This is a genomic window from Bacillus sp. F9_6S_D1_P_5 (genome assembly GCF_054823925.1).
In genome coordinates, this window is sequence record NZ_JBTREW010000010.1 from 1 (window position 1) to 57,671 (window position 57,671).

Here is a 57,671-nt window from a genome sequence, read left to right on the forward strand (position 1 = left end):
ATTCGCTCGACTTGCATGTATTAGGCACGCCGCCAGCGTTCATCCTGAGCCAGGATCAAACTCTCCAATAAAGTTAGTTTGTCTAGCATCTAAAAATAAAAATTGACGTTTCACGTTGTTTGTTTCGTTTAGTTTTCAAAGTTCAACATCGCGTTTCAGCGACTTTTATAATATATCATAGTATATTATTTTCGTCAACAAGTTTTTTTCGATAACTTGTATCTCTCATTTGCTGACTCTGCCTATTATATAGACTTTCTCTTCCCTATGCAAGTATTATTATAAAAAAATAAAGAGGGGAGATATCCCCCCTCTTATTCTTCTGAAGAAACCTCTTCGTTCGTTTCTTCCTCATCATCTTTTTGTGCTTTTGCTACTGTCGCTACCTCTTGCTCATCCTCTAATCGAATTAGACGAACACCTTGTGTATTACGTCCCATTTGAGAGATTTGATCAACTGGCATACGAATAATAACACCTGCTGCTGTAATTAACATGATATCTTCTTCACCTGTTACAGATTTAACAGCTACTAATTTACCGTTTTTATCTGTAATATTACAAGTCTTCAGACCTTTACCACCACGGCTTTGCAAGCGATATTCATCAATCGGTGTACGTTTTCCGTAACCATTCTTCGTTACAATTAAAACATTTACATCCTCTTCGACAATTTCCATACCTACAACTTGATCTTCGTCACCTAATGTAATTGCTTTTACACCAGCCGCATTACGTCCCATAGAACGCACATCTTGCTCGTTAAAGCGAATTAACATACCATTGCTTGTTCCTACAATAATATCTTTATCACCAGATGTTAAACGTACAGATATTACTTCATCCTCTTCACGAAGAGAGATTGCAATTAAACCGTTTGTACGTATATTTGCAAATGATGAGAGTGGCGTTCTCTTAGAGATACCTTGTTTTGTTGTGAAGAATAAGAATTCATCGTCACCAAATTCACGAATTGGAATAATGGCGTTAATCCATTCACCCTTATCTACACCTAATAGGTTAATAATAGGTATACCTTTTGCTGTACGGCTATACTCTGGGATTTCATATCCTTTCGTACGGTATACTTTACCCTTATTAGTGAAGAATAGGATATGATCATGTGTAGAAGTAGTTAATAAATGCTCTACGAAATCATCATCATTTGTTCCCATTCCTTGTACACCACGTCCACCACGGTTCTGTGTTTTGTACGTAGAAGCTGGTAACCTCTTAATATAACCATTATGAGTTAACGTAATAGCGATGTTTTGTTCTGGAATCAAGTCTTCATCTTCAATAGACTCCATACCACCAATTGTAATTTCTGTGCGTCTCTTATCATTAAAGCGCTCTTTTACTTCTGTTAATTCTTCACGAATAATCTCAAGAACCTTTTCTTCATCCGCTAAGATTGCTTTTAATTCAGCAATTAACTTCATTAAGTCTTGATATTCTTGTTCGATTTTTTCGCGTTCTAATCCTGTTAAGCGTTGCAGACGCATATCTAAAATAGCTTGCGCTTGTTTTTCACTTAAGCCGAAACGTTCCATTAAACCTTGCTTTGCAATTTCCGCTGTTTTCGAACTACGAATTAACGTAATAACTTCATCAAGATGGTCTAAGGCAATTCGTAACCCTTCTAAAATATGAGCACGCGCTTCTGCTTTTTCTAGTTCATACGCAGTACGTCTACGAATTACTACCTTTTGATGTTCCAAGTAATGATATAAATTTTGTTTTAAGTTCAGTACTTGCGGCTCTCCGTTTACAAGAGACAGCATATTAATACCGAAACTTGTTTGAAGTGCTGTATGTTTATATAAATTATTTAATAGTACATTGGCATTGGCATCACGACGTACTTCCATAACAATACGCATACCATTTCGATCTGATTCATCACGTAAATCTGTAATGCCTTCAATTTTCTTATCGCGAACTAATTCTGCGATCTTTTCAATTAATCGCGCCTTATTCACTTGATAAGGTAGTTCCGTTACGATAATAGATTGTTTGCCATTTGATTTCTCTTCAATTTCAACTTTAGCGCGAAGTATAATAGAACCGCGTCCTGTTTCATACGCTCTACGAATACCACTTCTTCCTAAAATTAAGCCTGCTGTTGGGAAATCTGGTCCCGGAATGCACTCCATTAATTCTGCAATAGTAATATCAGGATTATGACTTAATGCCAATACACCATCAATTACTTCGCCAAGTTGATGCGGCGGAATATTCGTTGCCATACCAACCGCAATTCCTGTCGTACCGTTTACTAGTAAGTTAGGGAAACGCGCTGGCAATACAATCGGCTCTCTTTCAGAACCATCATAGTTATCTTGATAATCAATTGTATTTTTTGAAATATCACGTATTAATTCCATAGAAATCTTAGACATTCTTGCTTCTGTATAACGCATTGCTGCCGCTGAATCTCCATCAACAGATCCAAAGTTACCATGCCCATCAACAAGCATATAACGCTGACTGAAATCTTGGGCCATACGTACCATCGTTTCATAAACAGCTGAATCACCATGCGGGTGATACTTACCAATTACTTCACCAACAATACGTGCTGATTTTTTATACGCTTTATCAGCCGTAATTCCTAAATCATTCATCGCATATAGAACCCTACGATGCACAGGTTTTAATCCATCACGAACATCTGGTAATGCACGAGATACGATAACACTCATTGCGTAATCTAAAAATGAGGTACGCATTTCATGGCTAATATTAATTTCTCGAATTCGTGCTTGTTGTTGATTGTCTGACATCAACGAGCACCTCCTCTTACATTTCCGTTACACATACATTGATTTATATGTAGAAGACAGGAATACTCAGATTCCTGTCATTACTCATTTAAATATCAAGGTTTTTAACGTATTTTGCATTTTCTTGGATAAAGTTACGACGTGGCTCTACTTTATCCCCCATTAAAATTTCGAATGTTTCATCTGCTTCAATTGCATCTTGAAGAGAAACTTGAAGTAATGAACGTACTTCTGGGTCCATTGTCGTCTCCCATAACTGAGTTGGATTCATTTCCCCTAGACCTTTATAACGCTGAATTCCTGGCTTAGGTTGTGCTGGTAATTCCGCTAAGATTTTTTCAAGTTCTTTATCATTATAAGCATATTGAATTTTCTTACCTTGTTGTACTTTAAACAACGGTGGTTGTGCGATATATATATAACCACACTCAATTATTTGACGCATATAACGATAGAAGAACGTTAATAATAGGGTACGAATATGTGCACCATCAACATCGGCATCGGTCATAATAATAACTTTATGATAGCGTGCTTTTTCGATGTCGAAGTCTCCACCGATATTTGTACCGATCGCCGTAATAATTGTACGAACTTCATCATTTGATAAAATCTTATCTAAGCGTGCCTTTTCAACATTAATAATTTTACCCTTCAGCGGTAAAATCGCTTGGAAATGACGATCGCGCCCTTGTTTTGCAGATCCGCCCGCAGAGTCACCCTCTACGATATAAATTTCACTAATTGCTGGATCTTTAGAAGAACAATCTGCCAATTTACCTGGTAAACTTGAAACTTCTAAAGCACTCTTTCGGCGAGTTAACTCACGAGCCTTTTTAGCTGCTACACGCGCACGTGCTGCCATCGTACCCTTATCTATAATTTTGCGTGCAACATTGGGATTTTCTAGCAAGAACTTTTCAAATGCCTCTGAGAATACTGACTCTGTAATTGTTCTTGCTTCGCTATTCCCAAGTTTCGTCTTCGTTTGTCCTTCGAATTGTGGATTCGGATGTTTAATTGACACAATTGCTGTTAAACCTTCACGAACATCTTCACCAGTTAAATTGCTATCCGCATCTTTTAAAATATTATTTTTACGACCATAATCGTTGATCACACGTGTTAGGGCAGTTTTAAATCCTACCTCATGTGTACCACCTTCGTACGTATGAATATTATTTGTAAATGAGTAAATATGATTTGTATATCCTTCGTTATATTGAAGCGCAACTTCAACCTGAATACCATCTTTTGAACCTTCTACGTATACAGGTTCTTCATGAATTGGTTGTTTTGAACGATTTAAATGTTCAACATATGACTTAATTCCACCTTCATAGTGAAACTCTTTCTTTTGTTTATGTTCACGCTTATCTTCAATTGTTAATTTAATATTACGATTTAAAAATGCCAGCTCACGCATACGAGTCGCTAGCGTATCAAATTCATATTCTGTCGTCTCTTTAAAAATCTCTGGATCCGGCTTAAAGCGAGTGATTGTTCCCGTTTTATCTGTATCACCGATGACTTTTAAATCTGCAACTGGAATACCTCTTTCATACTTTTGGTAATGGATTTTCCCATCACGATGTACAAATACTTCTAATTCTGTTGATAAGGCATTTACAACAGATGCACCAACACCATGCAAACCACCAGAAACTTTATAACCACCACCGCCAAATTTACCTCCAGCGTGAAGGACAGTCATAATTACTTCTACTGCAGGACGTCCCATTTTTTCTTGTATACCAACTGGAATACCACGTCCATTATCCGTTACAAGAATACTATTATCTTCTTCGATACTAACGTTAATTTCATCACAATACCCTGCAAGTGCTTCATCAATACTATTATCGACAATTTCCCACACAAGATGGTGGAGTCCTTTTCCACTTGTCGATCCAATATACATTCCAGGGCGTTTTCGAACTGCTTCTAGTCCTTCAAGTACCTGTATCTGACTTTCATCATACGAATTTTCTTCCATTTGTTTTTGTTCCATTGACACAAAGATCACCTACTTTTCCATTTAAACAGGGATTACGCCCTATCTATTTCACAATCTACCGTGCCGTTCGTTACATGAATTGTTTTCGCTTCTTTTAATGTTTCGTGTTCAATTCCGTCGACACTCGTCGTTGTCACAAATGTTTGCACTTTTCCTTGAATTGTATTTAACAGATGCGATTGACGATAATCATCTAATTCTGATAATACATCATCCAATAAAAGAATCGGATATTCCTTAACTTCTGAGTAAATCAATTCAATTTCAGCTAATTTTAGGGACAGTGCGGTCGTTCGTTGTTGTCCTTGCGAACCAAAGACTTGAACATTTTTACTATTAACGAAGAATTGTAAATCATCACGATGAGGACCAATTAAAGTCGTACCACGGAAAATTTCACGCTGTTTCACAGATTGAAAACTTTCATAGTATACTTCTTTTATTTTCGACAAATCCATTGATTCTGATACATCTACACTTGGTTTATAGACAATTTCTAATTCTTCTAATCCACGGCTTATACCGCGATGAATCGGAGCGGCCCATTCTTGTAGTAAATGCAAAAATTCAAACCGTTTTTGCAATATTTTTGCACCATGCTCAATAAGTTGAAGTGTAAATACATCCAACATCGTTTCCTCATTCTTACTATTCCCTTGCATCTTTTTCAGCAAGTGATTTCGTTGCGTGAGCACCTTTTGATATTGACTCAATTCATACAAATAGACTGGAGCTATTTGTCCTAATTCCATATCTAAAAAGCGTCTTCTTACTTGAGGGCTTCCTTTTACAAGATTTAAATCTTCTGGGGCAAACATGACAACATTCATCATGCCAATATATTGACTCAATTTTTGTTGTTCAAGTTGGTTTAATTTTGCCTTTTTACCTTTTTTCGAAATATTTAATTCCAAAGACAAAGAACTACTTCTCTTTTGTAATTTCCCTTTAATTTGACCGAAATCTTCATCCCAACGGATAAGATCACGATCATTAGAGGTTCTATGAGATTTCGCCATCGCTAAAACATAAATAGCTTCCATCAAATTCGTTTTCCCTTGTGCGTTTTCACCGATAATCACATTCACTTTATCTTCAAAGGAAAGCTCTAACTTTTCATAATTGCGATAGTTTTTTAATTGTATTTCTGAAATAAACAAAGGGCTCCCCCTTTATGCATGAACTTGGAAACTTCCGCTTCCCGGTATTTCAATAATATCGTTCGCATATAATTTGCGACCTCTTCTATTTTCAAGTTCTTGATTCACGTAAACTTCATATTCTTGTAAAAACCATTTTACAGCGCCACCTGTATCAATTACATCGGCTAACTTTAAAAATTGTCCTAGTGTAATATACTCTGTTGAAATTTTAATACGTTTCATAAAATCGCTCACTTTCTGAAAGTGTTCATTCTTTCATTGTACTAAATAAACTAACATTAGGAAAGTAATACCCAAAAATCAAATAAGGGCTACTAGCATCTGAAAACTAGCAACCCTTACTTCTTACTTAGTAAGTACGAACTGGTAAAATTAATTGAATAATGGACTCATCATTTACTGTACGAATTAAGAATGGTCTCATTGCGCCAGTAAAGCTAATTTTAATTTCAGTACTATCTAAGGCTTTTAGTGCATCCATCATATATTTTGCACTAAAAGATATTTTTAACTCTTCCCCATCTACTTTTTCACATTGAACCTCTTCTACTACTTTTCCGATTTCTGGTGAATTCGAAGAAATTTCTAGCATTTCCTGTTCTAAAGTTGATAATTTCACAACATTATTACGGCCATCTCTTGCTAATAGAGATGCACGATCAATTGCTTGTAAAAATTCTTTTGTATTTACAAAAATATCTGTTTTACTTTCGGCTGGAATTAAACGAGTTGTATCAGGATAATTTCCTTCTAGCAATCTTGAGAAGAATAATAAATGCTTTGTACGGAATAATACTTGATACTCCGTAATAACGATATCTACCATTTCTTCAGACTCATCTAGAATTTTGCTTAATTCATTTAAGCTTTTTCCTGGAATAACAACATTTGCTTGGAATTCATCTACAATACCTTCAATTTTTGCTTTTCGAAGAGCTAACCTGTGACTATCTGTAGCAATGCAAGTTAGTTCGCTGTTATATACTTTCCAGTTTACACCTGTCAAGATTGGTCTTGTTTCAGAAGTGGAAACTGCAAATACAGTTTGTCTGATCATATGTTTCAGTAAATCTGTTGGAACTTTAAAAACATGATGTTCTTCAATTTGTGGTAACAACGGATATTCAGCAGAATCTAAACCGTTTAAATTAAACTCCGATTTTCCAGAAGTTATTTTTGTCATAAAATGATTTTCCACAGAAATTTCGACAGTCTCTTTAGGTAATTTTTTTACAATCTCACTAAAATATTTTGCTTGTAAAACAATACTTCCTGATTGTGCTACTTCTACGATTTCTTTTCCATCCTCTTCGACTGGGATAAATGATTCGATAGAAATATCAGCATCGCTTCCTGTTAACGTAACGCCTTCTTCTGTAGCGACAACTTTAATCCCTGTAAGGATCGGGATTGTTGTACGAGAAGAAACAGCCTTCATTACATCTTGCACACTTCTTACAAGATAGTCTTTTTGTATTGAAAAACGCATAAAGAAAAACCTCCGGTAAGTATAAGATTTTATTTAATTAATAAAGATAAAAAATAGTAGTAATAGTAATAGGGCTTGTGGATATGTGGATAACTCTGATGAGACATGTAAAAACAGTCTATCTACATGTGGATAGACTGTGCGTAAAACAAGGAAAGTTATTCACACTATTCAGCTACTACTTTAAAATATCGTTAATTTCTTCAACTTGCTTTTGTAATTGCGTATCCGTTTTAAGCAGCTTAGAAATTTTTTCATGGGCATGGATAACTGTTGTATGATCACGTCCACCAAATTCTTCACCTATTTTAGGTAAGGAGGAGTCTGTCAGTTCGCGTGATAAATACATTGCAATTTGGCGAGGGAAGGCAACTGATTTTGTTCGCTTTTTCGCCTTGAAATCTTCCAATTTTACTTGGTAAACATCTCCGACAGCTTTTTGGATATCATAAATAGAGATAATTTTTGGTTTAGAATTTGGAATAATATCTTTAAGTGCTTCAGCTGCTAAATCAGCATTAATATCTTTGTTAATTAAAGATGAATAAGCTACCACTCGGATGAGTGCACCTTCTAGTTCACGAATGTTTGAATCAATTTGATTTGCGATATACAGCATGACTTCATTTGGTATATCAAGTCCTTCAGCCTTTGCTTTTTTACGTAAAATTGCAATTCGTGTTTCTAAATCTGGTGGCGTAATATCCGTAATAAGTCCCCATTCAAAGCGAGAACGAAGACGATCTTCTAAAGTTGGAATTTCTTTTGGTGGCCGATCACTGGAAATTACAATTTGTTTACTTTCTTCGTGTAATGCATTGAATGTATGGAAAAACTCTTCTTGAGTTTGTTCTTTTCCTGCTAAAAATTGAATATCATCTATCAATAAAACATCTACATTACGGTATTTATTACGAAAATCGACCGCTTTATTATCACGAATAGAATTAATGAATTCATTCGTAAATTTTTCTGATGATAAATATACAACTTTCGCGTTTGGATTATGTTCAATTACATAATGACCAATTGCATGCATTAAATGGGTCTTTCCAAGTCCAACGCCCCCGTAAATAAAGAGGGGATTATATGCTTTAGCTGGTGCTTCGGCTACGGCCAATGAAGCAGCGTGAGCAAAACGGTTACCAGAGCCAATAACAAATGTATCAAATGTATACTTTGGGTTTAGCATACTCTGTGGTAAATGATTAGAATCGTCTTGTCCTGAATTTGGTTTAGCAGGAGGAAGATCAATCTCCTCTTCAGCTTGACTTTGGGGAATAATAAAGCGAATAGCTAATTTTGCCCCTGTTAAATCATAAAGTGTTTCCGAAATTAGCTCTGAATAGTGAGATTCTAACCAATCACGAGCAAATTCATTTGGAGCCGTAATTGTTAATACGTCTTTCTTTAAGTTATGTGCGGTTGTTGACTTTAACCATGTTTCATAACTTGGTTTACTGACCTTTTTTTCTAGTTCTTTTAAGGCACTGTTCCATAAATCAGAGATGTTTTCCAAAGGTGTCCCTCCTTTACTAAGATGGTAAAAGAATAAGGTTGCGCAACAAATGTACAACCTAAATAAATATAAAATGTATATTTATACGAAACGTATTTTAAAACCTAAAAACGTCGTTTGTATATGAGATAGGGTTTTCGACAAAAAAAGCAAATGTGGATAATCATTTACCCACATGTGATTAAAACTGTCCACATGTTATACACAAATTGTGGATAAGATAAAGATGTGGAAAACTTATTCAAAGTGAAAACACAACTATAATATCAAAAAAAAGTAGCTATAGCAATGAAATTAAGAAAGTTATCCACAAAATCAATACCTTGTGGAATAAACTTGTCCACAACACGATATACTGTGTAAAAGTGTGAAAAGAGTTTGTGGATATAAAAAACAAGAAAAAACATTTATCCACAAGGAAATATAGGGTCTGTGAAAAAGTATGTGAATAGGTTCAAAATGAATATTTAATGAAAATTTCTAGAACCATTGACATTTTCCTAGTTGATTAACTATAATTTATAAGACTGTCTTTAACAGATATTCCTCAGGGAGGTGTCATATAATGAAAAGAACTTACCAACCAAATAAACGTAAGCGCAGCAAAGTACATGGTTTCCGCAGCCGTATGAGCACAGCGAACGGACGTAAAGTGCTAGCAGCTCGTCGTCGTAAAGGAAGAAAAGTATTATCTGCGTAGACCACTGATCGTTCAGTGGTCTTTTTTTCTAATAATAGTGAATTTCCGCTGATGAACTACAGGAGTGTCAATTGATATGAAGAAAAAACATCGTATAAAAAAGAATGATGAATTCCAGACGGTTTTTCAAAAAGGAAAATCGAATGCGAATCGTCAGTTTGTTGTCTATCAACTAGATAAAGAAGAACAGCCAAACTTTCGTATTGGCCTTTCTGTCAGCAAGAAAATAGGAAATGCAGTAATGCGTAACCGAATTAAACGTATGATTCGCCAGTCGATCACAGAATTAAAAGATGAGATAGATTCTGGAAAAGATTTTGTTATAATAGCAAGGAAGCCTTGTGCAGAGATGACATATGAAGAAGTAAAGAAAAGCTTAATTCATGTCTTTAAACGCTCTGGTATGAAAAGAATAAAAAAGTAGCGTAAGGAAATGAATTACACTATATACATACCGAAACAAGGAGGAGCAGGCTTTGAAAAAGAAAATAGGTTTACTAGCCATGGTTATTGCATTAATGGCAATTGCTACGGGCTGTAGTGAAGTTAATCAGCCGATTACACCGAAAAGTACTGGAATTTGGAATGAATATTTCGTATACCCGCTTTCTCAGTTAATTACGTATTTTGCCAACTTATTTGGTAGTAATTACGGTTTAGCAATCGTTGTTACAACTCTTATCATTCGTTTTGCATTATTACCATTAATGATTAAACAAACGAAGAGTACGAAAGCAATGCAGGCGTTACAACCAGAAATGGTGAAGTTAAAAGAGAAATATAGTTCTAAAGATCAAGCAACACAGCAAAAACTACAACAAGAAATGATGCAGTTATATCAAAAAAATGGTGTAAATCCATTAGCAGGATGTTTACCAATCTTTGTTCAGATGCCTATTTTATTCGCGTTTTACCATGCGATTATGAGAACATCAGAAATTAGTAAGCATACATTCTTATGGTTCGACTTAGGACAGGCAGATCCGTTCTATATCCTACCGGTTGTTGCAGCAATTACGACATTTATTCAACAAAAGCTTGCAATGGCAGGAACAGCTGGTCAAAATCCGCAAATGGCAATGATGCTTTGGTTAATGCCAATCATGATTCTAATCTTTGCAATTAACTTCCCAGCTGCATTATCACTTTACTGGGTTGTTGGTAATATCTTTGGTATCGCTCAAATGTACTTGATCAAGGGGCCAGAAATTAAGGCTAGTAAGGCAGGAGGATCAAGCAAGTGAGTGTAATTACTGCTAAAGGACAAACAGTCGAGCTGGCAGTACAAGATGCTTTAAGACAACTAAATGTTTCAAAAGACCGAGTAGATATAAATATTATCGATGAGGGTAAAAGAGGATTCTTAGGTTTATTTGGGAATCGTCCTGCAGTAGTAGAAGTTGTATTGAAGAAGGATCCGATTCAAGAATGTGAAGAATATTTAAAAAATGTTATTCACGATATGGGTGTGGAAGCTGAGATTAGTAAAATTGTAAAAGGACGCGAAATAGAATTTACAATTTCTGGCGAAAATATAGGTGTTTTAATTGGAAAAAGAGGGAACACCTTGAATTCTTTACAGTATTTAACAAAACTTGTGGCGAATCGTAATACGAAACAGTATATTGGTATCACACTAGATGCTGAAAATTATCGTAGTAAAAGAAAAGGTACGTTAGAAGCACTTTCTTATCGATTAGCAAAACAAGTAGTAAGTACGAAAAAAAGAGTTGTATTGGAGCCTATGCCATCTTTTGAACGAAAGATTATCCATCAAGCATTATCTAATCATCAAAATATCATTACAACTTCTGAAGGAAAAGAACCACATCGACATGTTGTAATATCTTCCAAGTGACCGGTTACTCAATTGAGTGCCGGTTTTTTTGAGGGGAAAATGGATGTGGATAACTAAAAAACACTAAACTTATCCACTGTGAATAAGTTTAGTGTTTTTTACATGAGGACATAATAAAATGAGTTATTATTCTTTTGTAGATAGGTTCGTTATGGTATTCTAATAATTTAGTGAAGAAAATAATCATGTTGAAATAGAGATAAATAAGCAAGTGAGGTGAAAGGACATGGAATTTGATACAATTGCCGCGATTTCCACAGCGCTTGGAGAGGGTGCAATTGCCATTGTTCGAGTAAGTGGGGATGATGCGGTTGAAAAAGTTAATCGTATTTTTAAAGGGAAGGATTTAACAGAGGTTCCTTCTCACACAATTCATTATGGTCATATCGTTGATTTAGATACAAATCAGGTTATTGAAGAAGTGATGGTGTCTATTATGCGTGCACCAAGGACTTTTACACGTGAAAATATAGTAGAAATTAACTGTCACGGCGGCCTTGTTTCGGTAAATAAAGTATTGCAGCTTATTTTAGCGCAGGGGGTACGATTAGCGGAGCCTGGTGAATTTACAAAACGTGCTTTTTTAAATGGACGTATTGATTTATCACAAGCAGAAGCAGTTATGGATTTAATCCGCGCCAAAACAGATCGTGCAATGAACGTAGCGATTAATCAAATGGAAGGGCGATTATCTAAATTAATTGGTCGTCTGCGTCAGGACATATTAGAAACATTAGCTCATGTTGAGGTAAATATAGATTACCCGGAATATGATGATGTGGAAGAAATGACACATAATATTTTAATTGAAAAAGCTACACATGTTCGTGCTGAAATTGCAAAAATATTAGAAACATCGAAGCAAGGAAAGATTTTACGTGAAGGTATTGCTACTGCAATCATTGGTAGACCTAACGTTGGGAAATCATCGCTATTAAATAGTCTCGTTCAGGAGAAAAAAGCAATTGTAACTGATATTGCAGGAACAACTCGTGATGTTATTGAAGAGTACGTTAATGTGCGTGGTGTACCACTTAAACTTATAGATACAGCCGGAATTCGTGAAACAGAGGATGTTGTGGAACGAATTGGCGTAGAGCGTTCAAAAGAAATGATGAGTCAAGCTGATTTAGTGTTAGTTGTCGTTAATTATAGCGAAGCTTTAACGAATGAAGATGAAGATCTATTCCGTGCCGTACAAGGAAAAGATTTTATTGTTATTGTAAATAAGACTGATTTATCGCAAGTAATTGATATGGAACGTGTTACAGAATTGGCAGCGGGAAATCGTGTTATTACAACGTCTTTAATTGAGGAACAAGGAATAGATGAGCTTGAAAAAGCAATTGCTGATTTATTCTTTGAAGGAACAATTGATTCTGCAGATGTAACATATGTTTCTAACGCAAGACATATTGGATTATTAACACAAGCAGGAAAAACAATTGGAGATGCAATTGAAGCGATAGAAAATGGTGTTCCAATTGATATGGTGCAAATTGATTTAACAAGAACGTGGGAAATACTTGGTGAAATTACTGGTGATACAGTTCATGAAAGCCTAATTGACCAGTTGTTCTCTCAATTTTGTTTAGGAAAATAATATAGTGATGTTTCAGAAAGATAGAGATTATTAGGAGGAATAAACAATGGGATACAATGCCGGTTCTTACGATGTCATAGTAATCGGTGCAGGTCATGCAGGATGTGAAGCTGGTCTTGCGGCAGCACGAATGGGCTCCAAAACATTAATGTTAACAATTAATTTAGATATGGTAGCGTTTATGCCATGTAACCCTTCTGTTGGTGGACCAGCAAAAGGGATTGTTGTTCGTGAAATTGATGCCTTAGGCGGAGAAATGGGACGCAACATCGATAAAACACATATTCAAATGCGTATGTTAAATACGGGTAAAGGGCCAGCTGTACGTGCACTTCGAGCACAAGCAGATAAGTTCTCTTACCAGCATGAATTAAAGAAAACAATTGAAGAAACACCAAACTTAACGTTGTTCCAAGGAATGGTAGAGCGTTTAATCGTTGAAGATGGCGAATGTAAAGGAGTAGTTACGCAAGCTGGAGCTGAATATACAGCAAAAACAGTTGTAATTACGACTGGTACGTTTTTACGCGGCGAGATTATTATGGGAGAGTTAAAATATTCGAGCGGTCCGAATAATCAACAACCATCTATTACTTTATCGGAACATTTAGAGGAGCTTGGATTTGATCTTGTTAGATTTAAAACAGGTACACCTCCGCGTGTAAATAGTAATACGATTGATTATAGTAAAACAGAAATTCAGCCAGGTGATGATAAGCCAAGATCTTTCTCTTTTGAAACGACAAAATTTATTACGGATCAAATTCCATGTTGGTTAACGTATACAAGTATGGAAACACATCGTTTAATAGATGAAAACTTACATCGCTCAGCTATGTATTCTGGTATGATTAAGGGAACGGGGCCTAGATATTGTCCGTCAATTGAAGACAAAGTAGTAAGGTTTAATGATAAACCACGTCATCAAATTTTCTTAGAGCCAGAAGGACGTAATACACAAGAAGTGTACGTACAAGGTTTATCTACAAGCTTACCAGAAGACGTACAGCGTGATATGCTTAGAACAATCCCTGGTCTAGAAAATGTTGAAATGATGCGTACAGGTTATGCAATTGAATATGATGCAATTGTGCCAACGCAACTATGGCCAACACTTGAAACGAAAAAAATTAAAAATTTATATACAGCAGGACAAATTAACGGAACTTCTGGTTACGAAGAGGCAGCGGGACAAGGGCTTATGGCCGGAATTAATGCAGCATGTCGTTCTTTAGGTAAAAAAGAAGTTATTTTAGGTCGTGAGGATGCTTATATCGGTGTTCTAATTGATGATCTTGTAACGAAAGGGACGAATGAACCGTATCGTTTATTAACGTCTCGTGCAGAATATCGTCTATTATTACGCCACGATAATGCAGATCTTCGTTTAACTGAAGTTGGTCGTGAAATTGGATTAATTAAAGAAGATCGCTATGAGCGATTTACAAATAAAAAATTACAAATTGAACAGGAAAAGGAACGTTTAAGCAGCATTATTATTAAACCACGTCCTGAAGTTCAAGAATTAATTCGCAGTATTGGTGGAAGTGAATTAAAAGATGGAATACGTGCAAGTGACTTATTACGTCGTCCGGAGATGACATATGAGCATATTCATCTTTTAGTACCAAGTGAAGTAGAATTAAGTGATGAAGTTACAGAACAAGTTGAAATTCAGATTAAGTACGAAGGCTATATAGAAAAATCTTTACAGCAAGTAGAGCGTATGAAGAAAATGGAAAACAAAAAAATCCCTGAGGATATTGATTATGATGCAATTTCTAGTCTTGCCTCTGAAGCTAGACAGAAATTGAAAGATGTTCGTCCGCTATCAATGGGGCAGGCTTCACGTATTTCTGGTGTAAATCCAGCGGATATTTCCATTTTACTTGTGTATATCGAACAAGGAAAAATTGCGCGAGTATCGAACCAATAAATAGTAAGGAGATATTGTTAGATGAACATAGAACAATTTCAATCTATGCTAGAAGAGAAGGGTATCACCCTCTCTTCTAGACAGTTAGAGCAGTTCGAAATCTACTTCGAAACATTAGTAGAGTGGAATGAAAAAATGAACTTAACGGCTATTACGGAGAAAGAGGAAGTATATTTAAAACACTTTTTTGATTCCATTACAGCTGCTTTTTACTATGATTTTTCAAAGCCATTCTCAATTTGTGATGTTGGCGCAGGAGCTGGATTCCCAAGTATTCCTTTAAAAATCTGTTTCCCGCACTTAAAGGTGACAATTGTAGACTCATTACAAAAACGTATCAATTTCTTAAATCATTTAGCACAAAAGTTAGAATTAAGTGACGTTGCATTTTGTCACGATCGTGCTGAAACATTTGGCAAAAAAGAAGGTGTACGTGAATCGTACGATATTGTAATGGCACGTGCAGTTGCACGCCTTTCGGTATTAAGCGAGCTATGTTTACCACTTGTAAAAGTTGGGGGAACATTTATTGCAATGAAAGGTGCCGCAGCAAACGAAGAAATTGAAAATGGCAAGTATGCTTTAGAGGTGCTAGGCGGGGATCTAAAAGAAATGTCTACGTTTCAATTACCGTTTGAAGAAAGTGAACGTAATATTTTATTAATCGAGAAAAAACGCAAGACACCAAAGAAATATCCACGCAAACCAGGAACACCCAATAAATTACCTATTGAAAAATAAATCTTATTAGACGTAAGATTAAATTATATAAATGAAAACGTAAATGTTTCATAGGAAACATTTTATGGAGAATAGTCAATAGGCCTAAAAGGTGGTGGAATATGTATGAAAAATACGTTTTCTCGTTTATTTGGCTTTGGAGATAAAGAGAGCGAATTCGAATTACAAGACGAAAGCCATGAAGAAATAGATAAAAAGGTATATGAAGAAATACAAGAAATTCCGATAGTAAATATTACTCCTAACCGTTATCAACCACGAACAGTTTTTGATGATGCGCGTATTGAGGAACTAGCATTAACGATTCGTACACACGGACTTATTCAGCCAATTGTTGTGAGGCAATATGAGGATGATAAGTACGAGATTATTGCTGGAGAAAGGCGTTTCCGTGCGGCAACAAAGTTAGGATGGGAAAAGGTTCCTGCAATTATAAAGAACTTAAATGATACAGAAACAGCTTCTGTAGCTTTAATTGAAAACTTGCAACGTGAGGAACTAACAGCAATCGAGGAAGCTGTGGCATATCAAAAGCTAATTGAGTTACATAATTTAACACAAGAAGCATTGGCACAACGACTTGGAAAAGGACAATCCACAATCGCAAATAAGTTGCGATTGTTAAAGTTGCCTGAAGAAATAAAAAGTGCGCTATTAGAAAAAAGTATTACAGAACGTCATGCCCGCGCGCTTATTCCTTTAAAGAATGAGGAATTACAACTGAAGGTTTTACAGGAAATTGTGGAGAAACAACTGAATGTAAAGCAAACAGAGGAACGAATTTCGAAATTACTAGAGGAAGCAAAACCGAAGCGTAAGGCAAAGCAAAAAGCAGTAAGTCGAGATACAAGAATTGCCATGAATACAATTAGGCAGTCATTACAAATGGTTGCTGACAGTGGTTTAAATGTTAATTCTGAGGAAGAGGAATTTGATGAATACTATCAAATTACAATCCAAATTCCTAAGAAAAAATAATAATGGCGTGTTAGAGACCTGTTCCTATTGGATAGGTCTCTTTTACTATATTTTCTTATTAGAGGAAGAAGGAGTTTACAAATAAATTTTGAAGTTTAATAAGGACGTAAAAGAAAAACTTTTATTTCATGTTACAATAAACGTAATTGTTACTAGAATAAGATAGAAAGGTTGAAAGTAGGTGACATCATGGGAAAAATCATTGCTATTGCCAATCAAAAAGGTGGCGTTGGAAAAACAACAACATCTGTTAATTTAGGGGCTGGATTGGCACAGGTAGGTAAAAAGGTCCTTCTTGTAGATATTGACGCTCAAGGAAATGCAACGACTGGTGTGGGAATTGAAAAATCTGAATTAGATCAATGTATTTACAATGTTCTTGTGGAAGATGCAGATGTTCAAGGGGTTATACGTAAAACCGCAACTGAAAACTTAGATGTTCTACCCGCTACAATTCAATTGGCAGGTGCTGAAATTGAATTGGTACCAACTATTTCCCGGGAAGTACGTTTGCAAAGGGCATTACAGCCAATTCGTGATGAATACGATTATATTATTATCGACTGTCCCCCATCCTTAGGGTTATTAACGATTAATGCATTAACAGCAGCAGACTCTGTTATTATTCCTGTTCAATGCGAATATTACGCGCTAGAAGGGTTAAGTCAGCTATTAAATACAGTTCGACTTGTGCAAAAGCACTTAAATAAAAATCTAGCAATCCAAGGTGTATTACTAACAATGTTAGATGCCCGTACAAATTTAGGGATTCAGGTTATAGATGAAGTGAAAAAATACTTTAGGGATAAAGTATACCGTTCGATTATTCCTCGTAATGTTCGTTTAAGTGAAGCACCAAGTCACGGGAAACCAATTATGCAGTATGACGCTAAATCAAGAGGGGCAGAAGTATATATAGATTTAGCAGAGGAAGTGATTGCAGGTGGCTAAAGGATTAGGAAGAGGAATCAATGTGTTTTTTCCTGATTTAGATGTGAAAGAAGAAGAGACAATTCAGGAGATTGTGATAACTGAATTAAGACCGAATCCATATCAACCACGTAAACACTTTAATAAAGAGGCGATTCAAGAATTATCGGCTTCTATTAAAGAGCACGGCATATTACAACCGTTAATTGCTAGAAAGAGTATTAAAGGATATGAAATTGTTGCAGGTGAAAGAAGGTATCGTGCTGCTAAAGAGGCTGGACTAGAAAAGGTACCTGCTGTTGTAAGACAATTAAGTGAGCAGCAAATGATGGAGTTTGCATTGCTTGAAAACTTACAACGAGAAGATTTAAATCCAATGGAAGAAGCAATGGCATACCAAATGTTAATGAATGAGCTAAATGTAACGCAAGAACAATTAGCAAAACGTCTTGGTAAGAGCAGACCTTACATTGCAAACTATACGCGGTTATTAAGCCTCCCTTCTTTTGTGCAAGATATGATTGCAAACGGTCAACTTTCAATGGCCCATGGGCGAACTTTACTTACGATAAAAGATGAAGAACAATTGAAATCTTTACTGAAACGAATTGAAAAAGAAGGATTAAATGTTCGTCAATTAGAGAAAATTGTTCAGGAGATTAATCAACGCGTTTCACGTGAAACAAAACAAGTGAAAAAAGAGAGAAATATATTTTTCGTAGAACGCGAAACGTTTTTAAGAGAAAAGTTTGGCACAGATGTGAAAATTAAAGAAACGAAAAAAGAAAAAGGTAAAATCGAAATTGAATTTTTCAATAAAGAGGATTTAAATCGTATTTTAGAATTATTAGCGCAGAAAAACTAAAAAGCAAACCATCTTATTATTTATAGATGGTTTGCTTTTTTTAATACAGATAATTTTTGATCTGTTTCTTTTATACTTTGTGCAATTACATCAGCCATTTTCATGACTAAACTTAATCTTGTATTTTGCAGGACGAAAAACTCCATAAAACCGTTTAGATTTACGATGCCATGAATATGTAAATCGCCAACTGCGGGTAATTTCTTATTCATCGCAGCTCCAGGTTTACTAGGCCCCATTCCGGTAGTGATAGAACCGATACTTTGAGATTTTCCTAAACAGGCATCAACCGCAATTATAAACGAGGTAGGGTTATCTTTCTGTATATTCTGAATTCTCTCTTCTAAATTTAGTGCATGGACTGGCTCATCTAGTGTGCCGAACACTTGGAAGTTTGTAATTCCTACTTGTTCTAGTTTCGTACCGACTAACGGACCGAGTGCATCACCTGTAGAACGATCTGTTCCGATACAAACGAGAATAATTGGTATATGAGTTTTAATAGGGATGTGGGAAAGTAAGAAGTTACTAATTGTCTCGGAGGCTTCTAAATCTTGGTGCATAACATTTTGAGTTTCTTTTTCGAAAAAAGGTAAGCGAAAACTTCCAATATTCATGAAGCACCCATCCTTTTAATAAATTTTCAAAATATGTTATATGGTGAGTAAAATGGAAAACTATAAGTGCGTACTTGCTGTAAAACTTAAGTGAAAACGGAAATAATAGTACTAGTATATATATATTCGTTCCATTTTATACCTGTATGGAGGTTAACAAATGCAATTAAAGTCATAAAAATTTTTCAGCAACTAGGAGACTTCTGATACAATAAGAAGGATAACTAAAAAGAAATTTTGGCTGGAGAGGTAGAGGTACATGGATTTATTAACGAAGTGGTTTAATTCTACGAAACAGTATTTATTAGATGCTGATCGTTGGGCAGATATTGGAATTGCGACATTAAAAATATGTATCATTTTAACAATTGGTGCAATTGTAGTGAGAATTGCAAGAGCGATTGTACGAAATGCGTTTCGTATGGGAAGTCGTTCTCCAATTCAAATTTCAGAACGTCGTACAGTTACAGTAGCAAAGTTACTTGAGAATATCGTGGCATACGTTGTTATGTTCATTATGTTAATTGCGATTTTAGGTGTGTTTAATATTAATGCATCAGGTTTATTAGCCGGTGCCGGGGTAATTGGTTTGGCAGTCGGGTTTGGTGCACAAAGTTTAGTGAAAGATGTTATTACAGGGTTATTTATCTTGCTAGAAGATCAATTTTCGGTAGGAGACTATGTAAAAATTGGTCAGTTTGAAGGAGTCGTTTTAGAAATTGGACTTCGTACAACGAAAGTAAAGAGTTGGACAGGCGAAATTCATACTTTACCAAATGGAAGTATCGTTCAAGTTACGAACTACTCAGTTAGTAATAGTGTAGCATTTGTTGATGTATCCATTTCGTATGAGGCTGACATAGCGAAAGCGGAGCAAGTCATTGAAGAGTTATTAGAAGAATTACCTGCACAGTATGCGCAAATGGTAACAACGCCTCAGTTATTAGGTGTACAAACATTAGCTGCATCAGAAGTTATATTACGCGTTATCGCGGAAGTAGAGCCGATGCAACATGCAGTTATTGCAAGAGCACTTCGTAAGGAAATTAAAAATCGTCTAGATTTACATGGTATTGAAATTCCATATCCACGTATGGTTTTATATAATCGTGAAGAATTGGTGAGTGGAAAAGCAATTTAGTATAGAGAGGGGTTTGGAGAATGGAGCAAAAGCAATATAACTTGTACGATGTTGTGGAAATGAAGAAAGCCCACCCATGTGGTGAGAATCGATGGAAGATTATTCGTATGGGAATGGATATCCGCATTAAGTGCGAGGGATGTGACCATTCAGTAATGATTCCTCGAAGAGAATTTGATCGTAAGGTAAAAAAAATACTTGTGAAGTACGAAGAATAGAGAGAAAGTAACAGTTGCAATGGGTAGCTGTTACTTTTTTTCGTTTGGAGGAAACTTGTCATTTTTTTCGTTACTATCTATAATGATGAAAGATTGAGACATAGGAGTGAAAAATATGGGATTAACGGCTGGGATTGTTGGATTACCTAACGTAGGGAAGTCCACTTTATTTAATGCAATTACACAAGCAGGAGCAGAATCTGCAAACTATCCATTCTGTACAATTGATCCAAACGTAGGGATTGTAGAAGTACCAGATGAGCGTTTAAATAAATTAACGGAATTAGTAGAACCGAAAAAAACTGTTCCGACTGTATTTGAGTTTACTGATATTGCGGGTATCGTAAAAGGTGCTAGTAAAGGTGAAGGATTAGGAAATAAATTCTTATCTCACATTCGCCAAGTAGATGCAATTTGCCAAGTTGTTCGTTGTTTTGAAGACGAAAATATTACGCACGTTTCAGGGAAAGTAGATCCGATTGATGATATTGAAACAATCAACTTAGAGCTAATTTTAGCGGATCTAGAATCTGTTGATAAACGTATCGAGCGTGTTGCGAAATTAGCAAGACAAAAAGATAAAGAAGCAGTATACGAGCATGAAATTTTAGTTCGCTTAAAAGAAGCTTTTGAAGAGGGCAAACCGGCTCGTACTGTTGAATTTACAGAAGAGCAAATGAAGATTGTTAAAGGCCTTCATTTACTTACAACGAAAGAAATGCTATACGTAGCAAACGTAAGTGAAGATGATGTTATGGATCCTTCTGAAAACAAATACGTACAAATGGTAAAAGAATTTGCTGCAAATGAAAATTCTCAAGTAATCGTTGTATGTGCAAAAATCGAAGAAGAAATCGCTGAACTAGACGAGGAAGAGAAAAAAGTATTCCTTGAAGAACTAGGCATTGAAGAATCTGGTTTAGATCAATTAATTCGTGCTGCATACAATTTATTAGGACTTGCTACTTACTTCACAGCTGGTGTACAAGAAGTACGTGCATGGACGTTCAAACAAGGGATGAAAGCACCGCAATGTGCGGGCGTAATTCATACAGACTTCGAGCGTGGATTTATTCGTGCGGAAACAGTTTCTTATGAAGACTTAATGACAAACGGTTCTATGACAGCTGCAAAAGAAGCTGGTAAAGTTCGTTTAGAAGGAAAAGAGTATATCGTAAAAGACGGAGACGTTATGCACTTCCGCTTCAACGTTTAATTTAATATTTCCTAGGAAAAATTAAGATATAAGCTTGGCAAATATATTATGTGTTTGCCAAGTTTTTTATGTATGGGTGAGTTGATTCATCTAACTTACTATGATATAATCTAAACTCGTGAGTAATTACTATAAATTAATTGCTCCTTGCCCATTACGGGCCGTTTAGACCAAAAGGAGGTGAAAGTGTAATGAGAAAGTACGAAATTATGTACATCATTCGTCCTGGCGTTGAAGAAGAAGCTCAAAAAGCTTTAGTTGAACGTTTTGCAGGTGTTTTAACAAACAATGGTGCAGAAATCATTAACACGAAAGAGTGGGGTAAGCGTCGTTTAGCTTACGAAATCAATGACTTACGTGAAGGTTTCTACATGATCTTAAACGTGAACTCTAACGCAGAAGCGATTAACGAATTCGACCGTTTAGCTAAGATCAACGAAGACATCCTTCGTCATATCGTTGTTAAAGAAGAAGAAAAATAATTGATATATAAGGGAGAGTGGTTCGATTGATGAATCGTGTTATCCTCGTTGGTCGTTTAACTAAGGACCCTGACTTACGTTACACGCCCAATGGTGTTGCAGTAGCTACTTTTACGTTAGCTGTGAATCGCGCATTTGCGAATCAACAAGGTGAGCGTGAAGCTGACTTTATTAATTGTGTAATATGGCGTAAACAAGCAGAAAACGTAGCAAATTATTTGAAAAAAGGTAGCTTAGCAGGCGTAGATGGACGTCTTCAAACTCGTAATTACGATGGACAAGATGGTAAACGTGTATATGTAACAGAAGTTCTTGCGGAAAGCGTACAATTTTTAGAGCCGCGTAATGGCGGTGGGGAGCAACGTGGTTCATTTAATCAGCAACCATCAGGAGCTGGTTTCGGTAACCAAAGCTCTAACCCATTTGGTCAATCTAGTAATTCAGGCAACCAAGGTAACCAAGGAAACTCTGGATTTACGAAGAATGACGATCCATTTTCAAATGTAGGTCAACCGATCGACATTTCCGACGACGATTTACCGTTCTAATACAGTAAATTTGTTAGTTTTAACAAAGAATGGAGGGAAATAGACATGGCAGGACGCAAAGGTGGACGTGCGAAACGTCGTAAGGTGTGTTTCTTCACAGCTAACGGCATCACTCGCATTGACTATAAAGATGTTGATTTATTAAAACGTTTCGTTTCTGAGCGTGGTAAAATTTTACCTCGTCGTGTAACAGGAACGAGCGCAAAATACCAACGCAAACTTACAGTTGCAATTAAACGTGCTCGTCAAATGGCACTTTTACCATATGTTGGTGAATAATAGCGTATGAAATGCACAGTAGAGTCCGACTCTACTGTGCATTTTGCTATGCTTTTCTTTTTTTGGAAGAGAGGTTAGATAATGAAGAATACGAAATTTATTACTGAGGGTGCAGCACTGTTAGCGATATATGCAATGTTATTGCTTATATCGATGTATGTTCCAATTTTAGGTACAGTTGTAACGTTTGCGTTGCCATTGCCATTTATATTGCTAACGATAAGATATAGATTATCTAACGCCTTTGTAATTTTTACGGCGGCGCTTTTTATTACGGTTATTGTCAGTCAACCGATGAACCTAGTAAAGACAACTATGTTTGGATTGATAGGTATTGTTTTAGGATATATGTATAAAAAACGAAAAAAACCGGTAGAAATTTTGATGGCGGGGACGCTTGCGTACTTAATTGGTATTATGCTCATTTATGTTGCGAGTATAAAGTTTTTTAACATAGATTTAATGAAGCAAATGCAAAATATGTTTAATGAAAGTATGGCGCAAAGTGAAAAGATAGTTAATGCTGCGGGTATGCCTATTAGTAAAGAACAAAAAGAGTTATTTGCACAATTTAATGATGTGTTACAAACGTTATTCCCAAGTTTACTTGTAATGGTCTCGGTATGTTTTTCTTGGATTACAGTTATGATATCGGGTAGTGTTTTGAGAAAACTAAAACATGACGTTATACATTGGCCTAAATTTAAAGATATACAATTACCAAAGAGCATTGTTTGGTATTACGTCATATTTATTTTGCTATCAACTTTTATAAAAGTAGAACCGACATCATATTTACATATGGTATTTTCTAACCTATATGTCATATTTGCTTTACTACTAGTACTGCAAGGTCTGACGTTTATCGCTTTTCTAGCGCATAGTAAAGGTTTTACGAAAGGGGTTCCTATTATTAGTTTTATTGCCTGCATGTTTATTCCGATGCTGTTTCCTCTTGTGACAATCTTAGGTATAATTGATTTAGGGATTTCATTGCGTTCTAAAATAGGAGGATAAAGTAATATTCCTTATACTATTTTAATCTGTTTAACTAACTGGAAGGTGAGTTAGTTTTACTTTATAGGAGTTGTATACATGCCTGAATTTTATAAGAAACAGTGGTTTTTATATCCTGTTTACGTATTGGCATTTTTTGTATTTGTGCTCATTTCAATCCTCTGTTATTTTCATTTAATAATGGGGATAGTCTCCTTCTTTATTTTTTGTATCGTCCTTTTTCTTGTTGTACGATTTGAACTAACCTTTCAAAAGAATTTCGAGAAACATACGACAGATATGATTACAAGGGTAAAGAAAGTGAGTAATGAAGCATTTAACCAAATGCCGATTGGTATTTTGTTATACAATAAGGATTATGGGATTGATTGGGCGAATCCTTATTTATCTTCATGCCTAGGACAGCATGCATTAGCTGGATGGCACCTTTATGATGTATCAGAAACGTTACTTCTTTTTATTAAGGGAGAAACTTCCGACGATATAGTCTCTTTAAATAATCGAAAGTTTCGTGTCTTTGTAAGGAAAGAAGAAAAGTTGATTTATTTCTTTGATGTAACGGAACAAACAGAGATTGAAAAGATGTACGAAGATCAACGCACTGTTTTAGCTGTCATTTATTTAGATAATTATGATGAAGTTACACAAGGGTTAGATGATCAATTACGTACGAATATAACAAGTCTTGTAACATCAAGACTAAATGAATGGGCCGTTAAGTATGGGGCATATTTAAAGCGTGCATCTTCAGAAAGATTCTTCGTTGTGTTAAATGAAAGTATTTTAGCGCAGATGGAGAAAGGGAAATTTAGCATTTTAGATCAAGTGCGTGAAGAAACATCTAAAAGGAATATACCACTCACCTTAAGTGTAGGTGTCGGTTCAGGTGATTTACCTTTATCAGAGCTTGGGGCAATGGCTCAGTCCGGCTTAGACCTTGCACTTGGCCGCGGTGGAGATCAAGTAGCTATTAAGCAAGCAACAGGTAAAGTTAAGTTTTATGGTGGTAAGACAAATCCGGTAGAAAAACGTACTCGTGTACGTGCTAGAGTTATTTCGCACGCATTAAAAGATTTAGTATTAGAAAGTAGTAACGTCATTATAATGGGGCATAGGGCTCCTGATATGGACGCAATTGGTGCTGCGATTGGTATTTTAAAGGTAGCGCAATTAAATGAGCGCAAAGGATATATTGTGCTAGATGAAAATGATTCTGATAAGGGAATTAAGCGTTTAATGGATAAAGTGAAACAAAACGAAGAGTTATGGTCTCACTTTATTACACCAGAACAAGCGATGGAATTTGCAAATGATGATTCATTACTTGTTGTTGTTGATACGCATAAACCTTCAATGGTGATGGAAGAAAAGCTGTTACGCAAAATTGAAAATGTAGTTGTTATTGACCATCACCGCCGAGGAGAAGATTTTATTGAAGATCCATTGCTTGTTTACATGGAGCCTTACGCTTCTTCCACGGCAGAGCTTGTTACAGAATTACTTGAATACCAACCGAAAAATTTAAAAATGACAATGCTAGAAGCAACGGCATTGTTAGCAGGTATTATTGTTGATACGAAAAGCTTTACATTCCGGACGGGTGCTCGTACGTTTGATGCCGCTTCTTATTTACGCTCTCATGGTGCAGATACCGTACTTGTACAAGAGCTGTTAAAAGAAGATATGGATCAGTATTTACGGGTTGCAAAAGCTATTAAAAATGCTTACATTTATACAAATGGAATTGCGATTGCAAAAGTTGATAGTGATGATTACTACGATCAAGTGCTTATTGCGCAATCAGCTGACACATTATTAACAATGACAGGAATTACTGCATCATTTGTTATTGCAAAACGTGGCGAGAATTTCATTGGAATTAGCGGCAGGTCTTTAGGTGAAGTGAATGTGCAGCTAATTATGGAAAACTTAGGTGGTGGCGGGCATTTAACGAATGCAGCCACACAAATGAAAAATGTTACAGTAGATGAAGCTGAGGAGAAGCTTCGATTTGTTATTGATGACTATTTACAGGGAGGCACACAATCATGAAAGTAATTTTTCTAAAAGACGTAAAAGGTAAAGGGAAAAAAGGAGAAGTAAAAAACGTACCAGATGGTTATGCAAATAACTTCTTACTAAAACAAGGATTAGCTGCTGAAGCGACAAATAGCAGTATGAAAACTTTAGAAGCTCAAAAGCGTAAAGAAGAAAAAGATGCAGCAGCAGAGCTTGAAAGTGCAAAACAATTAAAAGAAACGTTAGAGAAACTAACTGTAGAATTAAAGGCTAAATCTGGAGAAGGTGGCCGTCTATTCGGTTCAATCACAAGTAAACAAATCGTAGATGCGATGCAAAAATCACATAAGATTAAACTTGATAAGCGTAAATTTGAAATGGATGATGCAATTCGTGCATTAGGCTATACAAATGTTACTGTGAAATTGCATCCGCAAGTAACAGCAACAGTAAAAGTTCATGTTAGTGAACAATAAAAATAAGTTAAGCAAGGAGGATTGCGTATGAGTGATGTAATGGCTGATCGTACCCCTCCGCATAATATAGAAGCTGAGCAGGCAGTCTTAGGTGCTATATTGATTGATCAGGATGCGTTAACGTCAGCATCGGAACTATTGGTACCTGACTCATTTTATCGAACGAAACATCAAAAGATTTTTGAAGTCATGCTTGGATTGTCTGATAAGGGGGAGCCGATCGACTTAGTAATGATGACGTCAGCGATGGCTGATCAAGGGTTATTAGAAGAAGTTGGTGGGGTTTCTTACTTAGCAGAATTAGCAGAAGTTGTTCCGACCGCTGCTAACGTAGAGTATTATGCACGAATCATCGCTGAAAAAGCGTTGTTACGTCGTTTAATTCGAACAGCGACTCATATTGTGTCTGATGGATATGAGAGAGAAGACGATGTGGATGGCCTATTAAATGAGGCTGAGAAAAAAATATTAGAAGTATCACATCAAACGAATGCGAAGGCATTCCAAAATATTAAAGACGTTCTTGTAGATGCTTACGATAAAATCGAACTTTTGCATAATCAAAAAGGTGAAGTTACCGGGATACCAACTGGGTTTACTGAATTAGATAAGATGACGGCAGGGTTCCAGCGAAATGATTTAATCATCGTGGCGGCACGTCCATCGGTAGGGAAAACGGCATTTTCATTAAATATCGCACAAAACGTAGCGACGAAAACGGATGAAAATGTCGCGATTTTTAGTCTAGAGATGGGTGCTGATCAGCTAGTTATGCGTATGCTTTGTGCAGAAGGGAATATAGATGCACAAAGACTTCGTACCGGGTCATTAACTTCTGATGATTGGGCGAAGTTAACGATGGCAATGGGTAGCCTTTCTAATGCTGGTATCTATATTGATGATACACCAGGTATTAAAGTAAATGAGATTCGAGCGAAATGTCGTAGATTAAAACAAGAACAGGGTCTTGGTATGATCTTGATTGACTACTTACAGCTTATTCAAGGAAGCGGGAAATCAGGAGAGAACCGTCAGCAGGAAGTATCTGAGATTTCTCGTACACTAAAAGGGATTGCACGTGAATTGCAAGTACCTGTTATTGCCTTGTCGCAGTTATCTCGTGGTGTAGAATCTCGTCAAGATAAACGTCCGATGATGTCTGATATTCGTGAATCGGGAAGTATCGAGCAGGATGCTGATATCGTAGCCTTCTTATATCGTGAAGATTACTATGACCGAGAAACAGAAAATAAAAATACGATTGAAATTATTATTGCAAAGCAGCGTAACGGTCCTGTAGGTTCCGTAGAACTCGCATTCGTTAAAGAGTTCAATAAGTTCGTTAACCTAGAACGCCGCTTCGAGGATGGACATGCGCCGCCTGCATAAAGCTAGTATAAAAAAGAAACACATTTCTTATAATAAGATGTGTTTCTTTTTTTTATGGGAAAGATAAGGCTTTCATAATGTCAAAAATATAATTCTTACGAACGAAAATGTTTTTTAATAAAAAAATGTTCGCTTTTTGGTTGACTTCTTTTTCGGTTTTGGTACAATTATATTGTTTGAATAGATCGTTTGAAAATTGCGGAGGTGCTTTAATAATGTCTTCAGTAGTAGTTGTAGGAACACAATGGGGCGACGAAGGAAAAGGTAAAATCACTGATTTTCTTTCTGAGCATGCGGAAGTAGTTGCAAGATATCAAGGTGGAAATAACGCGGGACATACAATTGTTTTCGGCGGAGTTAAATATAAATTACACTTAATTCCATCTGGTATTTTCTATAAAGAGAAAATTTGTGTAATCGGAAACGGCTTAGTAGTAGATCCGAAAGCATTACTTGAAGAATTAAAATACTTACACGATCGTGGTGTAAGTACTGATAATTTACGTGTAAGTAACCGTGCGCACGTTATTTTACCTTATCACTTAAAACAAGATGAGTTAGAAGAAGCGAGTAAAGGTGATAACAAAATCGGTACAACGAAAAAAGGTATCGGTCCTGCATATATGGATAAAGCTGCTCGTATCGGTATCCGTATGGCTGATCTTTTAGACCGTGAAGCATTTAAAGAGAAGCTTGAGCGCAATTTAGCACAAAAAAATCGTTTGTTTGAAAAAATGTACGATACAGAAGGTTTCAGTGTAGAAGAAATTTTCGAAGAGTACTTCGAGTACGGACAACAAATCGCACAATATGTGTGTGATACGTCTGTTGTATTAAATGATGCATTAGATAACAATCACCGTGTACTATTTGAAGGTGCACAAGGTGTTATGCTTGATATCGACCATGGTACGTACCCATTCGTTACATCTTCTAACCCAATTGCTGGTGGTGTAACAGTTGGAACTGGAGTTGGTCCTGCAAAAGTTACTCGCGTTGTAGGTGTATGTAAAGCATATACAAGCCGTGTTGGTGATGGTCCATTCCCTACTGAGCTTCATGATGAAATTGGTCATCAAATTCGTGAAGTTGGTCGTGAGTATGGAACGACAACTGGTCGTCCACGCCGCGTAGGTTGGTTCGATAGCGTTGTTGTAAGACATGCACGTCGTGTTAGTGGTTTAACAGATTTATCATTAAACTCTATCGACGTTCTAACTGGTATTCCAACTCTTAAAATTTGTGTTGCTTACAAATGCAATGGCGAAGTTATCGATGAAGTTCCAGCGAACTTAAATATTTTAGCGAAATGTGAGCCTGTATACGAAGAACTTCCAGGTTGGACAGAAGATATTACTGGTGTAAGATCATTAGACGAGCTTCCTGAAAATGCACGAAAATACGTAGAACGTGTTTCTGAATTAACAGGAATTCAATTATCTATGTTCTCAGTTGGACCAGATCGTAACCAAACAAATATCGTTCGTAACGTATACGAAGCTTAATTGATATTTTTGAGAAAAAACTCATGTCCGCATGAGTTTTTTCTTATCTTTTATAAAAAAATAAAAAAAGGTATTGCAAAATATAAAGGAAACATGCTATGATACATCTTGTCGTCACGAAAATATGACGTTGGTGAGTATGAGCCATTAGCTCAGTTGGTAGAGCATCTGACTTTTAATCAGAGGGTCGAAGGTTCGAGTCCTTCATGGCTCACCATTTTATTTTTCGTGGCCCGTTGGTCAAGTGGTTAAGACACCGCCCTTTCACGGCGGTAACACGGGTTCGAATCCCGTACGGGTCATGTCTTTTTTTATGTTCATTTTTGGTCCCGTGGTGTAGTGGTTAACATGCCTGCCTGTCACGCAGGAGATCGCCGGTTCGACCCCGGTCGGGACCGCCACTTTTGTTTATACCACCATTAGTGGTTTTATATATAGTTTTGGCTCGGTAGCTCAGTCGGTAGAGCAGAGGACTGAAAATCCTCGTGTCGGCGGTTCGATTCCGTCCCGAGCCACTCTCAGGATATTAAGTGGGCCCACTTAATATCCTTTTTATTTGTGTAATTTTACAAAATTGAGTAGTTATTTTAAAATAGAATGAGGAGCCTCTAGCAGTTGAAGCTAGAGGTTTTTCTATAGATCGTATAGGATTCCGTGTAAATGTGGATTATACATGAGTCTGTGAGAATAGAGGAAAAGTACTTAAGCAAAAGATGCGGTCATATAGGGACATACTATGTAGACATCAATGTGTTTAAGGATATTGACCATATTTTTACCCCACTATTTACTGGACAGTAAGCCCAAGCCTTAAAATTCAGCGAAAGCAAAGAAGTTAGGTGAGGAGCGGGCTGCCCGTAAAAGCCCAATTGGTGAGGGCTAATAATCAGTGGGTGATGAAGAAAACACCCACCAATTAAAGTTTCACTTTATAAGGAGGAAATAGACGATGATGGGAAAGAAAATTTTAGTAGTTGATGATGAAAAGCCGATTGCAGATATTTTGAAGTTTAACCTAGAAAAAGAAGGTTTTGAAATTGTAATGGCGCACGATGGTGATGAAGCAATTGAAAAAGCGAATGAAGAACAGCCGGATATGGTTTTATTAGATATTATGCTACCAGGTAAGGATGGCTTAGAGGTTTGCCGTGAAATACGTAAAAGCTCAGAAATGCCGATTATTATGCTTACAGCAAAGGATTCTGAAATCGATAAAGTATTAGGACTTGAGCTTGGAGCAGATGATTATGTAACGAAGCCATTTAGTACGAGGGAATTACTTGCTCGCGTGAAGGCGAATTTACGTCGCCATCAACAAGGTGGTGCTGCAGAAAAAGAAGAAAATACGGAAATGGTTATTGGACCGATTGTTATCAATCCGAATGCATATAGTGTAACGAAGCGTGAAGAAAATATTGAACTTACACATCGTGAATTTGAGCTACTACATTATTTAGCAAAACATTTAGGACAAGTTATGACGCGCGAACATTTATTGCAAACAGTTTGGGGTTATGACTACTTTGGAGATGTACGTACAGTGGATGTAACAGTTCGTCGTTTACGTGAAAAAATCGAAGATAATCCAAGTCATCCTACATTAATAGTCACTAGACGTGGAGTAGGGTATTACTTGCGTGACCCAGAGCAGGAATAGTATATGAAGAAAGTCGGTTTTTTTCAATCTATTCATTTAAAATTTGTACTCATATATATGCTATTAATATTGATAGCAATGCAGGTTATTGGTGTATATTTCGTAAGAGAGTTAGAAAAGAGTCTTGTGCAAGGATTTAGAGACTCTTTAACGCAGCAAACGAACTTATTAGCATATAACTTGAAACAAGAGTTTAAAAAAAGTCATACAAAAGCAGAAACAGAATCAACAGATGAAACGATTAAAACTTCAATTCGAAAATTTGCCTCTGATCGAAAGAAAGATATTCAAGAGGTAAGTGTATTTGATTGGAATAGAAAGTTACTTGCTATTTCAGATGAGTCAAAGCAAAACAAGGTAAATAGAACATCAACTGATATAGCTGTTCAGCGGGTATTGGTACAAAAAAAGCCAGAAGTGAAAATTGAGAAGGATGGTCGTACAGGCCATCGTGTACAAGTTATGCTTACGCCTATTCTAGATGATAACGGCAAAGATGCACTTGGTGTTATTTACATTGTTGCATCTATGGAAGATGTTTATAAACAGATGAAGGATATTAATCAAATTTTTGCGACTGGAACTGTTATCGCATTACTCGTAACAGCTGTACTTGGAATTTTGTTAGCTCAAACGATTACGAGACCAATCTCAGATATGCGAAGACAAGCGATTGAAATGGCAAAAGGAAACTATTCAAGAAAAGTAAAAGTGCATAGCCATGATGAAATTGGACAACTAGCATTATCTTTCAATAATTTATCAAAAAAATTACAACAAGCTCGTTCTTCAACGGAAAGTGAAAGACGTAAATTGTCATCCGTTTTATCACATATGACAGATGGGGTAATTGCTACTGACCGAAAAGGGGACATTATTTTATTAAATGATCCTGCGGAAAAGATGCTAAATGTTTCGCGTGAAACGGCGCTCGATCAATCTGTTTTAGAAGTATTAGGGATACAAGAAGAATTTACGCTCGATCATTTATACGAAGAGCCTGATTCTGTTTTATTAGATTTTAGTACGAGAAATGAACCATATATTTTACGTGCTAGTTTCTCTGTCATTCAAAAAGAGACAGGGAAAGCAAATGGTTTAATCGCTGTATTATATGATGTAACTGAGCAGGAGCGTATAGAAAGGGAACGCCGTGAGTTTGTAGCAAACGTTTCCCATGAATTAAGAACGCCATTAACGACGATGCGTAGCTACTTAGAGGCACTTACGGACGGCGCGTGGCAAGATCCGAATATTGCACCGCAATTTTTAACGGTTACACAAGAAGAAACAGAAAGAATGATTAGACTTGTAAATGCGTTATTGCAACTTTCTAAACTCGATAGTACAGAACATCGTTTAATGAAAGAATGGGTCGACTTTACTGACTTCTTTAATAACATTATTGATCGTTTTGAAATGTCTAAAGAGCAAAACGTAAGTTTCAAACGATCTTTCTCTAAGAAATCCCGATTTATTGATATGGATACGGATAAAATTACACAGGTTTTGTATAATATTATTTCGAATGCATTAAAGTATTCACCAGAAGGTGGAACAGTAACATATCGCTTACGTGATCGCGGGGAATTATTAGAGATTAGTGTAAGTGACCAAGGAATGGGTATTCCGAAAGAAAACGTCGATAAAATCTTTGAACGTTTTTATCGTGTAGACAAAGCACGTTCAAGACAAATGGGTGGTACAGGACTTGGATTAGCAATTGCGAAAGAAATGATTGAGGCACATGGTGGCTCGATTTGGGCGAAAAGTGAGGAAGGAAAAGGGACAACTATTTACTTCACATTGCCAATGGCAGCGGATGAAGAGGACGATTGGGAATGAGTATGGAAAATGTTAAAACGATCGTTTTAATTAATTTAGTTGTAATTAGCCTATTTCTTACTTTTAACTTATGGACGTATGTGCCAGATTCCACGTCTATGCAAAACGCAAAATTTGTGCAGGGGAATGAAGGAACTACTCAAACTAAAATTGCTGATGTTGTCCGCCCTACTTCTATGATCGTGCATAAAGATAAAAATCATTACGGGAGCGAAAGAGAGGGAGATATAGAATCAATCTATAAACCTTTGGAAGCAGGGGAATTATATGATTTCAAAGAGATATCGATTGCTAAAGCTGATTTCCTTTCTTATGTGCATGGTGAAGGGAAAATTGAACTTGTTTTTCCTACCAACATCCCATTTGATGCAGTTAAATCTATGTTTAATATGAAAGCGAAAAGTATAGATAAGCCGAAAAATTTTAATCGAATTATTCTTGACCCTTCTAGAAGTAGGGATCAAGAAATTAAAATTACTTTTGTTTCTGATGGTGATAATTCTAGAATATATGAAGCAAAATTAAGTGGTGTGTATTTAAAAGATATTGTAAATGCACAAAATCAATTTATAGTATCGGCAAAACCTTATTTTGACTATCAAATTAATGATATGAAAAAGCTATTTTTACCAGATGGAACGACAGAATTAAGTAATATAACATATATTTCATCTAATTTATCGGTTGATACATTTAAGAATGCTCTTTTTAGTGACCCACGTTATTTAAGCCCTATTACCGAGAAATCGAAAGAAACATTTACAGACGGTATTAGGTCTATGGAGATTGAAAACGATCAGCATATGCTAAAGTATAAAAATTCTTCTGTTTCAAGTGAGAAAACGACAGATAATTTAATGCTCTTACAAAAAAGCTTTGATTTTGTAAATGGTCACAGTGGGAGTTTGGATTCGTATCGTTTGGACTATATGAATAAAGGACAGACGGTATTCCGTTTACATGAAGATGGATATTCCGTATTCAATACAGATGGATTAGCTGAATTGAGACAAGTAAGGGGATCAGAAGAAGTAATGGAATATGAAAGACCGTTGTTGTCTTTAAATACGAAAGGCATAGAGCAGAAGGTTACTCTTCCGTCAGGTCACGTTGTAATAGCATCCCTAGAAAATAATGCCGCTGTAGATAAACGACTCATTAAAGACATTGGTATTGGATACAAATTATCACTAGATGGGCAAGTAGCTCGACTACAGCCAATTTGGTATGTAAAGTTTGTTGAAGATGAAGCTGGCAAACAAAAAATATATGAGTGGAGTGAGGGAGGACTAAATGGATTGGGATCGGATTAAAACCATATTTATTGTGACCTTTTTTGTTTTGGACCTCTTTCTCATTTTTCAATTCATTCAAAAGCAAGATAGTAATCAATTGGAGCTTGTTGCAGAAACAAAGATAGATCAAGAATTAAAAGCAAACAAAATTACTATGGGTAATTTCCCTAAAGAACCGAAAAAAGAGGCATTTATTAGGGCAGAAAACAAGGCATTTAAAGAAGAAGATATACAGTCTTTAAAAAATCAAATGGCGCATATACAAAATATGTACAAGATAGAAAGTAAGCTAAAAGAGCCCTTTTTGAATACAAAATCATTATCCAAAGATAAGTATAGTGATTTTTTGAAGAACTATGTATTGGATGGACAAAAGTATGAGTTTGGAGCGATGAAAGACTCTAAAATTTACTTCTTCCAAAAATATAAAGATAAACCCATTTTCTATAACGATCAGGCAATGATTGTTGTGGAATTAAATGAAAAAAGTGAACTTGTGTCATACACGCAGACGATGCTAACGGATTTAAAAGAAATGGGCGAAAGTGAAAAAACGAAACAGCAAGAAATTATTACTGCCCAAACGGCCTTAGAAAATCTGTATTTAAAAAATAAAGTTCATGGAAATACACATGTAAAAGAAGCACAAATTGGTTATGCCAACCTTACCGCATCTACTTCTAATAACCAAGTACTTGCTCCAACATGGAACTTAAAAACGGAGCAGAAGCAGGACTTCTTTGTAAATGCAATTGAAGGACAAGTTATGGAATTAGGGGAAAGGGAAAATCAAGTGGTTGATGAACATACTGGAGTGAGAAAGAATGGGGTTGCATTTTAGCGTACTTGCAAGTGGAAGTACAGGGAATATGCTATATGTAGGAACAGATGAAAAGAAATTACTCGTCGATGCAGGTTTAAGTGGTAAAGCAACAGAGGCTTTATTTAAACAGGCAGAACTAAATATAAATGATGTATCGGGTATTCTTGTAACACATGAACATAGCGATCATATTAAAGGATTAGGTGTATTAGCACGTAAATATGATTTGCCTGTTTATGCAAATGAGAAGACATGGAATGCAATGGAACATTTAATAGGAAATATCCCAACTGAGCAAAAGTTCATTTTCTCAGTTGGGGATGTGAAAACATTTGGTGATATTGAGGTCGAGTCATTTGGAGTTTCTCATGACGCCGCAGAGCCGATGTTCTATGCTTTTCACAACAATAATAGAAAGTTAGCTCTTATTACAGATACGGGATACGTGAGTGACCGTATGAAAGGTGTTATTAAGGGAGCTAACGCTTTCGTATTTGAAAGTAATCATGACGTGGAGATGCTTCGTATGGGACGTTACCCATGGAGTATTAAGCGACGTATTTTAAGTGATGTAGGGCACGTTTGTAATGAGGACGCTGCATTAGCGATGGCAGATGTAATTACAGACGAGACAAAACATATTTATTTAGCGCATTTAAGCCTAGATAATAACATGAAAGAACTAGCACGTATGTCAGTGTCACAAGTATTAGAGGAAAAAGGATTTGGAGTGGGAGAAGCCTTTGAAATTCACGATACAGATCCAAAAATGCCGACAAAAATTCAATACGTATAATTCTTCATTTTAGTAAACAATAAAGGTGAATATAGTTGTTTTCAGGAAGATAGGTGAACAAATATGTCCTTTATTGATGAAGAAAATTATCGTATGAAACGTGCAAGGAAAAAGAAGCATAAAGGTATTGTTATTTCTAGCATAGCAGGAACAATTGTAGGAGCTTCGTTATTTGCATTTGGAGCTCCGTTATTTACAAATGATGCAGGCGCGCTCCCACAAGCGGAAGCAAGTGGCAGTAATATGGCCGAAGCGCAAGGAATTAAACAAATTAGCTTTGTGGATGCCGTTGATCGTGCGTCTGAAGCTGTTGTTGGCGTTATTAATATTCAACGAGATAATTTTTCAGAGGCAGATTCAGAAGCTGGTACAGGATCGGGTGTAATTTATAAAAAGGCAGATGGCCAAGCTTATATCGTAACGAATAATCATGTTGTTGCTGGGGCAAATCGTATTGAAGTAAGTTTAAGTGACGGTAAGAAAGTCCCAGGAAAAGTATTAGGGACTGATGTAGTCACAGATTTGGCTGTACTACAAATAGATGCAAAGCATGTGAAAAAGGTAATTGAAATTGGTGACTCTAATACTGTTCGTAGAGGAGAACCGGTCATTGCGATTGGAAACCCGCTTGGGCTACAATTTTCTGGAACTGTCACACAAGGTATTATTTCAGCTAATGAACGTATTGTCCCTGTAGATTTAGATCAAGATGGACATTATGATTGGCAAGTAGAAGTATTGCAAACAGACGCAGCAATTAATCCAGGTAATAGTGGTGGTGCGCTTGTAAATGCAACAGGTCAATTAATTGGCATTAACTCAATGAAAATTGCAGCAAAAGAAGTAGAAGGAATTGGACTAGCTATTCCTGTTACTAGAGCTGTTCCTATTATGAATGAATTAGAGAAGTACGGAAAAGTAAGAAGACCGTATGTTGGAATTGAACTGAGATCATTAAATGAGATTCCAAACTACTATTGGTCAAAAACATTGCATTTACCAGGCAATGTAACAGAGGGAGTTTGCATTTTAGATGTGAAAAGTCCTTCGCCAGGTACAGATGCTGGTTTACGAGAACACGATGTGATTGTAGCAGTTGATGGAAAACCGGTTCGCGATATTATCGGATTCCGTACGGCCTTATATGATAAAAAAATTAATGATAAAATGACCCTTACATTTTATCGTGGTACAAAACGAGCAACAACAACAGTTAAACTAGGCATTCAAAAGTATTAAAAACAGGAGGGCCTACCTCCTGTTTTCTATTGTAGAAAAGTGAGGTGAAGAATATGAATTTACCTTGTTGTTTAGAACATGTTGAATTAGCTTTAGATATTATTGTGGATGAGTGTGAAGTTGCACCGGTTATCAACAATGTGGATAACTCGGAAAAAGAGAAAAAAACATGTGAATTTTGTCAAAATGAGGCGACATATGTTGTATCGAACACAGATTCTCACACAATATGTGGGTAACATTTGTGGATATGTGGATAAGTTATGTGGATAACATGTTTGTAAGGTGGGGAATACGTGTGAATATCTCGATTATTTCAATTGGGAAATTAAAAGAAAAATATTTAAAACAAGGTATAGCAGAATACTTAAAACGATTATCAGCATACGCAAAAGTAGAAGTAATTGAATTGCCAGATGAAAAGGCACCAGAAAATTTAAGTGAAGCAGAAATGTTAATTGTAAAAGAAAAAGAAGGTATACGTATACTGGATAAAATTTCTGATGATACGCACGTCATTGCGTTAGCGATAGAAGGAAAGCAAAAATCATCAGAAGAATTTGCGGTAAGCTTAGATCGTCTTGCTACATATGGAAAGAGTAAAGTTGCCTTTGTAATTGGTGGATCACTTGGACTAAGTTCAGAAGTAATGAAGCGTTCAAACGAATCACTTTCTTTTTCAAAGATGACATTACCACACCAATTAATGCGATTAGTATTGCTTGAGCAAGTGTATAGAGCGTTTCGTATTAATCGCGGTGAACCGTATCATAAATAGTAATAGTACATTCAAACGGCTACAGATGTGGCCGTTTTCTATATTTCCTAAAATAAGTATGTTTCTATTTCTAAAAAAGTGTGATGTAATATGAAGAGGAAAAAAGTACAAGTAGTCATAGAAGTGAGGAATTAAAGGTGAAGAAGTTTAAAAAGTTTTACTTGGAGATTACGAGTGTATGTAATCTTGCGTGCAGCTTTTGTCCGCCGACGGAAAGGCAGAAGCAGTTCATTTCTGTGGAGGATTTTGCGAAAAGATTAGACCAAATTAAACCTCACACAGACTACATTTATTTGCACGTGAAGGGTGAGCCGTTGCTTCATCCAAAAATAGATCAACTGTTAGATTTAAGTCATGAAAAAGGGTTTAAAGTTAATATTACAACGAACGGAACGTTAATTAATAAGAGAAGGCATAGACTGTTAAATAAGCCTGCTCTAAGACAAATGAATTTCTCATTGCACAGTTTTGATGGACACCCAGGTTCGCAAGATAAAGAGGGCTATGTAAGAAGTATACTTTCCTTCATTAGAGAGGCGACAAGTCAATCAGATTTAATTGTTTCACTACGGTTATGGAATTTAACGCAGGATAATAAAACGAATGCTGAAATCCAGAAAAATAGAGAGTTATTATCCATCATTGAAAATGAGTTTGGTTTATCTTATCAAATCGAAGAGAAGCTTACACCGGGAAAAGGTATAAAAATTGCGGAACGTGTCTTTATTAATCAAGACTATGAATTCCAGTGGCCAGCATTACATGAAGAAGAGGATGATGGAAAAGGATTCTGTCACGGTCTTCGAAATCAAGCTGGGATTTTAGCGAATGGAACAGTTATTCCTTGCTGTTTAGATGGTGAAGGGATTATTAACCTTGGAAATATTAATACTGACTCATTTTCTAACATTATAGAAGGTGAAAGAGCGACAAACATTGTCGATGGATTTTCGAAAAGGGTTGCAGTCGAAGAGCTATGCAGAAAATGTGGATACCGTAAAAGATTTGGAAAGTAAATATGAAATAAGCCCTCATAAAGCGAGGGCTTATTTTTTATTCTTGATAAGAACGTTCTAATTCATCAATTAAGGAAGCGACGTAAGAAACGGCCCTGCGGATTGCATCTGGTTTTGACATATCCACTCCAGCATGTTTCATTAATTCAAGTGGTTTCATCGTACCACCAGCACGAAGTACATCTAACCAGCGGTCAACAGCAGGTTGTCCTTCCTCTTTAATCATTTGAGCTACCGCAGTAGATGCAGTAAGGCCAGCGGAATAGGTGTAAGAATATAAGCCCATATAATAATGAGGTTGACGCATCCAAGTTAAGCCAGCGCCTTCGTCAATTTCTACAGAATTTCCCCAGAATGTAGAAAGTACATTTGTTTTTATTTCAGTTAAAGTTGTAGCTGTAAGGGCTCCGCCTTCTTCTGCTAGCGTGTATACTCTTCTTTGATATTCTCCCTCAAGTAAGTGAGTAACAAAGTTATGGTAATATGTGCCGAGTAGTTGCAGAATCACCCATCTGCGCATTCTCTTATCGTCATTCGTTGCTAATAAATGCTGGGCTAATAGTAATTCATTCATTGTAGATGGTGCCTCAACAAAGTACATAGATGGACGTACATTCATAATACGCTGGTTTTTATTTGCTAAATAAAAATGACCAGCATGCCCAAATTCATGAGCTAATGTGAAGCAACCACGCATCGTATTTTGCCATGTAATTAAAATGTATGGATGAGAACCATACGGGCTTGAACAAAATGCCCCGGTTGATTTCCCTACATTATCTGCAAGATCGACCCATCTTTCTTTGAATCCTTTTTCGATAATGGAACTATATTCATCCCCGAGTACTTGTAAAGAGTCTTGAATGAGTTTTCCAGCTTCTTCATAAGTAATTGCCGGATTAAATTCGGGATCTAATGGTGCATGTAAGTCGCAGAAAAGCATTTGATCGAGTCCTAATACTTTCTTTTTTAAATCTGCAAAACGGCGCATATGAGGTGCTAATTCTTTATAAATAATATCAAGTTGATTGTTATACATTTCAAGTGGAACTTTTTGAGGTTCTAGAAGCATATGAGTAACAGATTCAAATTTGCGTAAGCGAGAAAGTGTCACTTGTTTTTTTACTTCAGTCGCATATGTTGTTGCCACCGTATTTTTATATCGTTTCAACGTGGAAACAAATGATGAGTATGCTTTCCTACGTATGTCTACGCTTGGAGAAAACTCATATTTACTTTCAAATAATGCAAATGATACAGGGAGTTCGTTTCCTTGTTCATCTTGTATGGAGGTAAAATCCATATCGGCTAATTTAGTCATACCATAAATTTTGTATGGAGAACTATGTACTTCACCAAGTGCAGCAAGAGCTTCTTCTGTTTCAGGAGAGAGCGTGTGCTGCCTTTTTTGTAGTATGTCTAGTAATGATTTACGGAAAGGTTCGAGTTTTGTTTCTTCGGTTAAATATTTTTCAATTGTTCCTTCGTCAAATGAGAGGATTTCATTATGGATAAAGGATAGTGCAGTATGTACTTTCGTCCATAAAGCAGCAATTTTGGAAGAGTTTGCTTGAACAACTGGATTTGTACGGTCAGTAGATTCTTTTAAATTTGCGTAGGAGTATAGTTTTGTTAACTTCATTAAAAGCTCTTCTTCTAAAAGTAGGCAATGTAATAAGCTAGTGGAGCTAGTGTGTAATTGGCCTTTAAACACATCAAGTTTTTTTATATCGTCTGTTAATACACGTAATGCAGTTTCCCACTCTTTATCACATTCGTATAAATGAGAGAGGTCCCATGTTAGTTCAGTAGGGACTTCCGCGCGAATATGGCGTTTCTCAATTATATTTTTCATTTGTTATATCCCCCTTATTATAAGTATATAAAAACATGATACTAGAAAATTCAGTAAAATGAAAATATTTTATATTTCTATATATGAAAAAGAAGGACAAGCATTTTTATGCTTGTCCTTCGAGTTAAATTTAAAAATTAATATACTTTATCACCGTTGAAAATAGAGTTTTTCACGACTACATAATCTACAGTACGAATTGAATCTAATTTTGTTCCACCAGCGTAAGAGATAGAAGATTGAAGATCTTGTTCCATTTCAACTAAAGTGTCTTCTAAAGAACCTTTATGCTCAACGAACATTTTCTTACCTTCAACGTTTTTCTTCTCGCCTTTTTGGAATTCAGAAGCTGAACCGAAGTACTCTTTATAGAGTTTGCCGTCTTTTTCGATTGTTTCCCCTGGAGACTCTTCATGACCAGCGAATAGAGAACCGATCATAACCATAGTCGCCCCAAATCGAATAGATTTAGCTACGTCGCCGTGTGTACGAATACCACCGTCAGCGATAATTGGCTTACTTGCAGCTTTTGCACACCAGCGAAGTGCAGCTAGCTGCCAACCGCCAGTTCCAAAGCCTGTTTTAATTTTAGTAATACAAACTTTACCAGGTCCAATACCAACTTTTGTTGCGTCAGCACCAGCATTTTCTAATTCTCTTACCGCTTCTGGAGTTCCAACGTTTCCAGCGATAACGAAGCTTTCTGGTAAATGCTTTTTAATATGTTGAATCATGTTGATTACAGCATTAGAATGTCCGTGCGCGATATCAATCGTGATGTATTCAGGCGTAAGGTGCTCAGCAGCTAATTGCTGTACGAATTCATATTCGTCCTCTTTTACACCAACGCTAATAGAAGCGATTAATCCACGTGATTGCATATCTCTAATGAATGAGATACGTTTCTCTGGTTGGAAACGATGCATGATATAGAAGTAATTATTTTCAGCTAAATAAGTTGCAATTCTTTCATCAATAATCGTTTGCATATTTGCAGGTACGACAGGTAATTTAAATTTATGTTTACCTAAAGTGACAGTTGTATCACATTCAGAGCGGCTATTTACAATACATTTTGCAGGAATTAATTGAATATCTTCATAGTCAAATACGTTTTCCATCATTTACACCCCTAAAATACGAATATTTTATTAAGTTTGTTTAAAAATGTTCGTCCAAAGGATAATTTACATTATTTTCACTCATAAGTCAAAGGTTTTCATGTTTATATTTGAAAATTAAATTTTAGCTACGTATTTTGTAAGTTCGTGTAATGAAAATGTGTTTAAACATAGTATTATTTGATGTAAAATTATGTTTGGAAAATAAAAGTTTAATAGGTAAATTTAGGAGGGGTGCTAATGAAGCGTCTAGTATATATGGATTGGTTGCGAGTATTAGCAACAATCGCAGTAGTTACAATTCACGTTGCTGCTGGTTATGTTTCAGTGTTAGATGCAAATAACGCTTCACGCTGGATGGCTGGTAATCTATTTGAATCGATTTCACGTGCGAGTGTGCCGATTTTTGTAATGATTAGTGGAGCTTTATTGTTAAAAGGAACGAAAGATATTTCAGTCGGGGAGTTTTTACAGAAGCGCGCGAGTAAAGTAATTATTCCTTTTATAGCTTGGAGCGCTATATTTTATGCATATGGGGCATATGCAGGCTATTTCCCGGCCTCTTTAAAGCAAGGGATTAAGCACTTTTTAACGGATACTATTGGGGGACATTTATGGTTCTTATACATGATTGTAGGGATATATTTAATTACACCTCTACTGAAAATCTTTGTGAAGAATGCTAAAAAAAGAGAAATAGAATACTTTTTAATTTTATGGTTATATGCGTCTGTTGTAGTCAATTTAGTGAAATATTATTATCCTATCAACTTTAATATTGAATTATTTTACGTTACAAATTATGTAGGGTATTTCCTACTTGGTTATTACTTATCCAATTACGATATTTCGAAAAAATGGAGAAATATTTCTTACGTTGGAGGACTTGTAGGGTTTATTAGTACATTCTTTATTACGTATTACTATACAGTAAAAGCAAATGGACAATTAGAACATTTTTGGTATGGATATTTTGCGCCAGGCGTTGTACTGATGGCGATTGGATTATTTGTATTTTTTAAATATGCTTTCCAAAAATCAGAAAGAGAATTACCATTGTTATTCCGTTTTATAAATCAAGCAAGCCTTGGAATCTATATACTTCACTTCTTCTTATTAAATAACTTGTTGTACATGGTTTTCCCTAAAGTAAATGAGCGTGTACATGCAATATTGGCAATACCTATTAATGTAACGATTACAATTGTTCTTAGTATGGTAATTACGTTAATATTGCAAAGAATACCAGTTGTGAAAAAACTAGTTCCGTAAAAATGAATATGGTATAGATAGGGCAGACTTATAATTAAGGCTGCCCTTTGCTATTTTAAAATTATACGTAGATAAATTTAGGCTGAAATGAATTAAAAACAGTGGATTAATATAGTATCTTACTATAGTCTAAAGTGAGGTATGAAGAACAGAATAGGTTAAATATAAAATCAAATGAGGTTAATATATGAGTAAAAAAAGCTTTAGTAATTATGCATTAAGTAAAGAAGTAAGACGAGCACTTACTGGTTTAGGATATGAGCATCCAACAGAAGTGCAAGGAGAGGTTATTCCAGTTGCATTGCAAAAGAGGGATCTTGTTGTAAAATCACAAACAGGTAGTGGGAAAACGGCTTCGTTCGGTATACCACTTTGTGAAATGGTAGAGTGGGAAGAAAATAAACCACAAGCGTTAGTTTTAACACCGACGAGGGAACTTGCTGTTCAAGTGAAAGAAGATATTACAAATATAGGGCGATTCAAAAGAATTAAAGCCGCTGCAATTTATGGTAAATCTCCATTTGCACGTCAAAAATTAGAGCTAAAACAAAAGACGCATATTGTGGTAGGGACTCCAGGACGTGTGTTGGATCATATTGAAAAGGGAACTCTTTCTTTAGAGCGATTAAAATATTTAGTGATTGATGAAGCAGATGAAATGTTAAATATGGGCTTTATCGATCAAGTAGAGGCAATTATTGATGAATTACCTACAAAAAGAATGACAATGCTATTTTCAGCAACATTACCGGAAGATGTTGAAAAGTTATCACGTACATATATGAATGCACCAACTCATATTGAAATTAAAGCAGCTGGGATTACAACGGATAAAATTGAACATACTCTGTTTGAAGTAAGGGAAGAAGAGAAGCTTTCACTTCTTAAAGACGTAACGATGATTGAAAATCCCGACAGTTGCATTGTTTTTTGTCGTACACAAGAAAATGTAGACCATGTATATAGACAGCTAAAACGAGTTAATTATCCTTGTGATAAAATACACGGTGGTATGGTACAGGAAGATCGTTTTGAAGTTATGGATGATTTTAGAAAAGGAAAGTTCCGTTATTTAGTAGCAACAGATGTAGCTGCAAGAGGAATTGATATTGATAATATTACACATGTTATTAATTATGATATTCCATTAGAAAAAGAAAGCTATGTACACCGTACAGGAAGAACGGGACGAGCTGGTAATAGCGGAAAGGCCATTACATTTATAACGCCTTATGAAAATAGATTTTTAGAAGAAATTGAAGAATATATCGGATTTGAAATTCCAAAAGTATTGGCACCTTCAAAAGAAGAAGTTATAAAAGGGAAAGCTGTATTTGAAGAAAAAATACATGCTAAACCAATTATAAAGAAAGATAAAAATGCGGATATAAATAAAGGAATTATGAAACTGTACTTTAATGGCGGGAAGAAAAAGAAAATTAGGGCGGTGGATTTCGTCGGTACCATTGCTAAGATCCAAGGTGTTTCTGCTGAAGATATAGGCATTATTACAATACAAGATAATGTTTCTTATGTTGAAATATTAAACGGAAAAGGACCACTCGTTTTAAAGGTTATGAGAAATACAACGATAAAAGGTAAACAATTGAAAGTTCATGAGGCAAATAAGTAAAAAAACTATCCACTTTAATAAGTGGATAGTTTTTTTATTTAAGATTCTTTTAAATCATCGACTAATTTCTCTGCTAAACGTCTATACATATTACTCATGTTCACTAAGGAGTTTAGTAATAGAAACTTTTCTAGCTTTGGATCTTCTAAGGAAGAAAGCTCACTTACTTCTGAAATACGGCTATTTACGTCTTGTGTAAAGCTTTCGACGTTATTTTCGGTAAGAGAAAGATACTCTTTATATAGTGTATTTAATTTGAATGAATCGTCGTGTAATAAAGACTCGTTTATATTTTCTAAGGAGCTTTTTATGTCATTAATGGAAAGAGCCCCTTTTAATTGATAAATTAGGCTGATTAAAATCATATGCTCTTTTGAGTATTTTTTATTTTTGATTGGAATGAATAATTTTCCTTTTGCATAATTGTTAATCATTGTTTTTGTTAATACTTTTTCGTCATCAGTTCTCGTTGTATCTGCATAAGTATTTTCAAATAGTTGGACAACCTGATCTACATACAAGTCGACATTTGGAATATCTTCAAGAGTAATATTCTTTTCTAAATGTAATGTTTCAAGTAATTTATTTATATTTTCCACGTAGAACCCCTCACTTTTATAACTTAGTGGAGCATAATGTTTAGTTTATCTCTAAATATGGTATTACGAAACAAATGAATTGTAAATGTTGACCTATAGTAATAATGTGTATATAATTACATGTAGTTATCAAAACTACATGTAATTATACGAGGGGTGTTTATATGAATGCTTATATAAGAGAACCGGTTAATGCTTTTACCCATTTAGGAGGAGCTGTATTATCATTTATTGCATTATTAGCTATGCTTGTAAAAGTTTCTATTAATATGCCGTCTTTTGCGGCAATTACAGCTGTTATTTTATTTGGTATCGGAATGATGGTTTTGTATACAGCATCAGCTGTATATCATAGTGTTGTAGCCAGTGAACGTGTTATTTATTTCTTCAGGAAGCTTGATCACTCTATGATTTTTATATTGATTGCAGGTACATATGCACCATTTTGTTTAATTACATTACATTCTGCAAACGGTCTATTATTATTTTGTTTAGTGTATGCAACTGCCATTTGTGGTATTGTTTTTAAAATGTTTTGGTTTAGTTGTCCGAGATGGTTATCAACAGCAATTTATATTACAATGGGCTGGTTAATTGTTCTATTTTTTGCACCGTTAGCTGCTAACTTAAGTGCAGGAGGTATCGTGCTTCTAGTGCTTGGGGGCATTCTTTATACAATTGGTGGATTTATTTATGGAACAAAGCCAAAATGGTTAGAGTTTAAAAATATGGGGCATCATGAAATTTTTCACATTTTCGTATTATTGGGAAGCCTCGCCCACTTTTTAAGTGTGTATTGTTACGTAATTTAATTAAAAAATGCCACATGATTTTAGTTATGTGGCATTTTTTGATTGTTTAAGTGGAATCCTGTATAGAATAAAATGTAAGTTTCTGTGTTCACATAATAAACATATAGCAAGGGATGCATGGTATAATTTGGTTAATTCATATTAAAAATGATATGGGGGGACTAAAATTATGGCAGTACTTGTAACAGGTGGAGCAGGATATATTGGGAGTCATACATGCGTAGAATTACTGAATACTGGTTATGAAATTATTGTAGTAGATAATTTGTCAAACAGTTCAGTAGAGTCTATCAATCGAATAAAAGAGATAACGGGAAAACAATTTAAGTTTTATAAAGAGGATCTTGTAAATTACGAGGCACTGAATAAAATTTTTGAGGAAAATACAATTGAGGCTGTGATTCACTTTGCAGGTTTAAAGGCTGTAGGGGAATCAGTAGCAAAGCCATTGATGTATTATCATAACAACATTATTAGCACATTAGTATTATGCGAAGTAATGCAAAAGCGTAATGTGAAGAGGATGATTTTTAGCTCATCTGCAACGGTATATGGTATTCCAGAAACATCACCAATCACGGAAGAATTTCCATTAAGTGCAACAAATCCATACGGTCAAACGAAATTAATGATTGAACAAATAATGCGTGATGTGGCACTTGCGGATACAGAATGGAGCATCGCGTTACTTCGCTATTTCAATCCATTTGGTGCACATAAAAGTGGGCGTATTGGAGAAGATCCAAATGGAATTCCAAATAACTTAATGCCATATGTAACACAAGTAGCTGTAGGGAAGTTAAAAGAATTAAATGTATTTGGAAATGACTATCCAACGAAAGATGGGACGGGTGTCCGTGATTACATACATGTTGTAGACTTAGCACAAGGTCACGTAAAAGCGCTAGAGAAAGTACTGAATACAACAGGAGTAGATGCTTATAATCTGGGCACAGGTACGGGGTATAGTGTACTAGAGATGGTTGAAGCATTTGAAAGAGTTTCAGATAAGAAAATTCCTTATAAAATTACGGAGCGTCGTCCTGGCGATGTGGCAGTATGTTTCGCAGATGCATCGAAAGCGAAGCGTGAATTAGGCTGGGAGGCAACACGTGGATTAGAGGAAATGTGTGCAGATTCTTGGAAATGGCAATCAAATAATAAAAATGGCTATTTAGAAGTTTAATATGTAAATAAAAAAATGACCTTTGCATGAGCAAAAGGTCATTTTTTTATTTATTTCCCGTTAAGTTTATTAGCTAATTTGGTAAAGAAAGTTCGCTGTTTTATAGGAATATTTGACTGGCAAAATGTATAATAATCAATATCTTTAATGTAATTAAAGAGTCTAGAAATAGCATATAGGAATGTAATAGAGGATCCAACTGCAAAACTAATGCCGTAACCATTGAATCCAAATGGAAGCAGGAGAAGGCTTAATAACAGGTTTGCAAAAAAGAAAATAGCTGATGTTCGAAATGCCCCTTTACGATCCTCAAAGTATAGGAGTAGTAACGTAGTAACGAGCACCATTCCATTTGCATAGGCACCAACTATAGTTAGTTGCAGAATAGAGTAATTAAGTGTTGTGTTTCCAGATTGCGAACTAAACATCCATATTATAAAAATAATAAGTAAAGAAAAAATACCTTGATTACGAAGTATACGTTCTATTTCTTGCTTTAAGACAAAATTCATGGAATCTTTCAATTGTAAGAGAGTATTTAATGTTCCGTCGTTGTTTACTGAACCGAAGAACTTTTTATATCTTTCATAAAACCTTGTTTCAATGGATACTACAAAGAAAATATAGGTTGGAATAATACTTAAATACGCCCAGAAAACAGAAGTATCATAAATTTGATGATAAATAAATGTGTCTTCAATATTTCCTCGTCCTTCTCCAAACCAAATAACAAAATTACATACCCAAATACCCACATTGTAAAATAGGCTTGACCAAAATAACTCTGGATATTTATCTAAATAAGAAAGAAAGGTAAATTGTTCAGTAGCATCACTATTTGGAAACATTCGTACAATAACGATACTTAACCATACTAGTGTAATGAAAGTACCGAGTGTAAAAGAAATTAAAAGCAATAGGGCAGAGCCATGTTCTAGCCCAAGTGTAGGATGCCAGTAAGCTATTAGTGCAATTCCTGATAGGGAAAAAATGGATCCGATTAAAAATGCAAGAGCAATTGATTGATAATCTTTAGCTGCTGTTAAATAAATGGACTGAATCCAAATAATATTTAAAGCTAAAAATAAAAATAGCATCACGATTTTATAATACAAGGCTAATGGTGTGAAAAATGCAAATAAAAGCCATAACATAATAGCTAAAAAAAGTGTGATTTTCGTCATTCCTAAAAATGACGAAAATACTTTATCAGCTTTTTGTTCGTATAAAAGGTCAGCTACATATCTAGTTACAATGAGCTGCAATGCTCCGTATATAATTTGAGAAAAAATAAAGCAATATGAAATTGAAATAGTGAAAAGGCGCTGTTCTTCAATTGAAATAGAGTGAAATAAACTCAAAATGTATCGAATAGCTGTTACTGCTAAAATAACGACTAACCAAGGACCAGCTGTAACAAATAACGAAAATCCATAAGCTTTTACCCTTGAAGAATAGTAGTCTTCCTGAAATAATTTTTGTAATCGAAATCCTATACCTGCCATGTTTTCGCACCCCTTTCTAAATAAAGCTTACGATAACTATCAACAACACCTGATAATTGATAATATGCTTCAATCCGATTACGCCCATTGTTTCCGAATTGCTGAATGGATTCAGGGTGGCGATAATACCATTCTAAGTGAGTCGCAACTTGTTCAGGAGATACAGGTGGTACAACAAAGCCACATTGGCCGTAAGGATCTTCATCTTGTCCATAAATTAACTCCTTACAAGAACCAACATCTGTAACAACCCATGGTAATCCTGATGCCATTCCTTCTAACATAGCTAGTGGTTGTCCTTCAGATATACTTGTTAATACGAGAATATCCGTTTGTTTTAAGTAATCTTTAATGTTTACTCTGCCAGTCATTATTACATGTTCTTTTAATCCAAGTTGCTGAATTAAATCACGACATTCTTGGGCATATTCTGGTTCTTCTGTATCAGGACCTAGTAAGTAAAATATAAATGGAATATCTTTTTCTAATAATAATTTAGCTGCATAAATCATTGTTTTTACATCTTTAATTGGCACAACCCGTATAATAGCGGAAATAATAAGTTTATCCGAATTATATTTTGGCTTACGTAGTCCTTTATAGTCAGATAAAGTAACGCCGTTTGGAACAATTTTCAGTTTATGGGCCGGAGCACCTAGTTCTTTTTGATATGCACTATTTCGGCCGAATAACGTAATCACATCGGTAGCTTGTTCATATGCTTGGTGAGATAAATGATGGAAGAAAGAAACCCACCTTTTTTTGTATTCAATTGGTATCCAAGTTGATTGAAGTATTTCCTCTTCACGTTCCCGAGAATAAATACCATGCTCTGTTAGAATAAATGGTATGTCAGACTTGGCACCAATTGCAGCGCCAAGAAGCCCACCGTAGCCTGTAGATACAGAATGAATAAGATCTAATTCAGGAAAATCAATTTGTAAAATTTGAATGATTGGTGTGAACATAGATCTCCACATCCAAAAATAATTTAAGAAAGAACCACTACTTTCTTCATACAAATAGCTTTCTTTAACAATTTCATAAAACTCACGACTTTCGAAGAAGGAATGTAGTGTTCCTAGCTTTTGCTTGTTTCCTAATATTTGTAATGCTTTTGTGTCGTTAGCTTGGAATGTAAACCATTTTTGAAGTATTTGTACTTCGTCAGTAGTTAAATTGGTTTTTATATGTTTTGCTTCATTTTCTGATTGTAAAGGAATCATAATGATATCTTTTACGTTGCTTGGAATTTCATATTGATATTCATCTTCCGTTTTTACTTGAGGGACTATCGCAAAAATCGTAAATTCATGTTCTTTAAACTGCTGGATAATCATTTGAACCCAGCTTGCCACCCCTCCACTCACAAAGGGGTAACTGCCTTCAACGACCAAACCTATTCTCATTTGTTATTCTCCTTTAATTGGGATCGTAGCGCTTGCTTTCGTTAACGTAACGCTATAAATTTGGGAATCAAGCTTTTTAACTGTACCGTAAGAGAATGAGCCAGTTTGTATCTTCTTACCTTCTTCTACACGTATAATTGTGGAAGTGTGGTTTGGTAACCCTTTATATGCAATGTGAACTGTATCATCTTCATAAGAAACATCTAGGTCACCAGTTTGATAAATTTTCATAGAAGCAGTTGCTTCACTTTGGGTCATACTTTTTATATAAGGATATCTTTCTCGTATTTCTTTAATTGTCGTTTTATAAGCTTTAAATAATTCTTCCCATGTTAAGTTACCCGAGCGTTTTTCATCAAGGATATCATCTGGATGGACGAAATGTGAGATAACCCCTAAATTTGCGGTAACATCAGCTAAAATAAATTGTTCTTCATCTGGGATAGCATAGCCACTCGTAATACGCGGGAAGTGATAAATGTTTTTGTTGTGTTCATCTGGCCCAAATTCTTGAATTAAACTGCCGTTACTTTTACTTCCTACATATAGAGAAGCAACTGTTTCCATAGTTGGAACTGCATCGTTTAATGCACTTAATCCAGTTGTATTTATAATATTGGATGGTGGTACATAAGTTTTTAGTTTTTCGTTTGGAAAGAAGTTATACACGAGTTTTTGTAGAGCATCTAAGGAGCTCTCCATATCCTCTTTTGAATTCCATGGAACATATTCAAGTGCTTTATCTACTGGGTCTGGTGGTAATAATAAAGGTTGATGGTTATAGCCGTGAATACCGATTTCTCCACCGTGACTTAATAGTTCTCTCCCAAATAATAAATAGGTATTTCTATTTTTACTTGTGAAATCTTCAAAAGGTGGCGTTACTTTATTTTGGTATGTCCCAATTGCAACACCCGTATATTTAATATCAAGCTCTTCAGAGATATCCTTCATATTTTTCCACCAATGTTTTTTATAAAATTCTTCAACAGAAATTTTTTCTGTTGTTAAGTTTTTTAGTTCTCCACTTGGAATTGGAGATGGGAAGTCATCGATATACATAATCTCCGCTCCAAGTTGTGCTGTAGCGAAAGTCGGGAAAATAGTACCCAGTGATTGAACGAACATACCTCTACCTAATTTATCGTTCAATGCTGTTGTATTCCAATATAAGACTTTTCCTTCACCGTAGTCATTGGTCCAAAGGATGGGAGTATCTTCTGCCGTAATCCAAGTATTAGTTGTATTCTCATTTAGCGTAATATTCATTGAGCTATGAGTAAACAATGGAGAAGAACTTGAGAGATCAGGATAACCAGGGAATAAAACTTCTTCAAAGGTTAATCCTTTCGCATCTTTGAAGCCTCCTTTTTTTGTAATACCAAATAATGTGTTCCAGGAAGGATCTGAATCCAGTCGGTTTGCGATAATAATTCTTCCGCCCATTTGTACAAAATTTTGAATATCAGCTTGTGGAAGTTGCGCCATTAGTTCACCTGTAATAATAATCCCTGTATAAGGAGAGGGAGTAAGTGTCTTAATTTCATTAACTGTAATGTCTTTATAATGTAGGTGGGCATAGTCCATTGCCTTTTTTGTATGAAACGTAACTTGTTCCCCTAATTTATTATCTGTCGTTAAAACGTAGAATTGCATTTGTTGGCCATTTGGATTTACATTTTTCGCTGTTACTGTTTTAACGGCAGTTGTTTCCCTAGTTTTAGGAACAGAAAAAATCCTATAAAAATTATCTGTTCGATATATTAAGATAGATATGATTAAGAGAAGTAAAGTAACACTGATAACCCCGATATATATATTAATGCTCTTCTTCAATGTGTATGCCTCCAAACTGCCCTACAAATAACTGATACTTACGTGGTAGAATATGAATTTTTTTTGTAGATGTTAGATTATCAATTAATTTGTAAAGTTTGTCCCATAATTGTTGTTCGTAATATAGTTCCAGTAATCCGACATAACCGTAATATGATTCAGGATTAAGGTGGATAAGGTGTGAAAATTGTTCTTCGGATTCTACATATTGTTTTTTGTATAGAAGTAGATTTCCAAGTTGAAAAGAGTAGAGCAATTCGTTAGGGAAAAATTCTATACTTTGTATGATGAAACTCATAAATTCATTAATTGTATTTTCTTTTTGTTGATTAGAAAGTAGGCCGCTTTCTATATACCTTAAGTAATTAGAAACCAATTCTTCTGCAATGTCATTTTGAGGATGCTGCAGAAATTGTTTATTTAAGTATCCAATCTGTTTTTCATAACGTTCATTTAGTAAATTAATCGTAGTCGCAGCATAATGTACAGTTTCAGGATCTTTATGATGAATTGCTTCTTTCAATAATCCACCTTCATTAGAAATGGTAGAAGAACTTAATTGTACAATGAGTTGCTTATGTAACTCTGGTTTATCAATTTCTAATCCAGAGGAAAATGAAATAAGGTCCATATCTTGTTTAGCGGATTCCAAAATCTCTTCATAATTATCAACTTGAAAGGAAACATAATCAGAATACTGTTGTAGCCACTCTGTTTTGGAACGTTTTATATTAAGTAGTAACATAATTACTGATACAATGAGCCCAAGAAGTGGAAAAAGGAGAGAGACAATTAAGCAAAATTCAATAATTCCTTTTTTATTTTCTGAAATTAAACCTTTCGTAAATCGAAATAAGAGAAAAATTAAAATAGCATATATAATATAAAGAAGGAGGAAAATCATTAGAATATCACTCCTTCAGCAGAGAGCGCATTTTGTATACGGGTTTTAACTTGTAATAAAAACTTTTCTTCGGTACCAGGTAATAAAATCATGATTTTTTGGTGGGTTGTGCTATAACTGAAGATGTCAATATCACGTAAATGTGCTTTTAAGATTGAATTTATTACTTGTAAAGAATCTTGTGATGCATGGAACTCAAAATAGGAATATGGATATGATAATGTTTCGTAACGTTTTTGTTCTATTTTTAATAAATGTTCAAATTCGTCTTCATAGTAAATACTTGTTTTAGGGAATGTACGCTCTTCTTGGTTAGATACCCAAATGTTAGAAGCGTTTTGTAAACGGTCGCCCATCCAGCGTAAATACCATGTGAAAAGTTCGAATTGTTCAGAAGTTATTTTGGAGAATTCTATTTCATCTAAAATAATGATGTATTGCACATTATCTTGGAATAAGACGGGACCAACTAAAAGTGGTGCGTCTTGAAAATCTTCTTTTGTACGGAAAAATGGTCGATTATGAGCTAATGCATTTTTGATCACTGATGAAGAGTTCTTAACAAAAATGGATTGAGGTAAAGTGTTTTCACCCGTGTCAAATCTTAATTTAATACGAAGAGATTGTTTACTGTTATCTACGTGATAAATACCAATTTTTTTTGCACCAAAATATGTTTTTAATACATTCATTCCTTCATCTAATACAATTTCGGGATGTGTATGATTTAAGGCTTTAAACATATGGTACATTTTAGATAAGTGATTATTTGATTCAAGCACACGGGAACGAAGTGTAATACGTGTTTCATCCAATTGTTTAATAACATATTTTAGCTCTTTATTTTCAGATTTGAGTTCAGTATTTATCATATGTATATCTTCATAACGTTCTTTTTGTGAAGTACTCATTAACCCGCAATATAAACTAATCACAAGCAAGAAAATCCAACTTATCCAATCATCTGATGAATAAAAGTAAAGTAGTACATCATCACCCTTATATATACCGGTTATAAAAATATAAATTATTGATTCTAGAAATGTGAAAAGCGCAATTGATATACCGTATCGGCTAGAAATAATTAATGTAATAAATAAAACTATGAAATATTCATGTGTAGATGTAAAAAAATCAGTTAATATTGAGAGAACAAATAGAGCAATAAAGAGAATAGTAGGTTCAATCAATTTCATAAATAAATTGGATTGCTTATAGTGCATAAATAGACTCCTTCTTTCATTTACCAATTTAGCTCCTAGGAATAATACATGAAGTAAAATAAACAGGTATTTTAAAATATATATTTTTTGCAGAATACAAGTTATTTTATCAATAGGGATATGGTAAATTCAAGAGAAATAAATTCTAAATTTTGTTAATCCATGTTGTTTTTGAATAATTTTTATAAAATAACGACATTTCACTAAAGTTTTAAGATATAAAAGATAAAAATATTACTATAGTAGTATAGGAGGTAATGTAATTATGAGTTGGAAACGTTCCATCTGTTTTTTTTCTATATTTTCTTTTCTTTTTTCTTCAAATACAGCAGCACAAGTAAATGCTGTGAACCCAGTCTTAAAAAATGTGCAAAGTTATAAAATTTATTATGGCGACGCAAATGAGCAAGTAATTGAAAGGCTTTCGAAGTATGACATGGTTATTATCGAGCCTTATGCATTTACAAGAGAGCAGGTTCAACAATTAAAAAAATCAGGAACTGTAGTTCTCGGCTACGTTAGTGTTTTAGAATTAGAAGTTTGGCATAAATCACAAGTAATGGAGTCAGATTATTATTATAGAGACGGCGAGAAAATGAAAATTGAACAGTGGGATACATATATTATGAATTTAGCTGACAACCATTATCGGAGTATTATCATTAACAAAGTAAAACAGCAAATTAGTGGGAAAGGTATGGATGGGGTATTTTTAGACACTGCTGGTGATATCGACGATTATTTTTATAATCAGCCAACCATACAAGAAAAGTTTAGAGTGGCATATCTAAATTTATTAAAGGAAATTAAAAGTGTCGATTCTAAATTATTGTTTGTACAGAATTGGGGATTTGAAACGATTAAAAGTGCGACTTTAAATTTTATCCATGGTGTACTATGGGAAGATTTTAATAAACACGTTATTGCAGAAGATCAATGGAGCCAAAATTGGATGCGTTATTTTAAACAACAGAGCAATAAAATTGTAACGTTTACTGTAACTCCAGATGATGTATCAAAAAAATATAGTACTATAAATGGGTTTATTCCTACAATAAATCCAAATGATATTTATGATCATTAAAATAGTATTGAATATGTACCTTGAGAGCAATAATACTCTTTTTTCTAGAGAAGGAAAAAGAGTATTATTGCTCTAGAAGGTATCAGATTTATTAGGAATGATAATATGGATGCGTTATATCTTCATTAATTTTAACCAGTTGTTTATGGTATACGGTATTGCTTTCTTGAGTTGTATAAGGCGGGTCACTACGGCCAAAACAATTTGCAACTATATTAGCGTGCTTACGATAAGAAATGCGGATTTCATAAAAATTAACAGATTCATTTAAATCTGCAAAAAAGACCGCTAAATGATTTGCAGCTAAAGGATACGGGAAGCTCGCTTCCGTCTTCTCACCAAGTAATATAGGTAATTTCACCGGATTAGAATAATTAGACCAATCCCAAACCTCTATATTTATATGCATCTAGATTTACAATGTTTACTACTGCAGAAACAGTAGCGGGTTCTCTCGTTAAAACACCAGTTGAGTAAATAGGAAAGTGAATTGGATAATGAAGAGGCATAAATATCAGACCTTTCTAATTTAATATGATTGTACAATATTCTATGCAGATCATTGATAGAAGGAGATAGGGGAAATGCATTATTCTATCAATTTTTTATAGAAATCTAAAATGTAATATTGAATAATATTCCAATACTTGTATCATTGTTAAAGTGCGTTTATAATCAAATAATCCTATTAGCTTTTTAGTTGAATTACGTATTATTGAAAGCGTTTTTATCGTGTGATACATTTTGTTTGAAATCATTACTGTATGGCATGCATGAAAGGGATTTTTTTATTGTTTTTTAAGGTAGGAAGTCTGACTTATTTTCGAAAAAACTTTGTATGTAGTTGTAAGTAAGAAGGAAAATAAGGATTAATATAATTTTTACAAGATAGGGAGGGTATGGTGTGAAAATATAAGGTTTTCACATGAGGATATATGGGTTATGTAGGATTATTACTTTCGGGTGCAGCTTTATTTTTAAATAGTCTTGTTATATTAGGAAAAGCAGAGATGAAAAGTGCGGGTGTTTTTAATTTATTTGTGGGTGCACTACAAATTATTATTCCGTTCTATTTGATTATGATTTCTGACCAAAGCAATTGGACGGTATATTCATATGCAGCTACTTTCTTATTTGGATTAACCTATTTATATGTAGGTGTTACTTTTATAAAAGGAATGGATAGTAGCGGTCTAGGGTGGTTTTGTATTTGGGTAGCAATTATTGCTTTATTCTATATGGTTGTTTCATTTGTTCAATTCCACGATGTTGTGAATGCATTAACGTGGTTTATGTGGGCATTACTTTGGTACTTGTTCTTTGTATTAAATACACAAAAAAAGAATATCAATCAATATCTTGGAAGAATTGCTTTCGTACAATCATGGGTAACATTAACGTTGCCTTCACTCTTTTATTTTATGGGAGTATGGGGCGAGGGATTCGTATATGATCTATGGGTTTATGTATCCGTAATTTCTATTTTATACTTCTGTTATTGTATTTATAAATATCGAGTACGTTAATATACTTTCTGTAGAAAAGCATGGAATCGTTAAACGAATTTCATGCTTTTTTTATATGAGCATTTATAATAGAGAGGGAGTATTTTACAATTTATCAAAATGGGGATGATGAAATTGAAAAAAGTATTAGTACTAGGGGGAACAAGATTTTTTGGTAAACATTTAGTAGAAGCACTGTTGCAAAATGGACACGATGTAACGATTGCGACGAGAGGAATTACGGAAGATTCTTTTGGCAGTAGAGTAAAAAGACTTATTGTAGATAGAGAAGATGGAAAACAACTAGCAGAGCGTCTAGAAGATAAGAGTTATGATATCGTATACGATAATTTATGCTATAGCTCGAATGCAGCGAAGGTAATATGTGAAGTGTTAAGAGAGAAAACGAAGAAATACGTTATGACGTCTTCAATGGCTGTTTATGAGCCAGCGATAGGCTTGTTAGAAGAGGACTTTAATCCGTATGAGTATGTTATTACATATGGGGATAGGAAGGATTTTAATTATGGTGAAGGCAAGCGATTAGCTGAAGCTGTTGTATTTCAACAAGCAACATTCCCAGTTGTTGCAGTGCGTTTTCCAGTTGTTATTGGAGAAAATGATTATACGAAAAGGTTACAATTTTATGCTGAGCATATTGTAAGGCAAGAGCCTATCGCTGTGAATCATCTAGATGGAGAGTTGTCGTTTATACATGAAGAAGAAGCTGGAGAATTTTTAGCTTGGTGCGGGATAGAAAGTATAGAAGGGCCAATGAATGCTTGT

At 35.2% G+C, this 57,671-nt stretch carries 52 protein-coding genes, 4 tRNA genes, 1 rRNA gene and 1 pseudogene (1 of these 58 running past the window's edge); 41 read left to right on the plus strand and 17 right to left on the minus strand.

Features of this window, described 5'->3' with window-relative positions:
- The 7 genes from ACUXEY_RS13805 to dnaA all read right to left on the minus strand — a co-directional run.
- A 16S ribosomal RNA gene (locus tag ACUXEY_RS13805) occupies positions 1–71 on the minus strand; the annotation flags it as partial.
- A 243-nt stretch (positions 72–314) separates the two neighbouring features.
- Positions 315–2,786 (minus strand): DNA gyrase subunit A, encoded by a 2,472-nt coding sequence (gene gyrA / locus ACUXEY_RS13810; RefSeq protein ID WP_166704360.1) that lies wholly within the window; start codon positions 2,784–2,786, stop codon positions 315–317.
- Positions 2,787–2,874: 88 nt separating this feature from the next.
- Positions 2,875–4,797 (minus strand): DNA topoisomerase (ATP-hydrolyzing) subunit B, encoded by a 1,923-nt coding sequence (gene gyrB / locus ACUXEY_RS13815; RefSeq protein WP_088098613.1) that lies wholly within the window; start codon positions 4,795–4,797, stop codon positions 2,875–2,877.
- Positions 4,798–4,835: 38 nt separating this feature from the next.
- The gene (recF, locus tag ACUXEY_RS13820) at positions 4,836–5,963 is read right to left on the minus strand and encodes a DNA replication/repair protein RecF (protein WP_166704361.1); all 1,128 of its coding nucleotides are present in this window, start codon (positions 5,961–5,963) and stop codon (positions 4,836–4,838) included.
- 12 nt (positions 5,964–5,975) lie between these two features.
- Entirely contained in the window at positions 5,976–6,188 is a 213-nt protein-coding gene (yaaA, locus tag ACUXEY_RS13825; protein WP_166704362.1) for a S4 domain-containing protein YaaA, read from the minus strand.
- Between the two features lie 127 nt (positions 6,189–6,315).
- Positions 6,316–7,455 carry a DNA polymerase III subunit beta gene (dnaN, locus tag ACUXEY_RS13830; RefSeq protein ID WP_166704363.1) on the minus strand — a complete coding sequence of 380 codons (1,140 nt, stop codon included), beginning with the start codon at positions 7,453–7,455 and terminating at the stop codon, positions 6,316–6,318.
- Positions 7,456–7,633: 178 nt separating this feature from the next.
- Positions 7,634–8,974: a chromosomal replication initiator protein DnaA gene (dnaA, locus tag ACUXEY_RS13835; protein WP_048527917.1), complete on the minus strand. Its 1,341-nt coding sequence runs from the start codon at positions 8,972–8,974 to the stop codon at positions 7,634–7,636.
- Positions 8,975–9,539: 565 nt separating this feature from the next.
- On the opposite strand from dnaA, the gene rpmH reads away from it, so the two are divergent.
- The 10 genes from rpmH to spo0J all read left to right on the plus strand — a co-directional run bounded on the left by rpmH (position 9,540) and on the right by spo0J (position 18,585).
- Positions 9,540–9,674, plus strand: a complete 135-nt coding sequence (rpmH, locus tag ACUXEY_RS13840; protein WP_000831901.1) for a 50S ribosomal protein L34 — start codon at positions 9,540–9,542, stop codon at positions 9,672–9,674.
- A 76-nt stretch (positions 9,675–9,750) separates the two neighbouring features.
- Positions 9,751–10,098, plus strand: a complete 348-nt coding sequence (gene rnpA / locus ACUXEY_RS13845; RefSeq protein ID WP_048527918.1) for a ribonuclease P protein component — start codon at positions 9,751–9,753, stop codon at positions 10,096–10,098.
- A gap of 52 nt (positions 10,099–10,150) precedes the next feature.
- The gene (gene spoIIIJ / locus ACUXEY_RS13850) at positions 10,151–10,918 is read left to right on the plus strand and encodes a YidC family membrane integrase SpoIIIJ (RefSeq protein WP_048527919.1); all 768 of its coding nucleotides are present in this window, start codon (positions 10,151–10,153) and stop codon (positions 10,916–10,918) included.
- Entirely contained in the window at positions 10,915–11,532 is a 618-nt protein-coding gene (gene jag / locus ACUXEY_RS13855; protein WP_166704364.1) for an RNA-binding cell elongation regulator Jag/EloR, read from the plus strand. The genes spoIIIJ and jag overlap by 4 nt, the downstream gene beginning before the upstream one ends.
- 226 nt (positions 11,533–11,758) lie before the next feature.
- Positions 11,759–13,135, plus strand: a complete 1,377-nt coding sequence (gene mnmE / locus ACUXEY_RS13860; protein WP_087959069.1) for a tRNA uridine-5-carboxymethylaminomethyl(34) synthesis GTPase MnmE — start codon at positions 11,759–11,761, stop codon at positions 13,133–13,135.
- Positions 13,136–13,181: 46 nt separating this feature from the next.
- Positions 13,182–15,071 carry a tRNA uridine-5-carboxymethylaminomethyl(34) synthesis enzyme MnmG gene (gene mnmG, locus ACUXEY_RS13865; protein WP_461300933.1) on the plus strand — a complete coding sequence of 630 codons (1,890 nt, stop codon included), beginning with the start codon at positions 13,182–13,184 and terminating at the stop codon, positions 15,069–15,071.
- A 21-nt stretch (positions 15,072–15,092) separates the two neighbouring features.
- Positions 15,093–15,812 (plus strand): 16S rRNA (guanine(527)-N(7))-methyltransferase RsmG, encoded by a 720-nt coding sequence (rsmG, locus tag ACUXEY_RS13870; protein ID WP_001019622.1) that lies wholly within the window; start codon positions 15,093–15,095, stop codon positions 15,810–15,812.
- A gap of 105 nt (positions 15,813–15,917) precedes the next feature.
- A complete protein-coding gene (gene noc / locus ACUXEY_RS13875) occupies positions 15,918–16,790 on the plus strand; it encodes a nucleoid occlusion protein (RefSeq protein ID WP_429601724.1) in 873 nt (290 codons plus the stop codon).
- Between the two features lie 189 nt (positions 16,791–16,979).
- Entirely contained in the window at positions 16,980–17,741 is a 762-nt protein-coding gene (gene soj / locus ACUXEY_RS13880) for a sporulation initiation inhibitor protein Soj (protein WP_002174509.1), read from the plus strand.
- Positions 17,734–18,585, plus strand: a complete 852-nt coding sequence (spo0J, locus tag ACUXEY_RS13885) for a stage 0 sporulation protein Spo0J (protein WP_461300934.1) — start codon at positions 17,734–17,736, stop codon at positions 18,583–18,585. The genes soj and spo0J overlap by 8 nt, the downstream gene beginning before the upstream one ends.
- 20 nt (positions 18,586–18,605) lie before the next feature.
- Here spo0J and yyaC read toward each other — a convergent pair whose 3' ends face one another.
- Positions 18,606–19,202 (minus strand): spore protease YyaC, encoded by a 597-nt coding sequence (yyaC, locus tag ACUXEY_RS13890; protein WP_001020731.1) that lies wholly within the window; start codon positions 19,200–19,202, stop codon positions 18,606–18,608.
- A gap of 259 nt (positions 19,203–19,461) precedes the next feature.
- Between yyaC and ACUXEY_RS13895 the strand changes: the two genes are divergently transcribed.
- From ACUXEY_RS13895 to ACUXEY_RS14010, 24 genes are all read left to right on the plus strand, one after another.
- Entirely contained in the window at positions 19,462–20,343 is an 882-nt protein-coding gene (locus tag ACUXEY_RS13895; RefSeq protein ID WP_461300935.1) for a mechanosensitive ion channel family protein, read from the plus strand.
- Positions 20,344–20,363: 20 nt separating this feature from the next.
- On the plus strand, positions 20,364–20,561 hold the full coding sequence (locus ACUXEY_RS13900) for a DUF951 domain-containing protein (protein ID WP_461300936.1): 198 nt from the start codon (positions 20,364–20,366) through the stop codon (positions 20,559–20,561).
- A 115-nt stretch (positions 20,562–20,676) separates the two neighbouring features.
- A complete protein-coding gene (ychF, locus tag ACUXEY_RS13905; protein WP_166704368.1) occupies positions 20,677–21,777 on the plus strand; it encodes a redox-regulated ATPase YchF in 1,101 nt (366 codons plus the stop codon).
- 191 nt (positions 21,778–21,968) lie between these two features.
- Positions 21,969–22,259, plus strand: a complete 291-nt coding sequence (gene rpsF / locus ACUXEY_RS13910) for a 30S ribosomal protein S6 (protein ID WP_001233781.1) — start codon at positions 21,969–21,971, stop codon at positions 22,257–22,259.
- Between the two features lie 26 nt (positions 22,260–22,285).
- Positions 22,286–22,807 (plus strand): single-stranded DNA-binding protein, encoded by a 522-nt coding sequence (gene ssb / locus ACUXEY_RS13915; RefSeq protein WP_000981963.1) that lies wholly within the window; start codon positions 22,286–22,288, stop codon positions 22,805–22,807.
- Between the two features lie 45 nt (positions 22,808–22,852).
- Positions 22,853–23,086, plus strand: coding sequence for a 30S ribosomal protein S18 (gene rpsR / locus ACUXEY_RS13920; protein WP_000918873.1), 234 nt, complete (start codon positions 22,853–22,855; stop codon positions 23,084–23,086).
- Positions 23,087–23,167: 81 nt separating this feature from the next.
- Positions 23,168–24,103, plus strand: coding sequence for a YybS family protein (locus ACUXEY_RS13925; protein ID WP_166704369.1), 936 nt, complete (start codon positions 23,168–23,170; stop codon positions 24,101–24,103).
- 78 nt (positions 24,104–24,181) lie between these two features.
- Positions 24,182–26,155, plus strand: coding sequence for a DHH family phosphoesterase (locus tag ACUXEY_RS13930; RefSeq protein WP_001113895.1), 1,974 nt, complete (start codon positions 24,182–24,184; stop codon positions 26,153–26,155).
- Positions 26,152–26,598, plus strand: a complete 447-nt coding sequence (rplI, locus tag ACUXEY_RS13935; protein WP_000864235.1) for a 50S ribosomal protein L9 — start codon at positions 26,152–26,154, stop codon at positions 26,596–26,598. Before ACUXEY_RS13930 ends, rplI begins: the two co-directional genes overlap by 4 nt.
- A gap of 27 nt (positions 26,599–26,625) precedes the next feature.
- Positions 26,626–27,987: a replicative DNA helicase gene (gene dnaB, locus ACUXEY_RS13940; protein WP_001286244.1), complete on the plus strand. Its 1,362-nt coding sequence runs from the start codon at positions 26,626–26,628 to the stop codon at positions 27,985–27,987.
- A gap of 215 nt (positions 27,988–28,202) precedes the next feature.
- Complete coding sequence (locus tag ACUXEY_RS13945) at positions 28,203–29,492, plus strand: adenylosuccinate synthase (protein ID WP_461300937.1); 1,290 nt, start codon at positions 28,203–28,205, stop codon at positions 29,490–29,492.
- 141 nt (positions 29,493–29,633) lie between these two features.
- Positions 29,634–29,709: transfer RNA gene (locus ACUXEY_RS13950), tRNA-Lys, on the plus strand.
- A gap of 13 nt (positions 29,710–29,722) precedes the next feature.
- Positions 29,723–29,794: transfer RNA gene (locus ACUXEY_RS13955), tRNA-Glu, on the plus strand.
- A 23-nt stretch (positions 29,795–29,817) separates the two neighbouring features.
- Positions 29,818–29,893: transfer RNA gene (locus ACUXEY_RS13960), tRNA-Asp, on the plus strand.
- Between the two features lie 41 nt (positions 29,894–29,934).
- Positions 29,935–30,007, plus strand: a tRNA-Phe gene (locus ACUXEY_RS13965).
- Between the two features lie 434 nt (positions 30,008–30,441).
- Entirely contained in the window at positions 30,442–31,149 is a 708-nt protein-coding gene (gene walR, locus ACUXEY_RS13970) for a cell wall metabolism DNA-binding response regulator WalR (protein WP_000971865.1), read from the plus strand.
- A gap of 3 nt (positions 31,150–31,152) precedes the next feature.
- Positions 31,153–32,994 carry a cell wall metabolism sensor histidine kinase WalK gene (gene walK, locus ACUXEY_RS13975; protein WP_166704372.1) on the plus strand — a complete coding sequence of 614 codons (1,842 nt, stop codon included), beginning with the start codon at positions 31,153–31,155 and terminating at the stop codon, positions 32,992–32,994.
- Complete coding sequence (locus ACUXEY_RS13980; protein WP_461300938.1) at positions 32,991–34,307, plus strand: YycH family regulatory protein; 1,317 nt, start codon at positions 32,991–32,993, stop codon at positions 34,305–34,307. The genes walK and ACUXEY_RS13980 overlap by 4 nt, the downstream gene beginning before the upstream one ends.
- Positions 34,288–35,130 carry a two-component system regulatory protein YycI gene (locus ACUXEY_RS13985; protein WP_461300939.1) on the plus strand — a complete coding sequence of 281 codons (843 nt, stop codon included), beginning with the start codon at positions 34,288–34,290 and terminating at the stop codon, positions 35,128–35,130. Before ACUXEY_RS13980 ends, ACUXEY_RS13985 begins: the two co-directional genes overlap by 20 nt.
- The gene (locus tag ACUXEY_RS13990) at positions 35,114–35,908 is read left to right on the plus strand and encodes an MBL fold metallo-hydrolase (RefSeq protein WP_000522836.1); all 795 of its coding nucleotides are present in this window, start codon (positions 35,114–35,116) and stop codon (positions 35,906–35,908) included. Before ACUXEY_RS13985 ends, ACUXEY_RS13990 begins: the two co-directional genes overlap by 17 nt.
- A 63-nt stretch (positions 35,909–35,971) precedes the next feature.
- On the plus strand, positions 35,972–37,147 hold the full coding sequence (locus ACUXEY_RS13995; protein ID WP_461300940.1) for a S1C family serine protease: 1,176 nt from the start codon (positions 35,972–35,974) through the stop codon (positions 37,145–37,147).
- Between the two features lie 53 nt (positions 37,148–37,200).
- The gene (locus ACUXEY_RS14000; protein ID WP_001052827.1) at positions 37,201–37,386 is read left to right on the plus strand and encodes a CxxH/CxxC protein; all 186 of its coding nucleotides are present in this window, start codon (positions 37,201–37,203) and stop codon (positions 37,384–37,386) included.
- Positions 37,387–37,445: 59 nt separating this feature from the next.
- Positions 37,446–37,925 (plus strand): 23S rRNA (pseudouridine(1915)-N(3))-methyltransferase RlmH, encoded by a 480-nt coding sequence (gene rlmH / locus ACUXEY_RS14005; RefSeq protein WP_001027003.1) that lies wholly within the window; start codon positions 37,446–37,448, stop codon positions 37,923–37,925.
- Positions 37,926–38,062: 137 nt separating this feature from the next.
- Entirely contained in the window at positions 38,063–38,941 is an 879-nt protein-coding gene (locus tag ACUXEY_RS14010; RefSeq protein WP_429601705.1) for a radical SAM/SPASM domain-containing protein, read from the plus strand.
- A 37-nt stretch (positions 38,942–38,978) separates the two neighbouring features.
- Here the strand turns inward: ACUXEY_RS14010 and pepF are convergent, their stop codons facing one another.
- Positions 38,979–40,796: an oligoendopeptidase F gene (pepF, locus tag ACUXEY_RS14015; protein WP_461300941.1), complete on the minus strand. Its 1,818-nt coding sequence runs from the start codon at positions 40,794–40,796 to the stop codon at positions 38,979–38,981.
- 137 nt (positions 40,797–40,933) lie between these two features.
- Complete coding sequence (gene guaC, locus ACUXEY_RS14020; RefSeq protein ID WP_048527944.1) at positions 40,934–41,917, minus strand: GMP reductase; 984 nt, start codon at positions 41,915–41,917, stop codon at positions 40,934–40,936.
- Between the two features lie 240 nt (positions 41,918–42,157).
- Here guaC and ACUXEY_RS14025 point away from each other — a divergent pair, with 240 nt between their 5' ends.
- Positions 42,158–43,189: an acyltransferase gene (locus ACUXEY_RS14025; protein WP_429601701.1), complete on the plus strand. Its 1,032-nt coding sequence runs from the start codon at positions 42,158–42,160 to the stop codon at positions 43,187–43,189.
- A gap of 187 nt (positions 43,190–43,376) precedes the next feature.
- Positions 43,377–44,822: an ATP-dependent RNA helicase DbpA gene (gene dbpA / locus ACUXEY_RS14030; protein WP_461300942.1), complete on the plus strand. Its 1,446-nt coding sequence runs from the start codon at positions 43,377–43,379 to the stop codon at positions 44,820–44,822.
- Positions 44,823–44,860: 38 nt separating this feature from the next.
- Here the strand turns inward: dbpA and ACUXEY_RS14035 are convergent, their stop codons facing one another.
- The gene (locus ACUXEY_RS14035) at positions 44,861–45,421 is read right to left on the minus strand and encodes a DUF1836 domain-containing protein (RefSeq protein ID WP_461300943.1); all 561 of its coding nucleotides are present in this window, start codon (positions 45,419–45,421) and stop codon (positions 44,861–44,863) included.
- A gap of 164 nt (positions 45,422–45,585) precedes the next feature.
- Here ACUXEY_RS14035 and trhA point away from each other — a divergent pair, with 164 nt between their 5' ends.
- A complete protein-coding gene (gene trhA, locus ACUXEY_RS14040) occupies positions 45,586–46,233 on the plus strand; it encodes a PAQR family membrane homeostasis protein TrhA (RefSeq protein WP_461300944.1) in 648 nt (215 codons plus the stop codon).
- A gap of 169 nt (positions 46,234–46,402) precedes the next feature.
- A complete protein-coding gene (galE, locus tag ACUXEY_RS14045) occupies positions 46,403–47,419 on the plus strand; it encodes a UDP-glucose 4-epimerase GalE (RefSeq protein WP_461300945.1) in 1,017 nt (338 codons plus the stop codon).
- Between the two features lie 50 nt (positions 47,420–47,469).
- Here the strand turns inward: galE and pelG are convergent, their stop codons facing one another.
- From pelG to ACUXEY_RS14070, 5 genes are read right to left on the minus strand one after another with little or no spacing between them, the layout of a single operon-like run.
- The gene (pelG, locus tag ACUXEY_RS14050; RefSeq protein ID WP_461300946.1) at positions 47,470–48,924 is read right to left on the minus strand and encodes an exopolysaccharide Pel transporter PelG; all 1,455 of its coding nucleotides are present in this window, start codon (positions 48,922–48,924) and stop codon (positions 47,470–47,472) included.
- Positions 48,912–50,333, minus strand: a complete 1,422-nt coding sequence (gene pelF / locus ACUXEY_RS14055; RefSeq protein ID WP_166704385.1) for a GT4 family glycosyltransferase PelF — start codon at positions 50,331–50,333, stop codon at positions 48,912–48,914. Before pelF ends, pelG begins: the two co-directional genes overlap by 13 nt.
- Before the next feature lie 3 nt (positions 50,334–50,336).
- Entirely contained in the window at positions 50,337–52,169 is a 1,833-nt protein-coding gene (locus ACUXEY_RS14060) for a DUF2194 domain-containing protein (protein ID WP_429601689.1), read from the minus strand.
- Complete coding sequence (locus ACUXEY_RS14065; RefSeq protein ID WP_461300947.1) at positions 52,153–53,073, minus strand: hypothetical protein; 921 nt, start codon at positions 53,071–53,073, stop codon at positions 52,153–52,155. Before ACUXEY_RS14065 ends, ACUXEY_RS14060 begins: the two co-directional genes overlap by 17 nt.
- Positions 53,073–54,296 (minus strand): GAF domain-containing protein, encoded by a 1,224-nt coding sequence (locus tag ACUXEY_RS14070; protein ID WP_429601685.1) that lies wholly within the window; start codon positions 54,294–54,296, stop codon positions 53,073–53,075. Before ACUXEY_RS14070 ends, ACUXEY_RS14065 begins: the two co-directional genes overlap by 1 nt.
- 265 nt (positions 54,297–54,561) lie before the next feature.
- On the opposite strand from ACUXEY_RS14070, the gene ACUXEY_RS14075 reads away from it, so the two are divergent.
- The gene (locus ACUXEY_RS14075; protein ID WP_429601683.1) at positions 54,562–55,380 is read left to right on the plus strand and encodes an endo alpha-1,4 polygalactosaminidase; all 819 of its coding nucleotides are present in this window, start codon (positions 54,562–54,564) and stop codon (positions 55,378–55,380) included.
- A 91-nt stretch (positions 55,381–55,471) separates the two neighbouring features.
- On the opposite strand, the pseudogene ACUXEY_RS14080 reads toward ACUXEY_RS14075, so the two are convergent.
- Positions 55,472–55,889: pseudogene (locus ACUXEY_RS14080) on the minus strand (hypothetical protein).
- A 426-nt stretch (positions 55,890–56,315) separates the two neighbouring features.
- Between ACUXEY_RS14080 and ACUXEY_RS14085 the strand changes: the two are divergent.
- Complete coding sequence (locus ACUXEY_RS14085; protein ID WP_048560490.1) at positions 56,316–56,906, plus strand: AmiS/UreI family transporter; 591 nt, start codon at positions 56,316–56,318, stop codon at positions 56,904–56,906.
- A gap of 105 nt (positions 56,907–57,011) precedes the next feature.
- Positions 57,012–57,671 carry the 5' portion of an NAD-dependent epimerase/dehydratase family protein gene (locus ACUXEY_RS14090; RefSeq protein WP_461300948.1) on the plus strand. The gene runs 222 nt beyond the window's last position, so 660 of the gene's 882 nt are visible here — the first part of the coding sequence; it begins with the start codon at positions 57,012–57,014; the stop codon falls past the right edge of the window.

What these genes read in the sequence shown, in the direction of transcription:
- gyrA (WP_166704360.1), bottom strand. Translation starts at nt 2,786, where the DNA reads ATGTCAGACAATCAACAACAAGCACGAATTCGAGAAATTAATATTAGC.
- gyrB (WP_088098613.1), bottom strand. Translation starts at nt 4,797, where the DNA reads ATGGAACAAAAACAAATGGAAGAAAATTCGTATGATGAAAGTCAGATA.
- yaaA (WP_166704362.1), bottom strand. Translation starts at nt 6,188, where the DNA reads ATGAAACGTATTAAAATTTCAACAGAGTATATTACACTAGGACAATTT.
- dnaN (WP_166704363.1), bottom strand. Translation starts at nt 7,455, where the DNA reads ATGCGTTTTTCAATACAAAAAGACTATCTTGTAAGAAGTGTGCAAGAT.
- rpmH (WP_000831901.1), top strand. Translation starts at nt 9,540, where the DNA reads ATGAAAAGAACTTACCAACCAAATAAACGTAAGCGCAGCAAAGTACAT.
- rnpA (WP_048527918.1), top strand. Translation starts at nt 9,751, where the DNA reads ATGAAGAAAAAACATCGTATAAAAAAGAATGATGAATTCCAGACGGTT.
- mnmE (WP_087959069.1), top strand. Translation starts at nt 11,759, where the DNA reads ATGGAATTTGATACAATTGCCGCGATTTCCACAGCGCTTGGAGAGGGT.
- mnmG (WP_461300933.1), top strand. Translation starts at nt 13,182, where the DNA reads ATGGGATACAATGCCGGTTCTTACGATGTCATAGTAATCGGTGCAGGT.
- rsmG (WP_001019622.1), top strand. Translation starts at nt 15,093, where the DNA reads ATGAACATAGAACAATTTCAATCTATGCTAGAAGAGAAGGGTATCACC.
- noc (WP_429601724.1), top strand. Translation starts at nt 15,918, where the DNA reads ATGAAAAATACGTTTTCTCGTTTATTTGGCTTTGGAGATAAAGAGAGC.
- soj (WP_002174509.1), top strand. Translation starts at nt 16,980, where the DNA reads ATGGGAAAAATCATTGCTATTGCCAATCAAAAAGGTGGCGTTGGAAAA.
- yyaC (WP_001020731.1), bottom strand. Translation starts at nt 19,202, where the DNA reads ATGAATATTGGAAGTTTTCGCTTACCTTTTTTCGAAAAAGAAACTCAA.
- ACUXEY_RS13895 (WP_461300935.1), top strand. Translation starts at nt 19,462, where the DNA reads ATGGATTTATTAACGAAGTGGTTTAATTCTACGAAACAGTATTTATTA.
- ACUXEY_RS13900 (WP_461300936.1), top strand. Translation starts at nt 20,364, where the DNA reads ATGGAGCAAAAGCAATATAACTTGTACGATGTTGTGGAAATGAAGAAA.
- ychF (WP_166704368.1), top strand. Translation starts at nt 20,677, where the DNA reads ATGGGATTAACGGCTGGGATTGTTGGATTACCTAACGTAGGGAAGTCC.
- rpsF (WP_001233781.1), top strand. Translation starts at nt 21,969, where the DNA reads ATGAGAAAGTACGAAATTATGTACATCATTCGTCCTGGCGTTGAAGAA.
- rpsR (WP_000918873.1), top strand. Translation starts at nt 22,853, where the DNA reads ATGGCAGGACGCAAAGGTGGACGTGCGAAACGTCGTAAGGTGTGTTTC.
- ACUXEY_RS13925 (WP_166704369.1), top strand. Translation starts at nt 23,168, where the DNA reads ATGAAGAATACGAAATTTATTACTGAGGGTGCAGCACTGTTAGCGATA.
- ACUXEY_RS13930 (WP_001113895.1), top strand. Translation starts at nt 24,182, where the DNA reads ATGCCTGAATTTTATAAGAAACAGTGGTTTTTATATCCTGTTTACGTA.
- rplI (WP_000864235.1), top strand. Translation starts at nt 26,152, where the DNA reads ATGAAAGTAATTTTTCTAAAAGACGTAAAAGGTAAAGGGAAAAAAGGA.
- dnaB (WP_001286244.1), top strand. Translation starts at nt 26,626, where the DNA reads ATGAGTGATGTAATGGCTGATCGTACCCCTCCGCATAATATAGAAGCT.
- ACUXEY_RS13945 (WP_461300937.1), top strand. Translation starts at nt 28,203, where the DNA reads ATGTCTTCAGTAGTAGTTGTAGGAACACAATGGGGCGACGAAGGAAAA.
- walR (WP_000971865.1), top strand. Translation starts at nt 30,442, where the DNA reads ATGATGGGAAAGAAAATTTTAGTAGTTGATGATGAAAAGCCGATTGCA.
- walK (WP_166704372.1), top strand. Translation starts at nt 31,153, where the DNA reads ATGAAGAAAGTCGGTTTTTTTCAATCTATTCATTTAAAATTTGTACTC.
- ACUXEY_RS13980 (WP_461300938.1), top strand. Translation starts at nt 32,991, where the DNA reads ATGAGTATGGAAAATGTTAAAACGATCGTTTTAATTAATTTAGTTGTA.
- ACUXEY_RS13985 (WP_461300939.1), top strand. Translation starts at nt 34,288, where the DNA reads ATGGATTGGGATCGGATTAAAACCATATTTATTGTGACCTTTTTTGTT.
- ACUXEY_RS13990 (WP_000522836.1), top strand. Translation starts at nt 35,114, where the DNA reads ATGGGGTTGCATTTTAGCGTACTTGCAAGTGGAAGTACAGGGAATATG.
- ACUXEY_RS13995 (WP_461300940.1), top strand. Translation starts at nt 35,972, where the DNA reads ATGTCCTTTATTGATGAAGAAAATTATCGTATGAAACGTGCAAGGAAA.
- ACUXEY_RS14000 (WP_001052827.1), top strand. Translation starts at nt 37,201, where the DNA reads ATGAATTTACCTTGTTGTTTAGAACATGTTGAATTAGCTTTAGATATT.
- pepF (WP_461300941.1), bottom strand. Translation starts at nt 40,796, where the DNA reads ATGAAAAATATAATTGAGAAACGCCATATTCGCGCGGAAGTCCCTACT.
- guaC (WP_048527944.1), bottom strand. Translation starts at nt 41,917, where the DNA reads ATGGAAAACGTATTTGACTATGAAGATATTCAATTAATTCCTGCAAAA.
- ACUXEY_RS14025 (WP_429601701.1), top strand. Translation starts at nt 42,158, where the DNA reads ATGAAGCGTCTAGTATATATGGATTGGTTGCGAGTATTAGCAACAATC.
- dbpA (WP_461300942.1), top strand. Translation starts at nt 43,377, where the DNA reads ATGAGTAAAAAAAGCTTTAGTAATTATGCATTAAGTAAAGAAGTAAGA.
- trhA (WP_461300944.1), top strand. Translation starts at nt 45,586, where the DNA reads ATGAATGCTTATATAAGAGAACCGGTTAATGCTTTTACCCATTTAGGA.
- galE (WP_461300945.1), top strand. Translation starts at nt 46,403, where the DNA reads ATGGCAGTACTTGTAACAGGTGGAGCAGGATATATTGGGAGTCATACA.
- pelG (WP_461300946.1), bottom strand. Translation starts at nt 48,924, where the DNA reads ATGGCAGGTATAGGATTTCGATTACAAAAATTATTTCAGGAAGACTAC.
- pelF (WP_166704385.1), bottom strand. Translation starts at nt 50,333, where the DNA reads ATGAGAATAGGTTTGGTCGTTGAAGGCAGTTACCCCTTTGTGAGTGGA.
- ACUXEY_RS14065 (WP_461300947.1), bottom strand. Translation starts at nt 53,073, where the DNA reads ATGATTTTCCTCCTTCTTTATATTATATATGCTATTTTAATTTTTCTC.
- ACUXEY_RS14070 (WP_429601685.1), bottom strand. Translation starts at nt 54,296, where the DNA reads ATGCACTATAAGCAATCCAATTTATTTATGAAATTGATTGAACCTACT.
- ACUXEY_RS14075 (WP_429601683.1), top strand. Translation starts at nt 54,562, where the DNA reads ATGAGTTGGAAACGTTCCATCTGTTTTTTTTCTATATTTTCTTTTCTT.
- ACUXEY_RS14085 (WP_048560490.1), top strand. Translation starts at nt 56,316, where the DNA reads ATGGGTTATGTAGGATTATTACTTTCGGGTGCAGCTTTATTTTTAAAT.